This is a genomic window from Marinobacter gelidimuriae, from assembly GCF_000372805.1.
In the GTDB taxonomy this organism is placed as follows: domain Bacteria; phylum Pseudomonadota; class Gammaproteobacteria; order Pseudomonadales; family Oleiphilaceae; genus Marinobacter; species Marinobacter gelidimuriae.
Genome location: NZ_KB889873.1, coordinates 1 through 55,932, shown reverse-complemented (window position 1 = coordinate 55,932; position 55,932 = coordinate 1). Strand labels below are relative to the sequence as shown.

The 55,932-nt window shown below is 55.2% G+C and carries 52 protein-coding genes, 2 tRNA genes and 6 pseudogenes (1 of these 60 only partly in view); 40 read left to right on the top strand and 20 right to left on the bottom strand.

The window, feature by feature from the left end; genetic code table 11:
• The 6 genes and pseudogenes from A3OI_RS0105915 to A3OI_RS21720 all read left to right on the top strand — a co-directional run.
• Positions 1–381, top strand: the end of a protein-coding gene (locus tag A3OI_RS0105915; protein WP_018403387.1) for a DHH family phosphoesterase. Its footprint begins 582 nt before the window's first position; the window shows 381 of its 963 coding nt (coding positions 583–963); its start codon lies beyond the left edge, outside the window; it ends in the stop codon at positions 379–381.
• Positions 382–390: 9 nt separating this feature from the next.
• Complete coding sequence (gene cysD / locus A3OI_RS0105910) at positions 391–1,305, top strand: sulfate adenylyltransferase subunit CysD (RefSeq protein WP_018403386.1); 915 nt, start codon at positions 391–393, stop codon at positions 1,303–1,305.
• Between the two features lie 9 nt (positions 1,306–1,314).
• A pseudogene (cysN, locus tag A3OI_RS0105905) lies at positions 1,315–3,365 on the top strand (sulfate adenylyltransferase subunit CysN).
• 4 nt (positions 3,366–3,369) lie between these two features.
• Entirely contained in the window at positions 3,370–5,136 is a 1,767-nt protein-coding gene (locus tag A3OI_RS0105895; protein ID WP_018403383.1) for an SLC13 family permease, read from the top strand.
• Positions 5,137–5,153: 17 nt separating this feature from the next.
• Positions 5,154–5,384: an ATP-binding protein gene (locus A3OI_RS0105890; RefSeq protein WP_018403382.1), complete on the top strand. Its 231-nt coding sequence runs from the start codon at positions 5,154–5,156 to the stop codon at positions 5,382–5,384.
• A gap of 800 nt (positions 5,385–6,184) precedes the next feature.
• The gene (locus tag A3OI_RS21720) at positions 6,185–6,943 is read left to right on the top strand and encodes a polysaccharide biosynthesis protein (protein WP_018403381.1); all 759 of its coding nucleotides are present in this window, start codon (positions 6,185–6,187) and stop codon (positions 6,941–6,943) included.
• Positions 6,944–6,974: 31 nt separating this feature from the next.
• On the opposite strand, the gene nadS is transcribed toward A3OI_RS21720, so the two are convergent.
• The 4 genes from nadS to iscB all read right to left on the bottom strand — a co-directional run bounded on the left by nadS (position 6,975) and on the right by iscB (position 8,883).
• Complete coding sequence (nadS, locus tag A3OI_RS0105880; protein ID WP_018403380.1) at positions 6,975–7,259, bottom strand: NadS family protein; 285 nt, start codon at positions 7,257–7,259, stop codon at positions 6,975–6,977.
• Entirely contained in the window at positions 7,256–7,468 is a 213-nt protein-coding gene (locus A3OI_RS19485) for a type II toxin-antitoxin system RelE/ParE family toxin (RefSeq protein WP_267283283.1), read from the bottom strand. Before A3OI_RS19485 ends, nadS begins: the two co-directional genes overlap by 4 nt.
• A gap of 111 nt (positions 7,469–7,579) precedes the next feature.
• Entirely contained in the window at positions 7,580–7,918 is a 339-nt protein-coding gene (locus A3OI_RS23730; RefSeq protein WP_228702908.1) for a hypothetical protein, read from the bottom strand.
• A gap of 143 nt (positions 7,919–8,061) precedes the next feature.
• Positions 8,062–8,883, bottom strand: coding sequence for an RNA-guided endonuclease IscB (gene iscB / locus A3OI_RS23725; protein ID WP_267283282.1), 822 nt, complete (start codon positions 8,881–8,883; stop codon positions 8,062–8,064).
• A 517-nt stretch (positions 8,884–9,400) separates the two neighbouring features.
• Here iscB and A3OI_RS0105865 point away from each other — a divergent pair.
• The 3 genes from A3OI_RS0105865 to A3OI_RS0105850 all read left to right on the top strand — a co-directional run bounded on the left by A3OI_RS0105865 (position 9,401) and on the right by A3OI_RS0105850 (position 10,855).
• Positions 9,401–9,766, top strand: a complete 366-nt coding sequence (locus A3OI_RS0105865; RefSeq protein WP_018403378.1) for an RpnC/YadD family protein — start codon at positions 9,401–9,403, stop codon at positions 9,764–9,766.
• A gap of 494 nt (positions 9,767–10,260) precedes the next feature.
• Entirely contained in the window at positions 10,261–10,485 is a 225-nt protein-coding gene (locus tag A3OI_RS19475) for a hypothetical protein (RefSeq protein ID WP_018403376.1), read from the top strand.
• Positions 10,475–10,855, top strand: a complete 381-nt coding sequence (locus A3OI_RS0105850; RefSeq protein WP_018403375.1) for a type II toxin-antitoxin system VapC family toxin — start codon at positions 10,475–10,477, stop codon at positions 10,853–10,855. Before A3OI_RS19475 ends, A3OI_RS0105850 begins: the two co-directional genes overlap by 11 nt.
• A 58-nt stretch (positions 10,856–10,913) precedes the next feature.
• Here A3OI_RS0105850 and A3OI_RS0105845 read toward each other — a convergent pair whose 3' ends face one another.
• The gene (locus tag A3OI_RS0105845; RefSeq protein ID WP_018403374.1) at positions 10,914–12,107 is read right to left on the bottom strand and encodes a trans-sulfuration enzyme family protein; all 1,194 of its coding nucleotides are present in this window, start codon (positions 12,105–12,107) and stop codon (positions 10,914–10,916) included.
• Positions 12,108–12,238: 131 nt separating this feature from the next.
• The gene (locus A3OI_RS0105840) at positions 12,239–13,237 is read right to left on the bottom strand and encodes a zinc ABC transporter substrate-binding protein (RefSeq protein ID WP_018403373.1); all 999 of its coding nucleotides are present in this window, start codon (positions 13,235–13,237) and stop codon (positions 12,239–12,241) included.
• A gap of 204 nt (positions 13,238–13,441) precedes the next feature.
• Between A3OI_RS0105840 and gltX the strand changes: the two genes are divergently transcribed.
• The 3 genes from gltX to A3OI_RS0105825 all read left to right on the top strand — a co-directional run bounded on the left by gltX (position 13,442) and on the right by A3OI_RS0105825 (position 15,235).
• Positions 13,442–14,929, top strand: coding sequence for a glutamate--tRNA ligase (gene gltX / locus A3OI_RS0105835; protein ID WP_018403372.1), 1,488 nt, complete (start codon positions 13,442–13,444; stop codon positions 14,927–14,929).
• Between the two features lie 143 nt (positions 14,930–15,072).
• A tRNA-Ala gene (locus A3OI_RS0105830) sits at positions 15,073–15,148 on the top strand.
• 11 nt (positions 15,149–15,159) lie between these two features.
• A tRNA-Glu gene (locus tag A3OI_RS0105825) sits at positions 15,160–15,235 on the top strand.
• Positions 15,236–15,399: 164 nt separating this feature from the next.
• On the opposite strand, the gene A3OI_RS0105820 is transcribed toward A3OI_RS0105825, so the two are convergent.
• Both A3OI_RS0105820 and A3OI_RS19470 read right to left on the bottom strand, forming a co-directional pair.
• Positions 15,400–16,251 (bottom strand): 6-carboxytetrahydropterin synthase, encoded by an 852-nt coding sequence (locus A3OI_RS0105820; protein WP_018403371.1) that lies wholly within the window; start codon positions 16,249–16,251, stop codon positions 15,400–15,402.
• Positions 16,248–16,850 (bottom strand): hypothetical protein, encoded by a 603-nt coding sequence (locus A3OI_RS19470; protein ID WP_228702906.1) that lies wholly within the window; start codon positions 16,848–16,850, stop codon positions 16,248–16,250. Before A3OI_RS19470 ends, A3OI_RS0105820 begins: the two co-directional genes overlap by 4 nt.
• 226 nt (positions 16,851–17,076) lie before the next feature.
• Between A3OI_RS19470 and A3OI_RS0105810 the strand changes: the two genes are divergently transcribed.
• Entirely contained in the window at positions 17,077–20,001 is a 2,925-nt protein-coding gene (locus tag A3OI_RS0105810; RefSeq protein WP_018403369.1) for an insulinase family protein, read from the top strand.
• 30 nt (positions 20,002–20,031) lie between these two features.
• On the opposite strand, the gene ppsR is transcribed toward A3OI_RS0105810, so the two are convergent.
• Positions 20,032–20,847, bottom strand: coding sequence for a posphoenolpyruvate synthetase regulatory kinase/phosphorylase PpsR (gene ppsR, locus A3OI_RS0105805; RefSeq protein WP_018403368.1), 816 nt, complete (start codon positions 20,845–20,847; stop codon positions 20,032–20,034).
• Between the two features lie 148 nt (positions 20,848–20,995).
• Between ppsR and ppsA the strand changes: the two genes are divergently transcribed.
• Positions 20,996–23,368, top strand: coding sequence for a phosphoenolpyruvate synthase (gene ppsA, locus A3OI_RS0105800; protein ID WP_018403367.1), 2,373 nt, complete (start codon positions 20,996–20,998; stop codon positions 23,366–23,368).
• A 158-nt stretch (positions 23,369–23,526) separates the two neighbouring features.
• Positions 23,527–24,045, top strand: coding sequence for a ribonuclease E activity regulator RraA (gene rraA, locus A3OI_RS0105795; protein ID WP_018403366.1), 519 nt, complete (start codon positions 23,527–23,529; stop codon positions 24,043–24,045).
• Between the two features lie 93 nt (positions 24,046–24,138).
• On the opposite strand, the gene A3OI_RS19465 is transcribed toward rraA, so the two are convergent.
• From A3OI_RS19465 to A3OI_RS0105780, 3 genes are all read right to left on the bottom strand, one after another.
• A complete protein-coding gene (locus A3OI_RS19465; RefSeq protein WP_228702905.1) occupies positions 24,139–24,405 on the bottom strand; it encodes a PilZ domain-containing protein in 267 nt (88 codons plus the stop codon).
• Between the two features lie 5 nt (positions 24,406–24,410).
• A complete protein-coding gene (locus A3OI_RS0105785; RefSeq protein WP_018403365.1) occupies positions 24,411–25,082 on the bottom strand; it encodes a TIGR04211 family SH3 domain-containing protein in 672 nt (223 codons plus the stop codon).
• A gap of 138 nt (positions 25,083–25,220) precedes the next feature.
• Positions 25,221–25,520: a YciI family protein gene (locus tag A3OI_RS0105780; protein WP_018403364.1), complete on the bottom strand. Its 300-nt coding sequence runs from the start codon at positions 25,518–25,520 to the stop codon at positions 25,221–25,223.
• A 130-nt stretch (positions 25,521–25,650) separates the two neighbouring features.
• Between A3OI_RS0105780 and A3OI_RS0105775 the strand changes: the two genes are divergently transcribed.
• The gene (locus A3OI_RS0105775; protein WP_177313686.1) at positions 25,651–26,562 is read left to right on the top strand and encodes a PHP domain-containing protein; all 912 of its coding nucleotides are present in this window, start codon (positions 25,651–25,653) and stop codon (positions 26,560–26,562) included.
• 60 nt (positions 26,563–26,622) lie between these two features.
• Here A3OI_RS0105775 and A3OI_RS0105770 read toward each other — a convergent pair whose 3' ends face one another.
• A complete protein-coding gene (locus A3OI_RS0105770) occupies positions 26,623–27,165 on the bottom strand; it encodes a YecA/YgfB family protein (protein ID WP_018403362.1) in 543 nt (180 codons plus the stop codon).
• Positions 27,166–27,167: 2 nt separating this feature from the next.
• Positions 27,168–30,026 carry a ribonuclease E gene (gene rne / locus A3OI_RS0105765; protein ID WP_018403361.1) on the bottom strand — a complete coding sequence of 953 codons (2,859 nt, stop codon included), beginning with the start codon at positions 30,024–30,026 and terminating at the stop codon, positions 27,168–27,170.
• A gap of 617 nt (positions 30,027–30,643) precedes the next feature.
• Here rne and rluC point away from each other — a divergent pair.
• The 3 genes from rluC to A3OI_RS0105750 are packed head-to-tail and all read left to right on the top strand — an operon-like array spanning position 30,644 to position 33,339.
• Positions 30,644–31,639, top strand: coding sequence for a 23S rRNA pseudouridine(955/2504/2580) synthase RluC (rluC, locus tag A3OI_RS0105760; RefSeq protein WP_018403360.1), 996 nt, complete (start codon positions 30,644–30,646; stop codon positions 31,637–31,639).
• Positions 31,636–32,283, top strand: coding sequence for an HAD family hydrolase (locus A3OI_RS0105755; RefSeq protein ID WP_018403359.1), 648 nt, complete (start codon positions 31,636–31,638; stop codon positions 32,281–32,283). Before rluC ends, A3OI_RS0105755 begins: the two co-directional genes overlap by 4 nt.
• 30 nt (positions 32,284–32,313) lie before the next feature.
• Positions 32,314–33,339: a S49 family peptidase gene (locus tag A3OI_RS0105750; protein WP_018403358.1), complete on the top strand. Its 1,026-nt coding sequence runs from the start codon at positions 32,314–32,316 to the stop codon at positions 33,337–33,339.
• 33 nt (positions 33,340–33,372) lie between these two features.
• On the opposite strand, the gene A3OI_RS0105745 is transcribed toward A3OI_RS0105750, so the two are convergent.
• Positions 33,373–33,813 (bottom strand): Maf family protein, encoded by a 441-nt coding sequence (locus tag A3OI_RS0105745; protein ID WP_018403357.1) that lies wholly within the window; start codon positions 33,811–33,813, stop codon positions 33,373–33,375.
• Positions 33,814–33,904: 91 nt separating this feature from the next.
• On the opposite strand from A3OI_RS0105745, the gene A3OI_RS0105740 reads away from it, so the two are divergent.
• From A3OI_RS0105740 to A3OI_RS0105670, 15 genes and pseudogenes are all read left to right on the top strand, one after another.
• Entirely contained in the window at positions 33,905–34,459 is a 555-nt protein-coding gene (locus A3OI_RS0105740; protein WP_018403356.1) for a YceD family protein, read from the top strand.
• A 135-nt stretch (positions 34,460–34,594) separates the two neighbouring features.
• Positions 34,595–34,774 (top strand): 50S ribosomal protein L32, encoded by a 180-nt coding sequence (gene rpmF / locus A3OI_RS0105735; RefSeq protein WP_007351786.1) that lies wholly within the window; start codon positions 34,595–34,597, stop codon positions 34,772–34,774.
• A gap of 25 nt (positions 34,775–34,799) precedes the next feature.
• Entirely contained in the window at positions 34,800–35,831 is a 1,032-nt protein-coding gene (gene plsX, locus A3OI_RS0105730) for a phosphate acyltransferase PlsX (protein ID WP_018403355.1), read from the top strand.
• A gap of 78 nt (positions 35,832–35,909) precedes the next feature.
• Entirely contained in the window at positions 35,910–36,848 is a 939-nt protein-coding gene (gene fabD, locus A3OI_RS0105725; protein ID WP_018403354.1) for an ACP S-malonyltransferase, read from the top strand.
• 67 nt (positions 36,849–36,915) lie between these two features.
• Positions 36,916–37,659, top strand: coding sequence for a 3-oxoacyl-ACP reductase FabG (fabG, locus tag A3OI_RS0105720; RefSeq protein ID WP_018403353.1), 744 nt, complete (start codon positions 36,916–36,918; stop codon positions 37,657–37,659).
• A gap of 133 nt (positions 37,660–37,792) precedes the next feature.
• Entirely contained in the window at positions 37,793–38,026 is a 234-nt protein-coding gene (gene acpP, locus A3OI_RS0105715) for an acyl carrier protein (protein WP_014871749.1), read from the top strand.
• Between the two features lie 128 nt (positions 38,027–38,154).
• On the top strand, positions 38,155–39,015 hold the full coding sequence (locus A3OI_RS0105710; RefSeq protein WP_026224023.1) for an aminotransferase class IV: 861 nt from the start codon (positions 38,155–38,157) through the stop codon (positions 39,013–39,015).
• A gap of 5 nt (positions 39,016–39,020) precedes the next feature.
• Positions 39,021–40,148: an endolytic transglycosylase MltG gene (mltG, locus tag A3OI_RS0105705; RefSeq protein WP_018403351.1), complete on the top strand. Its 1,128-nt coding sequence runs from the start codon at positions 39,021–39,023 to the stop codon at positions 40,146–40,148.
• The gene (tmk, locus tag A3OI_RS0105700) at positions 40,145–40,774 is read left to right on the top strand and encodes a dTMP kinase (RefSeq protein WP_018403350.1); all 630 of its coding nucleotides are present in this window, start codon (positions 40,145–40,147) and stop codon (positions 40,772–40,774) included. Before mltG ends, tmk begins: the two co-directional genes overlap by 4 nt.
• Before the next feature lie 162 nt (positions 40,775–40,936).
• Positions 40,937–43,006: pseudogene (putA, locus tag A3OI_RS19460) on the top strand (bifunctional proline dehydrogenase/L-glutamate gamma-semialdehyde dehydrogenase PutA).
• A gap of 246 nt (positions 43,007–43,252) precedes the next feature.
• The gene (putP, locus tag A3OI_RS0105690; RefSeq protein WP_018403347.1) at positions 43,253–44,743 is read left to right on the top strand and encodes a sodium/proline symporter PutP; all 1,491 of its coding nucleotides are present in this window, start codon (positions 43,253–43,255) and stop codon (positions 44,741–44,743) included.
• 105 nt (positions 44,744–44,848) lie between these two features.
• Positions 44,849–45,163: pseudogene (locus tag A3OI_RS0105685) on the top strand (MBL fold metallo-hydrolase); the annotation flags it as partial.
• Positions 45,156–45,635, top strand: a pseudogene (gene pqqC, locus A3OI_RS19455) (pyrroloquinoline-quinone synthase PqqC); the annotation flags it as partial. The pseudogenes A3OI_RS0105685 and pqqC, both read left to right, overlap by 8 nt.
• Positions 45,636–45,709: 74 nt before the next feature.
• Complete coding sequence (locus A3OI_RS0105675; protein ID WP_228702909.1) at positions 45,710–46,150, top strand: response regulator; 441 nt, start codon at positions 45,710–45,712, stop codon at positions 46,148–46,150.
• 210 nt (positions 46,151–46,360) lie between these two features.
• Positions 46,361–47,110: a CLCA_X family protein gene (locus tag A3OI_RS0105670; protein ID WP_018403343.1), complete on the top strand. Its 750-nt coding sequence runs from the start codon at positions 46,361–46,363 to the stop codon at positions 47,108–47,110.
• A 38-nt stretch (positions 47,111–47,148) separates the two neighbouring features.
• Here the strand turns inward: A3OI_RS0105670 and A3OI_RS0105665 are convergent, their stop codons facing one another.
• Positions 47,149–47,499, bottom strand: a complete 351-nt coding sequence (locus A3OI_RS0105665) for a hypothetical protein (protein ID WP_018403342.1) — start codon at positions 47,497–47,499, stop codon at positions 47,149–47,151.
• A gap of 196 nt (positions 47,500–47,695) precedes the next feature.
• Between A3OI_RS0105665 and A3OI_RS0105660 the strand changes: the two genes are divergently transcribed.
• Entirely contained in the window at positions 47,696–47,986 is a 291-nt protein-coding gene (locus A3OI_RS0105660; protein ID WP_018403341.1) for a DUF6482 family protein, read from the top strand.
• 397 nt (positions 47,987–48,383) lie between these two features.
• Here A3OI_RS0105660 and A3OI_RS0105650 read toward each other — a convergent pair whose 3' ends face one another.
• Entirely contained in the window at positions 48,384–50,570 is a 2,187-nt protein-coding gene (locus A3OI_RS0105650; protein ID WP_018403339.1) for a DNA topoisomerase III, read from the bottom strand.
• A 181-nt stretch (positions 50,571–50,751) separates the two neighbouring features.
• Between A3OI_RS0105650 and A3OI_RS0105645 the strand changes: the two genes are divergently transcribed.
• A complete protein-coding gene (locus tag A3OI_RS0105645; protein ID WP_007349724.1) occupies positions 50,752–51,102 on the top strand; it encodes a BolA family protein in 351 nt (116 codons plus the stop codon).
• Positions 51,099–51,719, top strand: coding sequence for an L-threonylcarbamoyladenylate synthase (locus tag A3OI_RS0105640; RefSeq protein ID WP_018403338.1), 621 nt, complete (start codon positions 51,099–51,101; stop codon positions 51,717–51,719). Before A3OI_RS0105645 ends, A3OI_RS0105640 begins: the two co-directional genes overlap by 4 nt.
• A gap of 12 nt (positions 51,720–51,731) precedes the next feature.
• Here the strand turns inward: A3OI_RS0105640 and A3OI_RS22620 are convergent, their stop codons facing one another.
• Positions 51,732–51,884, bottom strand: coding sequence for a hypothetical protein (locus tag A3OI_RS22620; RefSeq protein ID WP_018403337.1), 153 nt, complete (start codon positions 51,882–51,884; stop codon positions 51,732–51,734).
• Between A3OI_RS22620 and A3OI_RS23360 the strand changes: the two are divergent.
• Positions 51,868–52,694: pseudogene (locus A3OI_RS23360) on the top strand (methyl-accepting chemotaxis protein); the annotation flags it as partial. The gene A3OI_RS22620 and the pseudogene A3OI_RS23360 sit on opposite strands and share 17 nt — an antisense overlap.
• Before the next feature lie 8 nt (positions 52,695–52,702).
• On the opposite strand, the gene A3OI_RS0105625 reads toward A3OI_RS23360, so the two are convergent.
• Entirely contained in the window at positions 52,703–53,785 is a 1,083-nt protein-coding gene (locus A3OI_RS0105625) for a YeiH family protein (RefSeq protein ID WP_018403335.1), read from the bottom strand.
• Positions 53,786–53,883: 98 nt separating this feature from the next.
• Between A3OI_RS0105625 and A3OI_RS0105620 the strand changes: the two genes are divergently transcribed.
• Positions 53,884–54,783, top strand: coding sequence for a LysR family transcriptional regulator (locus tag A3OI_RS0105620; protein ID WP_228702904.1), 900 nt, complete (start codon positions 53,884–53,886; stop codon positions 54,781–54,783).
• Between the two features lie 41 nt (positions 54,784–54,824).
• Here the strand turns inward: A3OI_RS0105620 and rnk are convergent, their stop codons facing one another.
• Positions 54,825–55,208 carry a nucleoside diphosphate kinase regulator gene (gene rnk, locus A3OI_RS0105615; RefSeq protein WP_018403333.1) on the bottom strand — a complete coding sequence of 128 codons (384 nt, stop codon included), beginning with the start codon at positions 55,206–55,208 and terminating at the stop codon, positions 54,825–54,827.
• 445 nt (positions 55,209–55,653) lie between these two features.
• Between rnk and A3OI_RS19445 the strand changes: the two are divergent.
• Positions 55,654–55,932, top strand: a pseudogene (locus A3OI_RS19445) (RNA-guided endonuclease InsQ/TnpB family protein); the annotation flags it as partial.

Genomic DNA, 55,932 nt, shown 5'->3' with positions numbered 1-55,932 from the left:
CAGCCGCCGGCCTGGGAGAAACTGCGGGACGGCTATGAAGCCGATATGGGCAGTGGCCTGGCGGCCCCGGTGCTGGCTGAGAATGAGTGCTCTCTGGTGGTAAAGCTCCCGGATGAACCCTGGGCCCGCCGGGTGAGTGGCGTGTTGGGCAATGAGTTGGCCAACCAAAATCCGGATAAGGCCTGTGCGATTGTGACCGCCTCTGCTGACGGTAGCTATCTGGTGAGTATTCGCGCCCCCCTGAATAACCGCACCGGCGCCGATGAGCTGGCTCGTCAGTTTCCCACAGGAGGCGGTCGAAAGGCAGCCGCTGGCATCAACGCCTTGCCGGGAAGCCAACTGGATGAATTTTTGACTGCAATTGCTGAGTTCTGGAGCTAACGTATAACCATGACATTAACCCCTCCCAAGAAAACCCACCTCAAACAGCTTGAGGCCGAATCCATCCACATCATCCGCGAAGTGGCGGCCGAGTTTGATAACCCGGTGATGCTGTATTCGGTTGGCAAAGATTCAGCCGTCATGCTGCACCTGGCCATGAAGGCCTTTGCGCCGGGCAAGCCTCCGTTCCCGCTGATGCATGTGGATACCACCTGGAAGTTCCGGGAGATGATTACCTTTCGGGACAAGATGGCTGAAAAGGTGGGCATGAAGCTGATTGTGCACACCAACCAGGAAGGCGTAGCGCAGGGTGTCGGGCCATTTACCCATGGCAGCGCGAAACACACCGATGTGATGAAAACTCAGGGGCTCAAGCAGGCGTTGGAGAAGTACGGCTTTGATGCCGCTTTCGGCGGTGCTCGACGTGATGAAGAGAAGTCCCGCGCCAAGGAGCGCGTCTATTCGTTCCGGGACAAGTTCCACCGGTGGGATCCCAAAAAACAGCGCCCAGAACTTTGGAACCTGTATAACGGCAAGGTCAACAAAGGCGAGAGCATTCGCGTATTCCCTTTGTCTAACTGGACTGAGCTGGATATCTGGCAATACATCTACCTGGAAGATATCGATATCGTGCCTTTGTACCTGGCCGCTGAGCGCCCGGTGGTAGAACGGGATGGCACGCTGATTATGGTAGACGACGAGAGAATGCCGCTTGAGCCCGGAGAGACCCCACAAATGAAGAGGGTCCGCTTCCGTACGCTCGGCTGTTACCCACTGACCGGCGCTGTTGAATCTGATGCGACCACCCTGCCGGAGATTATTCAGGAGATGCTGTTGACCAAAACATCGGAACGCCAGGGTCGTGTTATTGACCACGATTCTTCGGCGTCCATGGAACAGAAAAAACGCGAAGGGTACTTCTAAGGAGTTGTTATGTCACACGCATCTGAATTGATTGAATCCGATATCCTCGCGTACCTGGATCAGCACGAGAACAAAGACCTGCTGCGTTTTCTGACCTGCGGCAGTGTGGATGATGGCAAGTCGACGCTTATCGGTCGTCTGTTGTTCGATTCCAAGCTGATTTTTGAAGATCACCTTGCGTCACTTCATAAAGACAATGAACGCCAGGGCAATGCCGGTGAGGCACTGGATTTGGCGTTGCTGGTCGATGGCCTTGCGTCAGAGCGTGAGCAAGGTATTACCATCGATGTGGCTTATCGCTATTTTTCCACCGACAAGCGCAAGTTCATCATTGCCGATTGCCCGGGCCACGAGCAGTACACCCGTAACATGGCGACCGGCGCCTCCACGTGTGATCTCGCCGTCGTTATGATCGATGCCCGTAAAGGGGTGCTTACTCAATCCCGCCGGCACAGCTTCATTGTCAGTCTGCTGGGCCTGAAGCACATCGTTGTCGCCATCAACAAGATGGATCTGGTGGATTACTCCGAAGAAGTATTCAATAAAATCCGCGCCGAGTACGAGAAGCTCGCGGCACAGCTGGGCCTGAAAGATGTTTACTACGTGCCCATCTCTGCCCTGAACGGCGATAACGTGGTTAACCGGAGCGAAGGCATGCCCTGGTACCACGGCGAGACGCTGATGAACATTTTGGAGCAGGTAGAACTGCGGGAAGACCACAACGTAACGGACTTGCGTTTCCCGGTGCAGTATGTGAACCGCCCTAACCTCAACTTCCGTGGCTACTGCGGCACCGTGGCCAGTGGTGTGGTGCATAAGGGTGACACCTTAGCCGTATTGCCCTCGGGCAAAAGCTCCCGAGTAAAGGGCATTCATACTTATGAAGGCGAGATTGAGATTGCATGGCCGGGCGATGCGATAACCATCACCCTGGAAGATGAAATCGATATTTCCCGGGGTGATTTGCTGGTACATTCCGGGCAGCAACCCGCGATGGGTGAGCGCTTCGCCGCCCACTTGGTCTGGATGAATGAGAAGGCGCTGGTGCCCGGTCGCGAATACGGCATTAAAATGGGCACCAAAGTGACCAGCTGCTTTGTTAATGAGGTGCTGGAAGAAGTTGACATAAACACGCTTGAGCGCCATAAGCACATCGCCGGCGGGTTGGAGTTGAACGCCATCGGCTTATGTGATCTGCAGTTGACGGAACCTGTGGTGATGGAGAACTACCAGAGCCATCCGGGCACCGGCGCTTTTATCCTGATTGACCGGCTTACCAACGTAACCGTGGCAGCGGGTATGGTGGAGCGTGCGTTGGATGGCTCGGGTGACGTGCCGATGCGGGAGTACACTGAGGCCGAGCGTAACCTCAACCGGTTTATCCGCGAAAACTACCCCGAGTGGGCCTGTAAATCTGTTTAGTTCCTGAATTCAGGTTCCAAAGGAGTTCTGTTTTGGCAGACGATATTGTTTGGCACGATCACAAAGTGGTCCGTTCTCAGCGCGCTGAGAACAAGAACCAGAAGCCTTGCCTGCTCTGGTTTACGGGGCTGAGCGGCTCCGGAAAATCCACCATAGCCAATGCGCTGGACGTGGCATTGCATAACCGGGGTTATCATACGTTTTTGCTGGATGGGGATAACGTTCGCCACGGTTTGTGCAAAGATTTGGCCTTTTCAGACCACGACCGGGAAGAAAACATTCGCCGGGTGGGTGAGGTGTGTAAACTGTTTGCAGACGCTGGCCTGATTGTATTGAGTGCGTTTATTTCGCCATTCAACAGTGATCGGCGTCTGGTGCGTAAGCTGTTTCCGGCAGGTGAGTTTATTGAGGTGTTTATGAATACACCTATCGAGACCTGCGAATCCCGGGATCCAAAGGGGCTGTATCAAAAAGCACGTTCTGGTCAAATTAAAGACTTTACCGGTATCGATTCCCCCTACGAACGGCCTCCCCATCCGGAGCTGTGCCTGGACACATCCCGCATGTCAGTCGTTGATTGCGTGGAAGGTCTTATCGCCTACCTGCTTGAGCGGGAAATGATAGCCCGCAAGGATTAGCTCCATGGAGTGGCAAGGCATCGTTACTTTGATAACACTGTTTTCGGTGTTGTTGGCTCTGGCGCTTACCCGTGTTTCTGCTGATCTGGTTCTGATGGCGGCTCTGGCGTTTCTGTTGATTACAGGAATCCTGGGGCCGGCTGAGGCGTTGGCAGGCTTCGGAAATCCCGGAGTGATTACGATTGCCACTTTGTATGTGGTGGCAGCCGGGCTTAAAGAAACGGGCGCTGTGCAGTGGATTGCGCGCTTGTTGCTGGGCCACCCCAAAACGGAAAAAGGGGCACAGCTGCGGATGATCGTGCCGACGGGTATTCTCAGTGGTTTTATGAATAACACCGCCGTGGTGGCGATGTTCATTCCCGCAATTCAGGCTTGGGCGCAGCGCTTAGGTATCCCTGCTTCCAAGCTGCTGCTCCCTTTGAGCTATGCGGCCATTCTTGGCGGTACCTGCACGCTGATTGGTACCAGCACCAACCTGGTTGTGGATGGCATGTTGCAGAGCAGCCTTGGCATTCATCTGGGGTTGTTTGAGTTGGCCTGGGTCGGGGTTCCACTGCTTCTTGTGGGGGGCACGTTTTTAGTTCTGTTTGCTTCCAGGATTCTTCCAGACCGAGGTGGCGTTGCGGAAGAGCTTGACCTTGTACGGGAGTACGGCGTTGAGGTTGAAGTGGTCGGTCCCGGGCCACTGGTGGGCAAGACCATCTCAGAAGCCGGTTTGCGCGCCCTTAGCTATGGCTATCTTACTGAAATTGATCGTGATGGGCGTCTTATAACCGCTGTAGAGCCAGATCGGGTGCTGCAGTCGGGCGATCGCCTTTATTTTGTGGGCGCTCCGGAGTGCGCCAGTGAATTGCGTCGGATTCAAGGCCTGAAACCGGCCAATGGCGATGTTCACAAGCTGGATGTGGCTAATCATCAGCGGTGCCTCGTAGAAGTCGTATTGGGGCCTGAGTTCCCGGGTTTGAGCAAGACCATTCGCGACAGTCAGTTTCGTACCCGTTTCAGTGCTGTGATTCTGTCCCTGTCCCGTGACGGTAAGCGGGTACCGGGCAAACTGGGCGATATCACCTTTCGAATGGGCGATACGCTTTTGCTTGAGGCGAGTCATCAGTTCGTGGAGCATTACCGGTTCCGTAGGGATTTCTTGCTGGTCAGTGCGCTCAACGACTCAACGCCGCCGGATTTTCGTAAAGCACCCAGAGCGCTGGCAATACTCGCGCTGATGGTGTTGATGAGTGCGTCTGGTCTATTGCAGATTATGGAGGCTGCATTTCTGGCTGCTGGTGCGATGATTTTTTCAGGCTGTATCACCGCCAGTCGGGCTCGGCGCAGTGTGGATCTGCCAGTGCTAGTGGTTATTGCGGCGTCGTTTGCGCTGGGCAATGCAATGACAGTCACTGGCGCTGCCGCATGGGTTGCGGGTGGTCTTCTCGGATTCGGTGGGTTAACTCCCTGGGTTGCTCTGGTGCTGATTTATGTTCTGACAGCCGTTTTTACCGAGATGATCACCAACAACGCTGCAGCAGTCTTGATGTTCCCCATAGCGTTGGCGGTTTCACAGCAACTTGGTGTTAACTTTTTGCCTTATGCTGTCGCGGTCATGTTTGCGGCTTCTGCCTCTTTTATTACGCCACTCGGTTATCAAACCAATCTTATGGTGTACGGCCCGGGAAGGTATCGTTTTGGAGACTATATTCGGATTGGCTTTCCGCTTAGCCTGTTGGCTGGAACTGTGGTTCTGTGCCTGGTGCCGTTAGTCTGGAAGTTTTAATTTGAAATGGCCTACTAATGCCCCATAACTATTTGATTGTGGGCAACCCAGGCATGGGCAAAAGCACTACCGCCGGGCAAATTGCCTTGCAGCTGCAGATTCAAACACCTAGCGCCGAACTTATTTGGGTAAATGACCGTAATTTTGAGCAGGCACTTACCCAGCTTGAAGGCGGCAATTCCGCCATCGCCCAACCGGACACCTACGATGCCCGCCATTTTTGTCATGCGTCAGGGGGGCCTTGGTAGAGGTTTCCAATGTTGAGAATGGAAAGACAGTGCGCCTTCCGCTGGAGCAGGTCGTTACGGATTTGGAAGCAATCGGTAACAAACTTGCAAGCCTGGCTCACGGCGCCAGTCAGGGGCGTGGACAGCTGGCAGCGCAACATTGGTTGGCTCGCGGACAACAGCTAGAAACTAGGGCGTTGCCCTTGCTAACTGGGCTGTCCTTATGATCAAGGCTATTGTGCCGCAACCTGGCTACGTCGCAAGCTTTGTCTGAAGGACTCAGAGGTTGTTCAGCCGGCGGAATTGTTAAGGGCATGGGGGGTGCAAATTCAGGATTTTGAAATGCCTGACTGTAAGTTGGATGCCTTGGCGTGTTGGGGGCCGAGACATGGCCCAGCGATACTTGTCAACAAATCGCACGAAAGCACGCCTGCTCACCTGCATGGCGAAAACACAACACTAGCCCACGAAATATGTCATCTTCTTTTAGACCGCAAAGGCTAAGACTGCACTCGCCTCGCTCCTGCTCTGAGCAGACACAGCTTTTTTTGTGATTCAAAGACGTTGGGTGCGCTAATTAGATCCGACAACTTTATTCTTGGGTGATATATGGGCTATGAAGAAGACGACACAAATCAACCCAGGCAAGAGTTGATGGCTTGCTGACAGGAGTTCAAGGCCGACGTATCATCCGTTAAACCGGATGGGTTGTGGGTGACGGTAGACTCTGCGGGCAACTTTGGCCGTGTAATTGCTCGAAAAAAAAGACCAAAACTGCATATTGTTTCGTCCTCTGTCCATGAAGAACCGAGGAAATATGCATGACAATTTCCGCTACGCTCCAAGACGCAATCGACAACCTTAAGCTCCAGGACGTCTGTCTTCGGGACACCTTTTCTCGCTGCCACGATAATTTCGATCCCAAATACCCCGGAGATCTGGAAACGCTGAAAATTCAGCAAATGCACGCAATCCGCCAAACAACGATTGCTGACGTCGAGAACAATGGGAAGCTGGTGCGCGTTTTCGTACGTCTTGGTGTGCGCTGGGCCAATCCAGGTGATGCCCAAGAAGAACCGGAGGTTTTTGCGAATATCGAAGCGGTTAAAATTGCCGATTTGGCTCGCAAGATGATGCATTTGATGGGTCGCCGCGAAAGAACCGCGGAGCAGCCAGATGGCGAGATAGAGTTGGTGTTCAGTGGCCTGCGCCCCGGCGAGAAACTGTTTGAAGAGCTGTTGATTGGTGACGACCCACAGGGCACGGCCCACCCGCGCATCATGATGGCCCGTGAAGTGTGTATGACCTGGCCGGAGGTGGCGGATACGGTGAAACAGCTGCAACACGCTAGCCAGGCGTTTGATTGTGAGGGTGTGTTGTTGATTCTTAAAACGGCGCCTACGGGTTTTGCGCCCAATGGGGGTGTTGAAGACCTGGTGTGGAATTTGAATCCGCGGCCTGTGGTAGCCGGGGCGACCGATAAAGCGGGGACAGACGGTACAGCTGAGGCAGCTGGTAAAGCCGGGACAGATTTGAAATCTGTCCCGAGGGCGGGAAAGGAGAAACGGGGACAGATTTGAAATCTGTCCCCAGGAAAACGAACTTGAACGATCAGTGCGATGACAGTTCGCTGAAATAAGCCGGGTCGTCCTGAATCGTAGCAAGCACCTTTGCTGCAAGGCCAGTGGGGTTGCGGCGTTTGGTTTCCCAGCTTTTTACAGTATCGACACTGGTTCCCATGGCCTTTGCAAATTCGGCTTGTGAAACATGCAGTTTGGCTCGTATGGCTTTCACATCGGCCACCTCGTGGCGGGTTGAACGAGCAGCTTGTGTTTTGCCGTGCTTGATACTGACGGCTTCTTTCAGGGATGTCTGGAGTTCGTCAAAAATGCTCATTTGGAAATCTCCCCTTTTAACTGGTGGGTCAGTGTTTTTAATGTGGCTTTCTCGGCAGGCGTCAAGTTGTCTTTAACGCTTTTAGGATACGCCAGTATCAGGTAGATGATTTCCGCAGTGGCCAGGAAATAAATGACTCGAGCACCGCCGCGTTTCCCTTGATTTCCTAGAGCCACGCGCACCTTACGGAGCCCACCTGTACCTTGGATCAGGTCACCTTTGTCCGGTTGGGCGATGAGCGTGCGCTGGAGATCTTTAAGTTCATCATTTAGCGCGGGATACCCCGTCCTTCAGGTCGGGAAGGGAGTGCGCGTCGTGCGTTAGCGCGACTCGTTTCTCCTGTCTCCCTCCTCCTTTCGTCGGTTGGGTTGGATGTGATAGCCGTAGCCATCCGCTCGCTGGGTTAAAACACAGTGGCGATGAGATATTCCTTGAATAGCACCACTACTTGTCTGGATATTGAAGCTGCCGGTTTTACGAACCGCCACACGACCCAACCAGGTGCCGGCTTTCGTGCCCGTTGGCACCACGGCTCGCACCATGTCGCCGGTCTGAAACCCTTGGACTTTCTTCTGGCGCATCAGATAGCCACGAGGGAAACCGTATCTTGTGAGTCTGGTACGCTGATAGCTGCCACGTCCGGTGGCTTTGATCGCCAAGATTGGAACGTTCCAGCCCTCTACGATCTCAACTTCTCCGACGCAAGCCGCATCCAGCGCGTGTGTCTTAGGAATGTTCAGTCGCCGACGATTGAACTTGGTGCGGCCGCCGGTACCCACTTCAACCTTCAGGTCCGTTTTCCTCAGGGTCTGATACAGCGCCCACCGGGTTGAATTAACCGCGGAGGCGTCCCTAAGGGCTTTTTGCACTGTTTTAGAATGCGATCCAATCTGGCCTGGTGGTTTTTCAGCCGCTTGGACGATGCAAAGAAATCAGCAAGTGGCTGCCTGCCTTTCTCCTGATTGCATGGCCGGCACGCCAATGTCAGGTTGCTGATCCGGTTCGAGCCACCGTTGGCTTTTGGGTCGATATGCTCAATTTGAAGAGGGGTGTCTTTGTCGGCGCAATAGGCGCACTCGCGCCCCCACTTCTCCAGCAGGTATTCACGGATCTCGTAGCCGAGCAAGGTGCCCTGCTGATATTCGACACCGCTGACTTCCGGGTTTTCCATCTTTTGCGTATCAAACCGAACCAGTTCCTGGCTGATAGATTCAACCGGCACCAAAGATCGAAGCCGATTCACCAAGCTCCGGGTGGTATCGACCCGATGCTGGAGACTCGGGGCCAGCCAGCCTTTCGGCTTGGTTCGATTCAGAAATCTGGGTGCCCGGTACCGCAGTTGGTTGCGGCGCCGGCGGCGAAACGCCCGACGTTGGTCCAAAGACTTGCTGATCTGGCGGCCGCGATGGGCTAATTCCATCAAGGCCAGAACGTGTTGCTTCTGGCCGTTTTCTCTCACCACTGCAATCCCGGTGGTTTTGCTGCCGGGATCGATCTTGATACGGACCGGCTGTATGATGCTACCGGTACGGTCTTTCAGCCGGATCGTAAACGGATACGCACGCACCACCACGGCTCGCCCACGGCCGAGCAGAAGCCGCGCGCGCTTTTCCGAGCACGGCATCNGTGGTTGCTTGCGTCTATCCAGTACCAAGACCGACATCGTTTTCCTTTCAATGAATGCCCTTACGGGCCTTGTGACGCGAATCTTGCGATTCGTCTCCCCTCGGGAATGTCTATCACCGGCTCCCGCCTGCGCGGCGACCGGAACCTTCGGCGCTTTGCCTTTCGCCAGCGTGATCCCAGTCTTCCAGAGCGCCGAACTGAGGAAGCATTCGGCGGTGGGTCTTAGCGACCTGTGATAAACGTAGCGGGTTGGTGTCCGCTTTCCCTGGTCAACCTGGCTTGCAGGGTGTTCTCTACAAGCCCCGCCCTTTAGGGCGGGGTAGTTAACCGTCCGTTGCTATCGCTTGTATCTGCCGTGTAAATGTTTGTGTTTCAATAAATTCAATAGCATGACTCACGCTGTGTGTGCCCTTCAATTATTGCACCAAAAGTGTACATAGTACATTAAATTTATGTGATGTCGATGATAGTAAGTCCTTGCTTGGGGGGGGCCGCAGCAGGCTGTGGATCGGGTTGTGGCNATCATACAGTCGGATCCGAACAAAGATCGTACCGACAGAATTATTACCCGCTGGCTCAAACGCCATTTGCAGCGACTTGGAGCTGAAGTACACCTGGATCAGCTCAACAGTTTGGTGGAGGACAGAGATATGTTGGCAGAAAATTTGGAGAATTTGGTTAAGAAAGAACGGCTTGAGGGCATGCTGGCAGGGCGCCAGGAAGGCCGTCAAGAAGGTCGCCAAGAAGGTGAACACATGAAGGCTGAACAAATCGCCCGTAACCTGATCAACCGCACCGAAATGGATGATCAGATGATTGCAGAGATTGCTGGTTTGACGGTTGATGAAGTTAGTCGGTTAAGGTCAGAGATCAAGCACTGACCGACATTCAATGTGAATTACAAACATGACAAGGGCAGCCAAGGGACGCGACGACGCATGGACAGGCACTCGTTCTTGCTGCGTTCTCGGAAGTCATCTTGGTCGGCAATTTTCATGAATTTATGAATTTTCATGGACAGGCACTCCCCCTTCCCGCACTGGATGGATATCCAGTTTTAAGGTGAAACAGCTTCAACACGCAAGCCAGGCGTTTGATTGTGAGGGTGTGTTGTTGATTCTTAAAACGGCGCCTACGGGTTTTGCGCCTAATGGCGGTGTTGGGGACTTGGTGTGGAATTTGAGTCCGCGGTCTGGGGTGGCTGGGGCGACCGATAAAGCGGGGTCAGCCGGGACAGTGGGTAAAGCCGGGACAGATTTGAAATCTGTCCCGAGGGCGGGAAAGGAGAAACGGGGACAGATTTGAAATCTGTCCCGGAGACAAACGGCTATAACGTGTTACGCTGTTCAAATAATGAACAGCCGGAGGCTGCACCATGTACGCAATAGAATTTGAAGCGGATATTCGAAACGGCACAGTAAAACTACCGGAGAAGTATCGCCTGTTGGACAGCGCTCACGTCAGAGTGGTGCTTACGGTAAACGACGAACGCCTTATGGGTGAGCCCGAGGTAGAGCTGGATTTCAGCAACACAGAGATTAAAGCCTTCTCGGGAAGAGATGCGCTAGAACTTCAAAGGACAATGAGAGATGAGTGGTAAGTACCTGCTAGACACCAACGCCCTCATTTATGCAATCGACCGCAAACTCAAGTTATCCAAAGGGCATTACGCGGTATCAGTGATTACTAAGATGGAGTTGCTCTCCTGGCCTCAGATGTCGCAAGAAGACGAGCAAAAGCTCAGAGCAGCTTTGTCAGTATTGCCTGTGATTGAGCTTAGGCAGTCCGTTCAGGAATCAGCCATCAAAATCCGCAGAGCAACCTCATTAAAACTCCCGGACAGCATTATCTCCGCAACAGCCATGGTTGGGGGATACGTATTGGTGACGAATGACGAAAAGCTCCGAAATCGTCATATTGGCGAGGCAATGGGGTTGGATGCGTTGACTGAAAAGGGGACAGATTTCTAAATCTGTCCCCGGTGTTCGAAAAAAAGGACAGATTTGAAATCCGTCCCCGGGAACACGGTCACTCCGCCAAGCTTGCCAGCGCCTGCTCCAGATCTGCAATCAAATCCCCCGCATCTTCAAGCCCCACTGACAATCGCAGTAGGCCATCGCTGATTCCCCTTTGTGCCCGGTCTTCGGGTGTCAAGCGGTAGTGGCTGGTGGCGATTGGCTGGCTGACGAGGCTTTCTACGCCGCCCAGGCTGGTGGCTAGCAGGAAGACTTGCAGGTGGTCTTCGACACATTCTGCGGCTTTGCCGCCGCCTACGACATCAATACTAAGCATGCCGCCGAAGCCGTGCATTTGTTGTTTGGCGAGTGGGTGGCCGGGGAAATCTGGCAGGCCGGGGTAGAGTACGCGGCTGACTTTCGGGTGTTTTTCCATGGCGATGGCGACGGCCATGGCGTTTTCGTTGTGCTGGCGGACTCGTACATGCAGGGTGCGCAGGCTGCGCGACAGAAGCGCGGCCATTTCCGGTGCCAGTATCTGGCCCAGGCTTTTACGCCAGGCGGCGACGGGTTTGGCGAGTTCTGCGCTGGACATGAAGGCGCCGGCGGTTAAGTCGCTGTGGCCGGCCAGGTATTTTGTGGCGCTGTGCATGACCAGGTCAGCGCCCAGTTCCAGCGGGCGCTGGTTGATGGGGCTGGCGAAGGTGTTGTCGACGGCCAATAAGGTGCCCTTGGCGTGGGCACGGCGGGCCAGGTCGGCGATGTCTAGTATGGCCATGGTTGGGTTGGCCGGGGTTTCGCAGTACACCAGCATGCCGGGTTTGGTCAGATGCTGTTCCAGCTCATCCAGCTGTTGGTTCAGAAGGAAGATAAAGGGAATGCCCAGGGGCTCGAAATGATTCACCAGCAGTTCCTGGGTGCCGCCGTACAGATCGCCCACGCACACTATGCCGTTGCGGCCATGGGCAAACAGGGTGGCGGAAATGGCCGCCATGCCGGAGGCAAACGCCAATCCGGCCTGTGCTGATTCCAGCTGCGCCAGGCCCTGTTCCAGCTCTTTAATGGTGGGGTTGGTGCCCCAGCGGGTGTACAGGTTGCCGTCGTTTTCACCTTTTACCACGGCCAGCTGTTCGGCGGTGGTGTCGAAACGGTAGGTGGTGGTGTTGTATACCGGCGAGTAAGGGCTGCCTTGCTGGTCCCGATGGCGCCGGTTGTGAATGATGCGGGTGGCGGGGTGGTGATTGGGTGATGGGCTGTGCTCGGGCATGGCTGAGGCTCCTTTTTGGGGGAGCAGTTTCTCATAAAGCTTAATGCCGGGACAGATTTCAAATCTGTCCCCAAGGTAGAGCTTAATGCGGGGACGGATTTGAAATCCGTCCCCTGGTTCGTCCTCTTATCCTAGCGGCAGTTCAGCACGGCATCGGCGATGCTTTGTTGGAACTGCTCATAGCCTTCGGGCGTTGCGGGTATGTCTGTGGCCAGTGGGTCCCAGGTGCTGAAGGTGATGTCTAGGCCCTCTGTAATGCTTTTCCACCATTGAGTGTTGAACTGGGGTTCGGTGAGCAGGCAGGCGCTGCCGGCTTGTTTTAGCTGGTTTTGTACTTCGGCGATGTGTTTGGCGCCGGGGCTGAGTGCCGGGTTTAGTGTGAGCACGCCTTGCAGTTGCAGGCCGTAGTGTTCGGCGAAGCGGGTGAAGGCGCTGTGGTAGGAGAACAGTTTCCGGTTTTGCAGCGGTTCGAGTTGCTCGCGGATGCTGGCTTCGCGGGCATTCAGGCGTTGTTCAAACGCTTGCAGGTTTTGCTGGATGACCTGGGCGTTGGTGCTGTCCAGTTTTGACAGTGTTTGTGCAATGGCGCGGGCCATTTCAAGGGCGTGTTGTGGGTCTACCCAAATGTGTGGGTCGTCACCCGTGCCGTGGTCGTGATTGTGTTCATCATCTGTCTGGGCATGCTCGTCACTGTGACCATTGTGTTTTTCTTCGCCAGTTTGGTGTTCGTGATGGTCATTATGCTCACGGCTTTGATCATCGTCGGCGTGGGGGGCTTCTTCACTGTGGTTGTCCGTCTGGCCCATCAACTGATGGGTTCTGCCGCTGAATTCGTTATTGGCCAGTAGGCGGGTAAGAAAGCTTTCCACCTCCGGCCCTACCCAGAAGATGGCATCGGCCTGCTCGAGGGCGCGGCGTTGGGACGGGCGCAGGGTGTAGTTGTGCGGGCTGCCGCCCGGGGCGACGAGGCTGGTAACAGTGACGTCATCGGTGGCTACGGCGCGTACCAGCAGTTCCAGCGGTTTGATGGAGGTGACTATGTTTGTTTCGGCGGCTGCGGGCAGGGCAGCGGCGAGTGTTATCAGGCCGGTCATAAAAGCGGCACGGGGCAGGCGCAGTTGGGTGTTCATGGTTTGGTGTTCCATTCAGATTTGTCAGGGTAGGCGGCGGGTGAGCCGTTGATCGCTTTAAGAATGTTATAATATTACATTAACGAGGTGCGGCGCAAATGCCGACTGAAGCGAAAGCGTTGGTGACAATGCGGTTTGCCGGTTTGGCCGTTATAATGCTCTTATTCCCAGGCTATTCTCGGGAATTTATTTCAGGAATTACCCATGACTTTAGTACGTACCCGAATTGCCCCGTCACCCACTGGCGATCCGCACGTTGGCACCGCTTACGTGGCCCTGTTCAACCTGTGTTTTGCGCGCCAGCACGGTGGCCAGTTTATTTTGCGCATTGAAGACACCGATCAGGCCCGCAGTACACCGGAATCCGAACAGGAAATTTTGACTGCGCTGCGCTGGCTTGGCTTGAACTGGGATGAAGGCCCCGATGTGGGCGGCCCCCACGGCCCTTATCGTCAGTCGGAGCGCAAGGATTCTTACGCCCAGTACGCGGAAGACCTGGTTACGGCCGGCCACGCGTTCTATTGCTTCCGCACGCCGGAAGAGCTGGATGTGATTCGTGAAGAGCGCAAGGCCGCGGGCCTGAATCCGGGTATTAAGGGCAATCTGGAGTTGTCACCGGAAGAGGTGCATCGTCGCCGGGAAGCGGGCGACCCCTATGTGATCCGCATGAAGGTGCCCGACGAAGGCGTGTGCGAAATTGCCGATATGCTGCGCGGTACCATCGAGATTGACTGGGCTCAGGTGGACTGTCAGATTCTATTGAAGTCTGACGGCATGCCCACGTATCACCTGGCGAACGTGGTGGACGACCACCTGATGGAAATCACCCACGTGCTGCGCGGTGAGGAATGGATTAACTCGGCGCCCAAGCACAAGCTGCTTTATGAGTATTTCGGCTGGGACATGCCGGTGCTGTGTCACTTGCCGCTGCTGCGTAACCCGGACAAGAGCAAACTGTCCAAGCGCAAGAATCCTACCAGCATCAATTTCTATGAGCGCATGGGATTTTTGCCGGAAGCGGTGACCAATTACCTGGGCCGCATGGGCTGGTCGATGCCGGATGAGCGCGAGAAGTTCACTCTGGACGAGATGATCAGTGATTTTGATATTCAGCGAGTGTCGCTGGGTGGCCCGGTGTTTGATGTTGAGAAACTGCGCTGGCTGAACGGCCTGTGGCTGCGGGAAGAGCTCAGCGACGAGCAGTTTCTGCAGCGTATGAGTCAGTGGTGGTTCAATCAGAACGATTTGGCTGCGCTGGTGCCGTTTGTGAAGGGCCGCGCCGACGTGTTCTCGGATGTGGCGCCGATGGCCCAGTTCATGTTCAGCGGCATGTTGTCGTTGACGCCAGAGAGCTTCGCCCACAACAAATTGGAAGAAGGGCAGGTGAAGCGGGTACTGCAGTTCACACTGTGGCACCTGGAGGCTCAGCGCCACTGGAGTAAAGACAACATATTTGCCGATGTGAAGTTCCTGGCCAAGGCGATGGACCTGAAAATGGGCGATTTCATGTTCGCTGTGTTCGTGGCGATTGCCGGTACGCCGAATTCCTGGTCGGTGATGGACTCTATGGAACAGTTGGGGCCAGACATGACCCGTGCGCGTTTGCGCCATGCGTTGGAAATTTTGGGTGGTTTTTCCAAGAAGGAAACCAAAAAGGTAGAGAAAGAATACGCTGCGTTGATTGCTGAATAATCAATCTGTTCAATCGGTAAGCGCTATTTGTTTAATTATTAAACGCGAGCGGCAGAGATGCCGGCGGTTTTCGACACACCTGAAAAAAGTGACAGAAAAGGGTTGACGGCTCAGGGGTCGATCCTTAATATACGCATCCGTTGGGGGCCATAGCTCAGCTGGGAGAGCGCAACACTGGCAGTGTTGAGGTCGACGGTTCGATCCCGTCTGGCTCCACCAATTTTTTTCTAGTCCCCTTCGTCTAGCGGCCTAGGACTCCGCCCTTTCACGGCGGCAACAGGGGTTCGAACCCCCTAGGGGACGCCAATACGGCTTGCAGGTTTAGTCCACCGGCAAGCCATCAAAAAACCACCTTTGGGTGGTTTTTTTGTGCCTGTAATATAGGTTCAAGCTTGAAGGGGACAGATTTAAAATCTGTCCCCAGGCTTCTATCTAAAAGGGGACGGATTTTAAATCTGTCCCCGTCTGGCTCATCGCGACGCCATGCCCCCTTTTCCAACACCCTCGTACGCCTTCACCCGAATCGAATCTTCAGGAAACTCCTGCTTCAGCTGATCGGCGATGTGCCCGGCGATCAGTTCCACCGTGGTGTCTGTGTCCATCATGTACACGCGGCTGGCGGGTAGGGTCAGGGCGAATTCGCCCTGGTTGGCTTCGTATTCGAAGTGGATGTATTCGGCGCCATTGTCGTCCACAAAGCGGCGGCTGATGTCTTCTTCGGTGCCTACGTAGATGTCTTTCCACAGTTCTGCCCAGAGCGCTTCCAGGGCGGTGTCGCGCTGTTCGTTGCGGTGGATGCAAATGGGTGAGCGATGGCCGTGGGCGATGCGCTGGCAGTTGCCCAGGTGCTTTTTCAGGCCGTGCACATAGTGGTAGTAAGGCCCTTCAAGCACTTCTTCGCGCAGGTGTACGTCTACGGATATCACGTTGTTTGGCAGTACGGCTTTCAGTTCGTGTTCAAGCAGGGTCGCAACAGCCGCTTTGGTGACAGTATCGCCGGCCAGCCAAAGCACGGCTTCATCCGGGCCGGTGTGGGCGATCTGTTCGCCGTTGGTAAGCGGCCACACAAAGTGCTGGGGTGTTTGGTCATTTCGCAACAACCCCGGGTGGCCTTTTGGTACTACCAGGCGGTGGTCTACCTGGGCGTCGATCACCTGCTTGATCACACGTTTGACGTGTGAAAAATCGAACACCATGCCCTGTTCGTCCAGCTCGCCGCCCAGAACAATGTCGGCAATCCAGCTTTCACCCACTAAGCCGCGGGTAGCGCTCAGGTAGGCGAAGTCGATGACGGTGAGGTTGTCTACAAACAGGTGATTCATGGAGCTTCCGCAGTGTTAGATGTAGTGTTAGAAAATGTGATGGGCGATGTAATGGGTGACGCGCTGGTTGACGCCCTAGTTGGAGAGCTCGGCGTGCTGTTTTGGTGCTCCCAGGCGCGCATGTATACGTCGGCTTCGTATTCATAGGGCGAGCGGAAGGGCGACAGTACAAAATCAAAGATCAGAAAAAAGCCTCCGATAGACGCCCAGGCGATCACCAGGGTGCTGAGGGTGTTGGCCTGCAGTTCCGGATTACTGTTGGTGAAGTCCTGCAGCAGCGCAATCATATCATTGGCCAGCACAACCGGATTAAATTGGGCCAGCACCAGCGGAATCCAGAAGGCGAAAAACACCGGAAAAAATCCGAATGACCACAATATCCGCCGCAACAGATAAACCCCCATGGCTCGCCAGTAGTGATGGCGCACAGCCGGCGTTTTGCGGATGCTTTTCAGGTAGCGCCTGCGTTCATCCCAGTAAGCGGCCACTTCACGGGCCGGAACCGGGTCGCCAGGCGCCTGGCTGGTGCTCAATGCCGGGGACGGTTTTGGTGCTTGTGAGTCTGCGGGGTTGCCGGGGGTATTTTCTATTGTGCTCATAGTGATAGCAATAACCTTGTTGCACCGGGTGTGCTGCATGATAACGGATAACCCGTGTTACCCTGTACCTTTGCGCTTCTTACATCGTATCTGTTTATAGCGTATCACCTTGCAACAGTGCCAGCGTGTAACGATTTTACCGCGTAACCCATAATTGGTTCACTCTCGGTTTAACTCTCGATTCATCTCTCGATTCGTTTCTCGAGTCAACAACAGGACAGTTTGAATGGCTGCAACATCTGACAACGCAATGCACCCGGCGTTTGAAAAAATCCGTTCCCACCACATCGGCACCCTGAATCTGGATGTTGAAGAATACCGCCATATAAAGACGGGCGCGCGCCACTTGCACATGGCCGCAGACAACGACGAAAACGTGTTCTTTGTGGCCTTGCGTACGTTTCCGATGGACTCATCCGGCGTGGCTCACATTCTGGAGCATACCGCATTGTGCGGCAGCGAGCGTTATCCGGTACGCGATCCGTTCTTTATGATGATTCGCCGTTCGCTGAATACCTTTATGAACGCGTTCACCAGCAGTGACTGGACCGCCTACCCGTTCGCCAGCATGAACCGCAAAGATTTTGACAACCTGCTGGACGTGTATCTGGATTCGGTGTTTTTCTCCAAGCTGGACAAACTGGATTTTGCCCAGGAAGGCCACCGCCTTGAGTTCGACAAGCCGGAAGATCCGACCAGCGATTTGGTATACCGCGGTGTGGTTTACAACGAGATGAAGGGCGCTATGAGTTCGGCCACGTCTCAGCTATGGCAGAACCTGTCCAGCCATCTGTTTCCCACCACCACCTACCATTACAACAGCGGTGGCGAGCCGGATCACATTACCGATTTGTCTTATGACGACCTGCTGGCGTTCTACAAACACCATTACCACCCCAGTAATGCGATTTTTGCGACCTACGGTAATATTCCGGCCCATGAGCATCAGGAGCGTTTCGAAGAATTGGTGCTCAAGCGTTTCGACAAACTGGATGTAAAACTACCGGTGTACGATGAAAAGCGGATGTTTGCGCCGTTGCGGGTAGAACAGGCTTATGCCGTGAATGAAGGCGAGCCGACGGAAGCCAAAACCCACATTGTGATGGGCTGGTTGCTGGGCCACAGTTTTGATCTGGAAGAAAACCTGGAGGGCCAGTTGTTGTCTTCGGTGCTGCTGGATAACAGCGCGTCACCGCTGATGCGCGCTTTGGAAACCACCGAGCTGGGCCAGGCGCCTTCGCCTTTGTGCGGGCTGGAAGATTCCAACCGTGAAATGACGTTCGTGTGCGGTATAGAAGGCAGCGAGCCGGAGCAGCAACAGGCGCTTGAAGAGCTGATTGAAGACACCTTGAAGAAGGTTGTTGAAGACGGCGTTAGCAGTGAACGATTGGAAGCGATTTTGCACCAGTTGGAATTGCACCAGCGCGAAATTTCCGGTGACGGTTTCCCCTACGGTTTGCAGTTGATTATGTCCGCCATTTCGCCAATGGTGCACGGCGGTGACCCGGTGGATCTGCTGGATCTGGAGCCGGTTCTGGCTCGTCTGCGGGAGAAAATTCAGGACCCGCAGTTTGTGCCGAATCTGATTCGCCGCAAGTTGTTGGATAACCCTCACCGGGTAACCCTAACCCTGCGCCCGGACGACAAGCTGGAAGGCCTGCGTACCGAGTCTATCCGTGCTTCCCTGGCGCAGCGCAAAGCCAAGCTGAGCGACGAAGAAGCCGCACAGATCGTTGAGCGCGCCCAGGCCCTGGAAGATCGTCAAACCCGCAAAGACGACGATTCTATTCTGCCGAAGGTGGATTTGACCGATGTGCCCTTACAGATGCCAGAGCCGGAAGGCCGTTTTGATGGCGACTTGTCGGCCACGGTTTATGCCCGCGGTACCAACGGTTTGGTTTATCAGCAGGTAGTGTTGCCATTGCCTTCGTTGAATGAAGAAGAGTTGGCGCTGATGCCTTACTACACCACACTGATTTCAGAGGTGGGTTGTGGCGAGTTGGATTACTTGCAAATGCAAGATCGCATTTCCGCGGAGACCGGCGGCATTTCGGCCGGTTTTGTCAGCAAGGGCAAGATTGACAACGTGCAGGATATGTCCGGTTATCTGGTGTTCAGCGGCAAGGCCCTAGCACGCAACAGTGACGCCTTGGCCCGTTTGCTGAAAGACGTTTACAGCAACGCCCGTTTTGACGAAACCGGCCGCATTGCGGAAATTATTGCCCAGATTCGCGCCCGCCGTGAACAAGCCGTTACTGGCAGTGGCCATGCGTTGGCCATGAGCGCCGCGGCCCAGGGCATGAGCCCGGGCGCCTGGTTGAGTTTCCGCCTGGGCGGGCTGGAAGCCATTCGCCGCACCAAATCATTGGATAAATCCCTGAAAGAGCCGTCCGAGCTGAAGGCGTTCTGCCAAAAGCTGGCGGATTTGCATCAGAAGGTTGGCAAGCAAGGCCGCCAGTTCCTGTTGATTGGTGAAGACGAGCAACTGCAGCCGATGCTGGACGATGTGAAAGGCCTGTGGCAAAACGCGGAGTCTGCGCCAGACAGCGCGTGGCGCATGACGCCCGTGAATTACACCACCCATGAAGCCTGGCTGACTTCAACCCAGGTTAACTTCTGCGCGAAAGCCTATCCCACGGTGGCGGTTGATCACCCGGATGCGGCCGCGTTGACGGTGCTGGGCGGATTCTTGCGTAACGGTTATTTGCACCGTGCCATCCGCGAGAAAGGCGGTGCTTATGGCGGCGGTGCAGCGCAGGACAGCGTGAACGGCACGTTCAAGTTCTTCTCTTACCGCGACCCGCGCCTGGCAGATACCCTGGCGGATTTTGACAAAGCTCTGGAGTGGTTGGTGGAAGCTGATCACAGCCATCAAGATTTGGAAGAGTCTATTCTGGGCGTGATCGGCCAGCTGGACAAACCCCATTCACCGGCCGGCGCAGCGCGCCATGCGTTTCACAGTGCATTGTTTGGCCGCAGCGCCGAGCAGCGTGGGCGTTTCCGCGAGCGGGTTCTTGCTACCACGATTGACGACCTGAAGCGGGTGGCTGCGGATTGGCTGGCGCCAGAAAAAGCCAGCACTGCGGTGGTCACCAGCGCCGACAATCGCGCGCTGGTGGAGCAGTTGGGCCTGGGTATTCAGGAGCTGTAAGGCGGGCTTTAGCAAAGAAGCAACCCGGGCTCAGCGATTTCGTTTGAGCCCGGTGGCTACCATAATGCGGGTCGATATTTCTTCCACCGAGTAAGCCGTGGTGTTCATGAATGGCACGCGCTCGCGGCGGTATATCAGTTCTATTTCCTCAATTTCATGCATGCATTGGCTGATGGACGCGTAGCGGGAGTTTGGTTTGCGTTCGTTGCGAATGGTGGCCAGCCGTTCCGGCTCGATGGTCAGGCCGAACACTTTCTGTTTGTGGGCCCGCAGTGCTTTTGGTAGCTGCTGGTCTGTCAGGTCTTCTTCGGTGATCGGGTAATTGGCCGCTTTCACGCCGTATTGCAGAGCCAGATACAAACAGGTGGGTGTTTTGCCGCTGCGCGATGCGCCCACCAGAATCAGATCGGCTTCGTCGTAATGGCGAATGCGCGCGCCGTCGTCGTTATCCAGTGCAAAGTTCACTGCGTTTATACGGCGTTCGTAATTGTCGCCGTTCACAATGGAGTGTGATTTGCCCACGGTGTAGGACGATGCGGATTGCAGTTCCTGTTCCAGCGGGTTTAAAAACGTTCCGAATATATCCACCATAAAGCCGTTTGCGGTAGACACAATTCTGCGGATATCGCTGTTTACAATGGTGTCGAATACCAGGGGACGGGCATCGTCGTTTTCAGCGGCCAGGTTGATGCGCTCTACAATTTCGTGGGCTTTGTTCTCGTCATCAATGTAAGGAACGGTGATGCGTTCAAAGTCGATTTTCTCGAACTGAGCCAGCAGCGCGTGTCCTAGCCCTTCGGCAGTCAGGCCTGTTCCGTCTGACAGAAAGAATGCGGTGCGTTTCATGTTGGAGCGGTTCCCTAGGTAATTGTCACAATTTCCAGTATTATACATTCCAAATTCAACGCACCAAATTAAACGCACCACATTGTACGCTCCAAATTCGACACCCCACATTCGACACTCCGCAAAACCGACTCAAGGGAGATGCATTTTGCACGATTACATCATTTGGTTTGAACACCTGGGAATGTCTGATGTGGACCGGGTAGGCGGAAAGAACGCTTCCCTCGGTGAAATGATCAGTAATCTCGCCAATGCGGGCGTGACTGTGCCGGGCGGGTTCGCGACGACCTCTCATGCCTATCGTGAGTTTCTGGCGACCAATGGCCTGAAAGACAAAATTGATGAAACCCTGGACGCGCTGGACGTTAACGACGTTAACGAACTGGCCCGCGTTGGCGCGAAGATCCGCCAATGGGTGATTGATACGCCCTTCCCCGCAGTGCTGGATAACGCTCTGGCAGAAGCCTATGCCCAGCTACAGAACGGCAACCCTAAAATGGCGGTGGCGGTGCGCTCCTCCGCCACCGCGGAAGACCTGCCAGACGCCTCTTTTGCGGGCCAGCAGGAAACCTTCCTGAACGTGGTGGGTCTGGACAAGATTCGCACGTCGGTGAAAGAAGTGTTTGCCTCTTTGTTTAACGACCGCGCGATTTCCTACCGTGTTCACCATGGCTTCGACCACAAACTGGTTGCCCTGTCGGCAGGCATCCAGAAAATGGTGCGCAGTGAGACCGCCTCCAGCGGCGTTATGTTTACTCTGGACACCGAATCCGGTTTCCGCGGTGTGGTGTTTGTCACCGGCTCTTATGGGCTGGGCGAAACCGTGGTGCAGGGCGCAGTGAACCCTGACGAATTTTACGTGCACAAGTCCACGCTGACCGCTGGCCGCCCTGCGGTGCTACGCCGCAACCTGGGCAGCAAAGCCATCAAAATGATTTATCACACAAACCCGACCGAGGGTGAGTTTGTGGAAACCGTGAAGGTGGATGCCGCCGAACGTGGCCGCTTCTGCATTACCGATGCGGAAGTGGAAGAGCTGGCCAAGCAGGCGATGATTATTGAAAAGCACTACCAGCGTCCGATGGACATCGAATGGGCCAAAGACGGCGATGATGGCCGTATTTACGTTGTTCAAGCGCGTCCTGAAACCGTAAAAAGCCGTGCTTCTGCCAACGTGATGGAGCGCTACTTGCTGAAAGAGACCGGCAAGGTGCTGGTGGAAGGCCGCAGCATTGGCCACAAGATTGGTGCCGGCCCGGTGAAAATCATCACCAGCATCAATGAAATGGACAAGGTGCAAGACGGCGATGTGCTGGTTACCGACATGACCGACCCGGACTGGGAACCGGTGATGAAGCGCGCCTCCGCCATCGTTACCGACCGTGGCGGCCGTACCTGCCACGCGGCCATTATTGCCCGTGAACTGGGTATTCCTGCGGTGGTTGGCTGTGGCGATGCCACCGAATTGCTGAACAACGGCCAGGAAGTGACGGTTTCTTGCGCTGAAGGTGATACCGGGTTTATTTATGAGGGCGCGCTGGACTTTGAACTGCGCGAAAACACCATAGAATCCATGCCCAATATTCCGTTCAAGATTATGATGAACGTGGGCAACCCGGACCGCGCCTTTGATTTCCAGGCGCTGCCAAACGAAGGCGTTGGCCTGGCCCGTCTGGAATTTATCATCAACCGGATGATTGGTGTTCACCCCAAAGCGCTGTTGAACTACGACACTCTGCCGCGGGATATTCAGCAGACGGTCGATAAACGTATTTCCGGGTACTCCTCGCCGGTGGACTTTTATGTTGACAAGCTGGTGGAGGGTATTTCGACCCTGGCAGGGGCGTTCGCACCCAAGAAAGTGATTGTGCGTATGTCAGACTTTAAGTCTAACGAGTACGCCAACCTGATTGGCGGCGCGCTTTACGAGCCGGATGAAGAAAACCCGATGTTGGGGTTCCGCGGTGCATCGCGCTACATCTCTGAAACCTTCCGCGACTGTTTCGAGCTGGAATGCCGTGCCATGAAGCGGGTACGTAACGAGATGGGCTTCACCAACGTAGAGGTGATGATTCCGTTTGTACGCACCGTAGGCGAAGCGGCTCAGGTTATGGATTTGCTGGCGGAGAACGGTCTGAAGCGGGGCGAGAATGGCCTGCGTGTGATCATGATGTGCGAGCTGCCCAGTAACGCTCTGCTGGCGGATCAGTTCCTGGAACACTTCGACGGCTTTTCTATCGGCTCTAACGATCTTACCCAGCTTACTTTGGGCCTGGACCGGGATTCCGGCATTATTGCCCACTTGTTTGACGAGCGTAACGACGCGGTAAAAGTGCTCTTGTCGAGCGCCATTCAGGCCTGCCGTAAGGCCGGTAAGTATATTGGTATTTGTGGTCAGGGCCCGTCTGACCATCCGGACCTGGCCAAGTGGCTGATGGAGCAGGGTATTGACAGTGTGTCTTTGAACCCGGATTCGGTGCTGGATACCTGGTTTTTCCTGGCAGATCAGAAGCCAGACTGATGAGTAGACGCCGCCTGCATCGCATTCATTGCACCCGCAATCGATGCAGGCGGCGTGTCTGGTTCTATCACGATACGGTGGAACCTAAACCACCGACCGGGGACGGATTTCAAATCCGTCCCCTATTTCCCGGTGCTGATAAAAGGAGTGATTACACTGTGTCCGAGAAGAACGTGTCTGATGCTGACGGCCTGACGGTAAGAACGGTTATAACCCCCGATCTGTGCGACGAATTTCCTGAAGTACAGGTTGTTGAACCGGGGTTTCGCAATTTTGGCGCCATCGACAACTTTGGCGGCGAGATTGTGACCGTTAAGTGTTTTGAAGATAACTCGGTGGTGAAGCAGCAGGTTGGCTTGCCGGGCCTTGGCCGGGTAATGGTCGTCGACGGCGGTGGGTCAAAGCGCAACGCGCTGCTGGGGGATATGCTGGCGGAAAAAGCGGCCAGTAACGGTTGGGCGGGGCTGATTATTTATGGCTGTGTCCGTGACGCCGACGTGATCGCCAAAACCGCTCTTGGCGTGCAAGCGCTGGGAACCCACCCGCGCAAAACTGAAAAGCGTGATGTTGGCGATCTGAACATTGCCGTAACCTTTGGTGGCGTTACCTTCCACCCGGGGCATTTTGTGTACGCTGATAACAACGGCATTATTGTGTCGGAGAAAGCGCTGCTCTGATTGGCAAACTACGAATCGGGGACAGATTTGAAATCTGTCCCCTATCTTTTGATTCCTTACCTCGCTAGTCAGTCACTTCAGCAATATTCACACCTAACAAAAAACCATCACCTTCGGGCTCGCAGCGCAGCGCAGCACCTCGCACAGGGTTTCCAATGGCGGAAACTTGTCGCTGGTGGAATGCAGGGTGGTGCTCAGCTCAGAGCCTACAGCCATCCTCTGAGCGACCAGAATCTGCATTCCCGAAGCGCTCAGATCACGGCACACGCCGGCAAAGGTATTACCGTTACTGTCTATAATTTCAATATCCGTGTTCACCTGCATTCGATGAAAATCACGCTTTTCTGAATATTCCCTCATAGCAGTCAGGCCCAATTGTCGCTTTTACGGGTGGGTTTTAGCATCGGTATCAGCAGTGCCAACAACACACCGCCTAGCACCAAGCCGGCGCCGAGCAGCATAAAATCTGATTCTTTACCGGCTGCCATGCGCTCGTTTTCAGCTGTCAGTACTTCCAGCTCATTACGGATTTTTTGATTTTCTTCCAGCAACTCGCCATTGCGGCGCTCAAGATTAATCGAGTTGGCGGCGATATTCTTGATACGTTTGAGTTCAGCCATAAGTTCGGACGAACGATCAGCCAGGCTGCTTTCAGAATTTTGCAGACTGTCGCGTTCACCGGTTATGTTTGCCAGTAGGTCCTGCATCTGGCGTACTTCCGCCTGTGCGGTTTCCAGATCCTGACGCGCCTGTTTGAGCTGTGTTGCGGCAATCGGTGTCGAGCTCAGGTACTGGCTGGATACCCAGCCCTCGGTGCCTTTGGTGGTGCGTACTTTGCTGTAGCCATCCTGGTCGGATTCCAACAGCTCCATAGCGGTGCCACTGGGAACGGCGTTCTCAATGATCCGGAACTGGCTGCCTGCGCCAGAGCGCACCGGCAGGTAGATTTTGTCGTCTACCCACACCGTTCTGGCCTGGGCCGCGGCAATGGACGAGAACACAAAAACGAGGACAACAAGCAGACGAAAAGGGGTCACTGGGCGGGGTTCCTGAAAGTTTCTGTTTGAACAAAAAATGGATAAGAACGTAATTTTGGCACACTGACTTTATCGATCAAGCGTGTATTCATTACCAAACGCTCATGGCGACTTTTATCCGATATTTATTGCAGAGCACTAGGGCAATACCCGTTTGAACGGTTTGACCTTTACCTGCTGGTAAACCCCGGCGCTGACGTAAGGGTCTGCGTCTGCCCAGCTTTGCGCTTGTTCAAGTGATTCAAACTCGGCTATTACCAAGCTGCCACTGAAGCCGGCATCGCCTGGGTCATTGGTGTCTATGGCCGGGTGTGGGCCAGCGACCAATAAGCGGCCTTCATTGGCCAGTGCCTGCAAACGCTCCAGGTGAGCCGGGCGGGCGCTTTGGCGAAGTGCCAGGCTGTTATTGATGTCTTCACTGATAATAGAGTAGTACATAAAGGGGCGCTCTTCGTTTAGGTTCGGCGTTTAGGTTCGGCGTTCAGATTCGGTGTTTAAGCTCGGTCGTATCGGTGATGGCTGTTATAGTGGGTCGCTTTTCGTTTTTTACCCTTCCCCGTAATCAGGAATGCTTGTGACCATTATGCAGCAACAGCCAACTCAGCAGCATGACGCGACTATACCGCAACAATCACCGTTGTGCATTGACCTGCATTGCCACAGTACTGCCTCAGACGGCGCTCTAAGCCCCGCTGATTTGCTGGCCCGGGCGCATGAGAAGGGCGTTAGCCATCTGGCATTAACCGATCACGATACCCTTAACGGCTTGAGGTCGGCGCGCCTTGCCGCTCAGGATTACACTATTGAGCTGATTTCCGGCGTTGAACTGTCTTGCGCCTGGAGAAACCATACCATTCATATTGTAGGCCTGGACTTTGCCGAAGATGATCCGCAGTTTCTGGCGCGATTGCAGCAGCAGAATGCCAATCGCCACGCCCGTGCCGGCGTGATTGTAGAGCGTCTGGCCAGGTTGAAGGTTGATGATCTGCTAGAGCACGCGACCAAACACGCCGATGGCGATGTGCCAGGGCGCCCACATTTTGCCCAGGCGTTAGTGGATGCAGGTGTGGTAAAGAACATTGCACAGGCTTTCAAGCGTCACCTGGGCGCAGGCAAGCCGGGAGATGTAAAGGCGTATTGGCCGGAGTTGGCAGAAGTGGTGCGCTGGGTAAACGACGCTGGCGGTATAGCGGTGCTGGCGCACCCGCGTAAGTACGACTTGAGCGCGACCAAACTGCGGGCCCTGGTGGCGGATTTCCGGCGTGCCGGTGGCCAGGGAATGGAAGCTTGCAGTCCGGGCCTGACATCTTCAGACATCCGTTTTTTGGTGCAGCTATGCCAGAACGAGGGTTTGTGGGCATCCCAAGGCAGTGATTTTCATACGCCGAAAGCGCCTTGGGCAGAGTTGGGGCGGATACAAAAAATGCCAGAGGGGCTTTCACCCGTCTGGCATCATTTCAAGCAACCCATCGCGCTTTAATTCTGCTGCCCCGCTTTTTATAAGCGTGGGCGCGCTAACGCAATAGCTTAACGCGCCAAATCAGTCCGGCGCGTGGAACAGCAAGTACAGGTCGGTGAGCGAATCGGGGATCGCTTCTGCCATCTGTGTCGACAGGGTTTCGCTGTCGCGCACGTTCTGGAAGTCTTCATCTTCGAATAAGCCTGACAGCGCCAGCATGGGCAGAATCAAATCGCCCACTTCTTCTTCGCTGGCGGCTTCCATCCAGGCGTCTTCCCGTTCCATAAAGGTTTCGATGAACCCGGCGCACCAGTTTTCCAGTGCGTTCATGGGGTCATCGTCTTCGGGCTCGGGCAGCTCCAGGGCCAGGCCCATATCCAGCGCGTTGGCCATGGCACCGCTCAGTTGCTGCACACAGCGACTGAACACGTCTGGCACCTTGCCGCCAGGAAGGGCGTCAACGCCTGTGGCCAGCAGAAACAACTCGTCTACCGAGAAGTCTACCGGTCCTACAACGCTGGCACACACCAAACCGTGGAAGCCGAAGAAGTCTACTGCGTCTTCACCCCAGGGCTCTGCAAACAGAATTTCTTCCAGGGCTTCAATGCCAGCGTCGTTCAGCATAATTACTCGCTCCCGCCATTTTTGGCAGCGTCCGCTGCGCGCTGGCGTTTACGTACTTCACGTGGGTCGTTATAAGCGCGGCCTGGTGCTACTGGTGCTGCCGGGGTTTCGGATGCTACGTCGGCTACCTGTGCTGCTGCTGTTGGCTGCTCTGCAGCAGTGTCGGCTTTAGCTGCATTGTTGTCGCTGGCGTCAGTGTTTACGGGTTGCGGCTCTTGCTCATTAGCGGGTTCTGTTTTCGTCGCTTTGGCTTTGCGGGCAGGGGTGCGCTTGCGGGTTGGCTTGGTTGGCTTATCCGCGCTTTCGTCCTCTGCATCTGCGGGCTTCTCAGCGGCCTTGGCCTTCGCTTTGGCGCGGTCTTCTGCGTCACGGGTTTCCGGCTGCGTGTCTTGCTGATGAATTTCACTGCGAGCTGCCTTGCGCTCAGCCGGGTTTGATACCGGTTTCTCTGCCGGTGAACCATCACGGCCACGGCTGCGGCGAGGCTTGCTGCGGCGTTTTTCGTCACCACCGGCTTTGCCTGCGACTGCGGGGCTTTGCGCATCGTTCTGGTCGTTATAGCTTGGGCTTGAGCTGCGGAGTTCTGCAGATTTCTGCTCTATAGCCGGCTTCTGATCCGCCTGTTCAGCGTTTGGCTTATTGCCATCGCGGCTTGTGTCACGACTTGAATCGCGATTGGAGCGGCTACGATTCTGGTTGTCGCGGCGACCATCGCGGCGCGTGTCGTTGCCGCTGCTTTGAGCATTGCTGTTCTGGCTGCCCGCGTTGGTTTTGTCTTCGCTGCGACCTTCACTGCGAGCGCGTCCGCGGTTGTTGCGGCTGTCGTCGGTGCGATTGCTTCGGCTATCGTCGTTACGATTACTGGAGCTAGAGCTAGAGCTAGAGCTAGAGCTAGAGCTAGAGCTAGAGCTAGAGCCAGTGCCAGAGCCAGAGCCAGTGCCAGAGCTGCTACGTTCGCCACGGCCACGGCCGCGGCTGTCTTGCTGGTCGTCACGGGCGACGCGGGTTTTGCGACGGTCCTGGCGATCATTACGGCTTGACGCGGGGCGCTGCCTGGAGCTGTCGCTATTGCCTGCCGGTTTGGCATTGCGGCTACTGCTGCTATCAGCAGCGGGCTGGCTTTCTTCTTCACCGTTGAAGAAAAGCGCAATTTTACGGCCCAAACGGCTGAACATGCCTTCGTCGCGGGCTTGCACGGCTGCGGCTGCGGCTTTAGCGGGTGCTGCTGCCGGTGTTGCCGCAGGCACGGGCGCGGTGGGGCGCACGGATTTTACGGCGGCCTGTTCGCGCACGGGTTTTTCTTGCACGGTCACGTCAGCGACTTCCTCTTCGCGCTCACTGTATTCATGAGCCACCTGATGGCTGGATACGTGCTCGGAACCGGTTTCGTCGTCGCGCATGCGGATGATTTCAAAGTGCGGGGTTTCCATTTGCGGAACCGGCACGATAACAATTGACACTTCCTGATTGGCTTCAATCGTCGCCAGCTGCTTGCGCTTTTCGTTCAGCAGGAAGGTAGCCACGGATACCGGCACAACGGCACGTACTTCGCCGGTTTTGTCTTTGGAAGACTCTTCGTAAATCAGGCGCATGATGCTCAGCGCCAGGGATTCGATACCACGAATGGTGCCCTGGCCTTCACAGCGCGGGCAGACTTCGCTGCGGGTTTCACCCAGTGACGGACGCAGACGCTGACGCGACATTTCCAGCAAGCCAAAGCGGGAAATCTTGCCGACCTGAACACGGGCGCGGTCGATTTCCAGGGCTTCGCGCATTTTGTTTTCCACTTCGCGCTGGTTACGGGCCGGGGTCATATCGATGAAGTCGATAACAATCAAGCCGCCCATATCCCGCAGACGTAGCTGGCGGCCGATTTCTTCAGCGGCTTCCAGGTTGGTCTGCAGCGCAGTTTCTTCTATGTCGTGGCCTTTCGTGGCCCGCGAGGAGTTGATGTCGATAGACACCAGCGCTTCGGTCGGGTCAATCACGATAGAGCCGCCAGACGGCAGTTTTACTTCGCGCTGGAAGGCGGTTTCGATTTGGCCTTCGATCTGGTATCGGCTGAACAGCGGGATCTCGTCGCTGTACAGTTTGATTTTGTTTTCAAAGGTAGGCATAACGGCGCGCACAAAATTCAGCACGTCTTCGTGCACGGCGGCGGCGTCAATCAGCACTTCGCCGATGTCTTGGCGCAGGTAATCGCGCACGGCGCGGATAATCACGTTGCTTTCCTGATGAATCAGGAAGGGTGCTTTACGCTCGCCAGCGGCCTGGGTAATGGCTTCCCAGAACTGTACCAGGTAATCCAGGTCCCATTGCAGCTCTTCGCTGTTGCGACCAATGCCTGCGGTGCGAACAATGATACCCATAGACTTGGGTACCTGAACCTGGTTCATGGCTTCTTTAAGCTGGGCCCGTTCTTCGCCTTCAATGCGGCGGGAAATACCACCGGCACGGGCGTTGTTGGGCATCAGCACCAGGTAACGGCCAGCCAGCGAAATATAGGTGGTCAGCGCTGCGCCTTTGTTGCCGCGTTCTTCTTTGTCTACCTGGACAATCACTTCCTGGCCTTCGGCGATCACATCTTTGATGTTGACCTTGCCTTCGATCTGGCCGGGAGATTTTTTGAAGTATTCCTTGGAAATTTCTTTTAACGGCAGAAAACCGTGACGATCAGCACCAAAATCCACAAATGCGGCTTCCAGGCTGGGCTCTACGCGGGTAATTTTACCCTTGTAGATATTGGCCTTTTTTTGCTCGCGCGAGCTGGATTCGATATCGAGGTCAAACAGACGCTGGCCGTCAACCAGGGCGACGCGCAACTCTTCGGGATGAGTTGCATTTATAAGCATTCTTTTCATGGAAAGGATGAATTCCTGTCGTTTGATTTAAACAGAAAACCATCGAGAAAGGCATTAGCGAAGTGGAGGCTGCCAGACGAATCAAGCCCTTACGGGGCGAAACTCTGTTGGTTCAAGACCACCGCCGATGATTCCGGTGCCCGCGGGCAGGAAAGGATCGGTTCAGGTGATTGTCTGTAGGCGCATGTTATCCGTTTTCAGGTTCACACAAGTGCTTGGTCTTACGTCGTATTCGTAAACTGGACGGCCCGGCCTTGCGTGGCAATGAATCTTCGTTATGTCGTCCCCGGCGGTGTTCCGCAAGGTTTGTTTCGGCTCCCGTGCCGGTTGGCAGCCAATGTTGGTTCTGCGCCGGGGTGCGGGGAGTCTTTTGTTGCCAAGGCCGTAACAATTAAGAGCCCGGCATTGCTATTGCATTTCAAACTTAAGAGCTGCTTCTATTTCAAGCTTGCAAGCCACTGCAATTCAAACTCGCAAATAGTGTCGGTATACTGCAACCGCTCCGGCTTCTGACTGGAGTCTGTCAGGCCGTAAACAAACGGCGTAGCACATCGGAATATAGCAGTATTCCCCGGGCTAAGCAACGCTCGCTGCCCGCTTCATTTTAAAGGAATTTCATGTCGCAGAAAAATCCGTCTCCGGAGACTCCACGCCCGGCTGTGTTGTGGGTAACCGTAGATGAAGACAATGACGGCCAGCGTCTGGACAATTTCCTGATGGCGCAACTGCGGGGTGTTCCTAAAAGTATCATCTACCGCATTGTTCGCAAAGGCGAAGTTCGAATTAACAAAGGCCGCGTAAAGCCTGACACCCGGGTAAAAACCGGCGATCAAGTGCGCATCCCTCCGGTGGTGCGCAAAGAAAAGGTGCCCCAGGCCGCGCCCGGCGATAGGGTGAAGGCGGTGATAGAGGCGGCTGTCGTGTTTGAGAACGAACAGCTGCTGGTGGTAAATAAACCGTCCGGTATTGCGGTTCATGGCGGCAGCGGCTTGAGCTTCGGGCTGATTGAGGTGCTGCGGGCCGGGCGACCACAAGCGCGATTTCTGGAATTGGTGCACAGGCTTGACCGGGATACCTCGGGATTGGTGATGGTGGCGAAGAAACGCTCGGCGCTGCGTTACCTGCAAGATGAACTGCGGCACAGGCACATCCGTAAGCATTACCACGCCCTTGTATCTGGCGATTGGCCGGCCGGGATGGGCAAAGTGGCTCAGCCGTTGCTGCGTTATGAGATGGCTAACGGCGAACGCCGGGTAAAAGTGGACAGTTCCGGTAAAGAATCGCTGACGTTGTTTCGCTGCCTGGAGCGCTACGACGGTTACAGCCTGGTGGAGGCGTCACCGGTCACCGGCCGTACTCATCAGATTCGCGTGCACGCCGCCTTTGCCGGCCACCCTATTGCCGGTGACGACAAATATATGGACGATGCCAGTCTGAAGGCGTTTCGCGCATTGGGGGGCTCGCGCCTGATGCTGCACGCACGGGCGTTGGAGCTGAGTTTGCCGCCCGACAGCAACGGCCAAGGCCCTGCGCTGAAGTTGGAAGCACCTTATGACAACGCCTTCGCGGCGGCCTTACAGAAACTTGCAGCCCGCACAGGACGCAATTCATGAACGTAAAAGTGGTTATTTTCGATTGGGACGGGACCTTGGTGGACTCGATAGAGCACATTGCCGAGAGTCTGCACCTGGCCTCGACCGCCTTGGGTTTTCCGGCGCTTGCGCGCGAGGCTTACCGGGATATTATCGGGCTGGGCATTGAAGAGGCACTGCAGAAGTTATACCCCGGCATTAGCGCTGCAAGCATCGCTGGTATGCGTGAGGGCTATCGCGAGCACTTTTTCAAGAAAGCCACCACGCCACAAAATGTGTTTGCCGGTATTGCCGATACGCTGGTGGATTTGCGTGGCGCCGGGCGTCACTGTGCTGTAGCCACCGGTAAAAATCGGAACGGGCTGGATTTCGCCCTAAGCTCCAGCGGTCTGGGGCCGCATTTTGGGATCACTCAGTGCGCCGATGAAACCCGCTCAAAGCCAGACCCGGCGATGTTGGCGAGGATTCTGGAGTTTTATGGCATCAAGCCCCAACAGGCGGTGATGATTGGCGATACCCGCTACGATCTGGACATGGCGCAACGCATTGGCATGCCATCCATCGGCGTGGAGTGGGGGGTGCACAAGCGTGACGTACTGGGCCAGCATGCGCCCCACGCCATTGTTGAAACGGTCACAGATTTGCGTCAGGTTTTGGGTTTGTAAAAATAAGGCAGTAACCATAGAGGATATGTAATGAGCGAATGGGATTCAGGCAAAAGCGACGGCAAGCCAGGCTGGAATGATCAGCCAGCGGCAGTAGCCGACGCAAGCGAAGGAAAGCAGAGCCGTCAGGACCGCAAACTGATTGATAAACTGGTCATGTCGATGCAGGTGGAGCAGCGCCGAAGCCGGCGTTGGGGCATCTTTTTCAAGTTTCTGACGTTTGCGTATCTGTTCGGGATCGTGTTGCTGTTCAAGTTTCCGCTGGGGCAGGGGCTCGAAAGTGCGACCGGTGGCATGCACACCGCGGTGATAGGCGTAGATGGGCCCATTGCCGCCGATGAGTTGGCCAGCGCCGATAATATTGTCAGTTCGTTGCGCACGGCGTTTGAAGAGCCTGACGCCGCTGCGGTGATTTTGCGCATCAACAGCCCGGGTGGCAGCCCGGTGCAATCCGGCTACGTGTACGACGAAATCAAGCGCCTGCGGGCTGAATATCCCGACAAGAAAGTGTACGCGGTAATTTCCGACATCGGCGCCTCGGGTGCTTACTACATTGCGTCTGCGGCCGATGAAATATACGCCAATCGCGCCAGTCTGGTAGGTTCCATTGGTGTGGTTGCTGGCGGGTTTGGTTTTACCGAAGTGATGGGAAAACTGGGGGTAGAGCGCAGGCTGTACACCGCCGGCGAGAGTAAGGGTTTTCTAGACCCGTTCTCTGCCGAGAAGCCAGAAGAGGTGGCGTTCTGGCAAAGCGTTCTGGAAAACACGCACGGGCAGTTTATTGCGGCCGTTCAGCAAGGCCGGGGTGATCGCCTGGCAGACGACCCAAGAGTGTTCAGTGGCCTGATCTGGAGCGGCGAACAGGCGCTGGAGCTTGGGTTGATTGATGGCCTTGGCAGTGCCTCCTATGTGGCACGGCAGATTGTCGGCCATGAGAATCTGGTTGATTACAGTCGCGCGCGCTCGCCGCTTTGGAATCTGATGGATCAGCTTGGCGTTTCGGTGGGCCATGGTGTGGCGCAATACGTCAGCGAGCAGCGCCTGGAGTTGCGTTAGCTGGAGCTGCGTTAATACGTTGGCGCTCAAGCGCTAGCGGGCGTTTTGCAGCAGCGGGTTGCAGTGCCAGTTAATGAGCATTCGGTTGAGGGCAATCAGGGGCTGCTCGCGCCGCAAGTAGGCTTCTATTTCCGCCAAGGTCAGGGTACGGAATTGCACGTTGAAAGGTTCACAGTGCTGCTGGCTGGCACCCGTAGAGCTGTTTAATAAATAGAGGCTGGTATAGAAGTATACCTGTTGCCCACTGCTGCGGGTGAGCTGGCTCACGGCATTGCTGTGTGTTCCGGGTTTGTCGAGAAGTTCGCCATTGGCCGAGCTTTCATCAATATTCGGGCTGGCACAGTCGAAATTCAGGCCCAGGCGCTGAAGCAGCTCCCGCCGCCAAGGTGAAGACGACGCCAGCACCAGGGTGGGCGCAGCGTCATTATCGGTTTGCTTGGCGTGGCCGCTGCGGGGCAAAGATGCGTTTGCCATGGTGTATCCTTGTTGGGCTATCTGTAAAACCCGGCTAAAAGCCGATGAAGTCTTTGACACGGGGCCATGTCGCCCCTAGAATTGCGCGCCTATGTCAAATGCGATAAATCCCAAGCTACCCAAATCCGTCGATCCATACAAGTTGGCGGAACAGCATACGGTTCTGGAAGGCGAAGTGCCTACTGGAGCTTTATCCCGTTTCCGCGATGCCGTTATGGGCCTGGATGACAACGCCGTTTGTAGCGTTCGCCTGTCCTTTCGGATGGATCCTGAACGTCGCCGTGTTGTAAGTGGAGAGCTGGCGGCTCCGGTACAGCTGCAGTGTCAGCGTTGCATGGGGCCAATGCAGGTAACGTTGCGTTCACACTTTGAGTTGGGGCTAGTAACCAGTGACGAGCAGGCGCAACGGCTACCGCAGAGCCTTGAACCGTTTTTGACAAACGACTTCAACGCGAACCTCTGGTTTATGGTTGAAGACGAGCTGTTGTTGGTGCTACCGCCGTTCCCGCTCCATGAACGCGACGAGTGCCCGGCGCGGGAAGATCTTGAAGCCCTGGAGCCTGGCAGCAACACAGAAAAGCCGGCCGGGAAATCCGCCGAGAATCCGTTCAGTGTGCTGGCGGGTCTTAAGAACACGAAGCACTGAAAGCTTTTTTTGAACTGTGTTTTCGAACTATTGTTTCAAAATCGGTTTTCAGAGCATTTCATTTTCATCAATAACCATACGCATGACTTGCAGCGTTTTAGCTCAGGATTGCGTTTACAGGTCAGGAGTTGAATCATGGCTGTACAGAAGAGTCGTAAAACCCGTTCCAGGCGTGGCATGCGTCGTTCACACGACGCGCTGAGCGCCACTGCGCTGTCTACCGACGTCACTACTGGTGAAGTGCATCGCCGCCACCACGTGTCGCCTGACGGCTTCTATCGTGGTAAGCAGGTCATTGAAGCGCGCGACGAGTAATTCCGTTACGGAATGGCTTTGATCTATGTCTGAAACACACACGGTGAAGCCTGTCACAATTGCGATTGACGCCATGAGCGGTGATCGTGGGCCTGCGGTGACTGTTTCGGCGACGGTTCAGGCAGTGCACGAAAATAAAGCCTTGAGCATCATTCTGGTGGGAATCCGGAGCGAGCTCGAGGCTTTGTTGTTAAAGAGCGCGCCACAGGGTCACAGCCGCATCCGTATTGAGGAAGCGGCCGACGTGGTGGGAATGAATGATCGCCCGTCGTTCGCCCTGCGCCACAGGCGAAATTCGTCGATGGCGGTGGCTGTGCGCCTGGTTGCCGAGGGCAAAGCCGGCGGTTGCGTTAGTGCCGGCAACACCGGAGCTCTGATGGGTTTTGGGCGCAGTATCATTCGCATGTATCCGGGTATCGAGCGCCCCGCGATCGCTAAACTCATACCGTCGTTAAGGGGTCGCTGCCACGTGCTGGACCTGGGCGCCAACGTGGATGCCAGCGCTGAAAATCTTTACCAGTACGCGCTTATGGGGTCTTTGTTGGCCACCGCTGTAGCCGGTAAGTCTGAACCCCGTGTGGCACTTTTGAACGTGGGTGAAGAAGAGATCAAAGGCAATGAACAGGTGCGCCTTGCATCCCACTTACTGGCCCAGAGCGATACTATTAACTACATTGGCTACGTGGAGGGCAGCGATCTGTTCCGTGATGTTGCCGATGTAGTGGTGTGCGACGGTTTTGTGGGTAATATCGCTCTGAAAACCGGCGAAGGTGTGGCCGGGCTGTTAATTGAGCTGTTGGAGCAGGCGTTCACGCGCTCGCTGTATGGGCGTTTTGTGGGCTTGCTGGCCAAGCCGCTGCTGCGGAAACTGTTGCGGCTAATTGATCCGGCGCGTCATAACGGAGCGAGCTTGCTTGGTCTGCAGGGGGTGGTGGTTAAAAGCCACGGTAATGCGAATGAGCGTGCTGTGTTGGCAGCGGTCCGCCTGGCAGTGCGTGAGGTTGAGTGCGAGGTACCCCGGCGCATTAACGAACGACTTGATGAAATCCTGTTATGATCGGGGTGCGCAGTACCTGTGCTGGCATGTACTATTGGCTAACTCCCGCAAACCTTTAAAGACGATAAGATTCGCCCTATGAAATCAGCCTTTATTTCCCCCGGCCAGGGTTCTCAGTCTATCGGCATGTTGTCTGCAGCCGCTGAGACCTGGCCCATTATTAACAAGACCTTTGACGATGCGTCTAATGTGTTGGGTTATGACCTGTGGCAGTTGTGCCAGAAAGGCCCGGTTGAAGAGCTGAATCAGACCATGATTACCCAGCCTGCGTTACTAACAGCGAGCGTGGCTCTGTGGCGCCAGTGGTGTGTAGAAGGTGGTGTTCTGCCGGACTTTTTCGCCGGCCACAGCTTAGGTGAATACAGCGCACTGGTCGCCGCCGAGAGCCTGGATTTTGTGGAAGCCGTTAAGCTGGTGCGGCTGCGCGGTGAACTTATGCAAGAAGCGGTGCCCGCCGGTGAAGGTAAAATGGCTGCTATTCTTGGCCTGGAATCCGCCGACGTGATTGCGGCTTGTGCCAGTGCGGCTCAAGGGCATGTGGTATCGGCGGTGAATTTTAACGCTCCGGGCCAGGTGGTGATTGCCGGTAATACCGCCGCTGTCGATCGCGCGATTGAAGCCTGTAAAGAGAAAGGCGCGCGCAAAGCGATGGTGCTTCCGGTCAGTGTGCCATCACATTGCGCGCTGATGAAAGGCGCGGCTGAAGAGCTGGCAGACGCTTTAGACGCGGTAAGGTTCAGCGACGCCCGTGTACCTGTTATACAAAATGTTAACGCCGCGGCTGAGACAGATTCCGCCAAGCTTAAGTCAAACCTTTTGCAACAGCTGTATTCGCCAGTACTCTGGACCGATTCGGTGCGCACTCTGGTTGATAATGGTGTAGAAGTGGCCGTTGAATGCGGCAGCGGAAAAGTACTGGCAGGGCTGATCAAACGTATAGATCGCGATTTGGCGGTCTACCATATTGAAGACGAAGCCAACTTGAAAAAAGCACTGGCAGCGTTTCCTAAAGCCTGAAAACAGGCTGAATCTGTTGATTATTCAACTATAAATTCGCACTGAATACTGAATAAGGAAGCATTGCATGTCTCTGGAAGGCAAAGTTGCACTGGTTACCGGTGCTACCCGGGGAATTGGTAAAGCCGTAGCCCGGGCTTTGGCAGAGCAGGGTGCCGAAGTGATCGGTACCGCCACCACCACCGCAGGTGCTGAATCGATCAGCGCCGAATTGCAGGCCGGTGGCTTCAAAGGCTACGGTTTGGTGATGAACGTTGCCGACCCGAAGAGCATTGAAAACGGTCTGAAAACGATCGCTGAAAAATCTGGCGCTCCGCTGATTCTGGTCAATAACGCCGGCATTACCCGTGATAACCTTCTACTACGTTTAAAAGATGATGACTGGGCCGATGTGCTGGAAACCAACCTGACCAGCGTATACCGCACCAGTAAAGCGGTACTGCGCGGTATGGCAAAAGCGCGCTGGGGCCGGGTGATTAATATCAGCTCGGTGGTTGCCAGCATGGGTAACGCGGGCCAAGGTAACTACTGCGCGGCCAAGGCCGGTGTAGAAGGTTTTACCAGGAGCCTGGCAAAAGAAATGTCTGCCCGTGGAATTACCGCCAACTGTGTGGCTCCAGGGTTTATTGATACTGATATGACCCGTAAACTGGACGACGGTCAGCGTGACGCTATGCTGAACGTTATTCCCGCGGGTCGTTTGGGTGAGCCGGAAGAAGTCGCGGCAGTTGTCGCGTTTCTGGCATCGAATGCAGCTGCCTATGTGACGGGTGAAACCATTCACGTAAACGGCGGTATGTACATGGGTTAAGCCCGCAGGCGGGCATGTGCGGTAAACCCTTGGCGCACAATTGGTTACCAACAGCCGCTGCTTGTTTGCAGTTAGGCTATACACTAAACTAGCAGCAATTGGTTGCTTGGTTGACACACAAAGTGAGGACATTATGAGTACAGTTGAAGAGCGCGTTAAGAAGATTGTTTGTGAGCAGTTGGGCGTTAAAGAGTCCGAAGTTCAGAACTCATCTTCTTTTGTTGAAGATTTGGGCGCTGACTCACTGGACACCGTTGAGCTGGTTATGGCGTTGGAAGAGGAATTTGAAACTGAAATTCCTGACGAAGAAGCCGAAAAACTGGCCAGCGTTCAGAATGCCATCGACTACATCGTATCGCATACCTGATACGCTGACGTTCTGTAGGCAATAAAAAAGCCGCCCTTGGTAACTCAAGGCGCGGCTTTTTTATTGGCAAAAATCGGCTCGAAAGCGGAAGCGGGAAAAGAGAAGGAATCGAAAGTGGGAGCGGGAAGGTGGTGAATGTTGTGTGGGCGGAAGAGGGCGGGCTGGCAGCGAATGACCGCGGGCTGGCCTATGGTGACGGACTGTTTGAAACCATTCGCATGCAGGGTCGGCGTGGCGCACTGCTGGGCCGCCACCAGCGCCGACTGCTGGCCGATGCCGAACGCCTGGGTATCACGGTTGGCCACGATGCCCTGAGCCGCGCCTGCCAATTGGCGGCGGAACGCTATGCTCCGGGTTTTGGCGAAAAATCTGACGCCTATTCCGGGAAAGACGGCTGGCCCGGGAAAGGTGGCTGGGTGCTGAAGCTGATTCTTAGCCGTGGCCCGGGCGGGCGCGGCTATCGCCCAGACAGTAACAGTCGCCCGCAGTTGCTGATCAGTGCCGGGCCTTTGCCGCCACTGCCTCCGGCAACGGGGGTGGTCGCGGATATTGCACGGCAAAGGTTAACGGTTAACCCGCAGCTGGCCGGTATGAAAACCCTGAATCGCCTGGAGCAGGTGATGGCGGCTCGTGAACTGACCGATGGGGTTTTCGAGTTAATCATGTGTGACCACAATGATTGCCTGGTAGAGGGCACCAGAACCAATGTACTGGTAAAAACCACGGCCGGATGGATAACGCCGCCGGCAACGGCTCTGGCGGTAGACGGTGTGATGCGCCAGTGGGTGCTTGATTGCCTGCGCCGCCGCGGTGAACCGGTATTGGAGCGTTCGCTCAGGCTGGCTGACCTTAGGGTGCCGGCCTGCGAAGGTCTGTATTTGCTCAGTAGCGTGCTGGGTGTGGTGCCGGTTTATCAATTGGCTAATGCTCATTTGCCTGTCACCGGCGGACTTGCGACAATCTGTGACCTGCTGACCACTCTGGAATAGATTCCTTGTTTAAAAAACTGTCCTTGTTGAATAAATTAATTCTAATGATGCTGGGAGCGGCGCTGCTGATAGCGGCCGGGACGGCGCTGTGGGTGTCCCAAGGCCTGAAAACTCTGGATGTGCCAGGCCAGCTGGAACAGCCGCAATTGTTCGCCGTACCCCAGGGTACCGCTTTTAGCCAGGTTGCCCGGCAGTTGGAGCAACAGAACCTGGTGCCCGATAGCCTGTGGTTGCGGGTATACGGCAGGCTGCATCCGCAGCAAACCCTGGTTAAGGCCGGTGAGTATGAATTTATAGACGGCCAAAGCCCGGAAAACATGCTGCAAATGATGATTGACGGCGACACCAAGCACTGGGCGCTGCAATTCATCGAAGGCTGGACCTTTGCCGATGTGCGTAAGGCGCTGGCAGCGGCTCCGCGCCTGCAACAAAAAACAGCAGACTGGAGCAACGCTGAAATCATGACGGCGGTAGGTGCCGAAGACGAGCATCCCGAAGGTTGGTTTTTTCCCGATACCTATCTGTTTATCAGCAGCAACTCCGACCTTGATGTGCTGCAGCGCTCGTTCGACCGTATGCAGAGCGTGCTGGCGGAAGAGTGGGCTGCCCGGGCCGCGGATTTGCCCTACAACACGCCTTACGAAGCCCTGGTTATGGCGTCTATTGTCGAGCGTGAAACCGGCGCAGCGCACGAGCGTGAGCAGGTAGCCGGCGTGTTTGTGCGGCGCATGCACAAGGGCATGCGCCTGCAAACCGACCCAACGGTGATTTACGGCATGGGCGAGCAGTACAAAGGCCGTATTACCCGCAAAGATCTGCAGACGCACACGCCTTACAACACGTACCGAATTGACGGCCTGCCGCCCACGCCCATCGCCCTGGCCGGTCGCGAAGCCATTCACGCAGCCCTGCACCCCGCTGACGGTAAAACGCTGTTTTTCGTGGCTCGCGGTGATGGCACGCACACGTTTTCCAATACTCTGGCTCAACACCAGCGGGCGGTTCGGCAGTTCCAGCTGAACCGGCGTAGTGATTACCGGTCGTCGCCAGCGCCCGTTGTGCCCAAGGAGGACACCACCGAGAGCAGTTCCGCACAACCGGCGCCACAGGAAGGACAGGAAAAACAGCCATGAGTCAGCGGGGCCGTTTTATAACCTTTGAAGGCACCGAAGGGATGGGGAAGTCCACCCAGTTGGCCACTGCCGCGGCCAGCTTGCGCGCTGTGGGTATAAACGTTCTGGTCACCCGCGAGCCCGGCGGTACACCTATGGCCGAGGCGATTCGTGAGCTCCTTCTGGCGCCGCGGGATGAACCGGTGCATGAGCTGACCGAGCTGCTACTGATGTTCGCCGCCCGTGCCCAGCACCTGCATACGCGCATACTGCCGGCGCTAACCGCCGGGCAGTGGGTGCTGTGTGACCGTTTTACCGACGCAACCTTCGCCTACCAGGGCGGTGGCCGCGGCACGCCCGCCGCGCGTATAGAGTTGCTGGAAACGCTGGTGCAGGGCGAGCTTCGCCCTGACCATATTGTGCTGCTGGATGCGCCGGTGGAAACCGGCATGGCTCGCGCCCGCAAGCGTGGAGAGCTGGACCGCTTTGAACAGGAAACCGTTGAATTCTTCGCCCGTATTCGCGCGATCTATTTGCAGCGTGCCCGTCGCGACCCTCAGCGTTATCACATTGTTGACGCCGGCCAACCGCTGGTGAGGGTAAGTGCCGATGTGAAACGCTTGTTTCAAAATATAGTCAGTCTTTGAATCTTTGCGCGATGACTGCTTTACTTTGGTGGTACGCGGATTCTCCGTGCACACGAGTGAATCCCGAAAGGCGCTGATCAGAGACAAAATGTTGAGCGCTGACTGGAAAAACACGTTGGGCGCAGTGAATCGACACTGGTTAACGCCTCCACTTGGGGCCTGATGCTGACCGGCCGTGTGGTGAAGATGGACAAGCGCCTCGATGGTTCACCGTCGAACGTCTGGAATCGCTTGGTTAAACGCAGCGGCGAGCCGGTGATTCGCAGCGCCATGAACCAAGCCATGGCCATTATGGGCAAGCAGTTTGTATTGGGCCGTGACATCAACGAAGCCCTGAAACAGGCTCGTGATTACCGCAAGATGGGTTACAGCTATTCCTTCGACATGCTCGGCGAAGCCGCGATGACGCAAGATGATGCTGACCGCTACCTGAAAGATTATTTACAGGCGATTGAGGCGGTAGGCAACGATCCTTATCCGCAAAATAACGCCCCGCGGCCGTCGATTTCCATCAAGCTGTCAGCTCTGCACCCACAGCTTGCGAGTCATAACGCACACACGGTTGCGGCGGTTCTGGCTATGGCCAAGAAGCGCAATCGTAAAATTGAGTTCCAGCGCCTGCACGGTATGGGTGACGCCCTGTACAACAGCATTCTTCAAGAACACGACATTCCGGTTCGTATCTATGCCCCGGTGGGTGCCCATAAAGATCTACTGCCGTATCTGGTTCGCCGGTTGCTGGAAAATGGTGCCAACTCCTCGTTCGTACATCGCTTGGTCGATGCCGGTACGCCGATTGAAGACCTGGTGCAAAACCCGGTGCAGGAACTGCAGAAATACGACTCGCTGGCGAGCAGTCGCATTCCTGGGCCTATGGATATTTTTGGCGAGCGCCGCAGCGACGGCGATAAAACGGAAGTGCGCGCTCTGTGCCTTGAAAAGTTCGCGAACCTGATGGAAAAGCACATGGAAGAGCTGATGGCTCTGTGCTGCCAGGAAGCTGGAAAAACCATGCAGGACGGTATTGACGAAGTGCGTGAAGCCGTCGATTTCTGCCGCTACTACGCCAACGATGGCCGTGCCCGCTTTGCCAAAGCCATCGCACTGCCAGGGCCCACCGGCGAAAGTAACGAGCTGTACATGGAAGGCCGCGGCGTTTTCCTGTGCATCAGCCCCTGGAACTTTCCGCTGGCTATTTACACCGGCCAGATTATGGCTGCCCTGGTAGCGGGTAACACCGTGATTGCAAAACCCGCAGAGCAGACCAGCCTGGTGGCCATGCGGGGTATGGAGCTGATGCTGGAAGCCGGTTTCCCGGCCAATGTGCTGCAGTTCCTGCCGGGCGACGGCGCCAGACTCGGTAAAGTGCTGACGCCGGATTCGCGCATCGCCGGCGTCTGCTTTACCGGTTCGACCCAGGTTGCACGGGTGTTGAACCGCACGCTGGCGGAACGCACTGGTGCTATTGTGCCGTTGATTGCCGAAACCGGCGGCCAGAACGCGATGATTGTTGACAGCAGCGCCTTACCGGAACAGGTTGTGCGCGACGTGGTGCAGTCTGCGTTCGCCAGTGCGGGTCAGTGCTGTTCAGCATTGCGGGTTCTTTACGTTCAACAAGACGTAGCCGATCGCATGGAAACCCTTTTGGCGGGCGCTATGAATGAGCTGGTGGTCGGCAACCCGTAAAGCCACAGCACTGACGTGGGTCCGGTGATTGACCAGGAAGCTAAAGAGAATCTTGAGAAACACTTGGCCAATCTTGAAGCTAACGCTCGGTTTATTGGCCGTAGTGAGTTGCCAAGCGATTGTTCTACAGGTTATTTTGTAGCTCCGTCTGCCTACGGCATTAGCAGTATTAATGATTTGGATGGTGAGCATTTCGGTCCCATTTTGCACCTGGTGCGCTATGAGGCAGAACAGCTCGACAAGGTTATCGACGAAATCAACGCCACCGGTTACGGCCTCACGCTGGGTATTCACAGCCGCAGCGAGTCCACCGCCGCCTACATCGAACGCCGGGTAAAAGTGGGCAATTGCTACGTTAACCGTAATCAAATTGGTGCGGTGGTTGGGGTGCAACCATTTGGTGGGCGCGGGTTGTCTGGCACGGGCCCGAAAGCGGGTGGCCCACACTACGTGTTACGTTTCGCTACCGAACGTACTCGCACGATTAACACCACAGCGGTAGGCGGTAATGCATCATTGCTGTCGCTGGGTATTGAAAAGGTTTGAGGGGTGAGATGCTCTTAAGTCAGTAGGGAATGGAAAGAGCACGAAACGAAATGAAATTAAACGAAATGAAACGGTTGGGAGGCAGTAAGTGTTGTGATGTCGAGGCATACGTTGTAAGTAGTCGAGCTTTATCAGGCGAAAACAAAGAAAATTTAAAAAAACAAACGGTGCGACCATCTGAATTTACCGGGTGAATGCGCCGAACGGTCGGAGTTGATTCCGTCCTATTTGAACTGGAGGAGTTTCATGGCTATTGGCGTTTGGATCAGTCTAATTGGTTATTTTGCGCTCATGATTGCTATCGGCATTTATGCGATGCGCACATCTACGTCCTCATCCGAAGATTACATGTTGGGTGGGCGATCGCTTAGTCCAAAAGTGGCGGCCCTTTCGGCTGGCGCTTCGGACATGAGCGGATGGTTACTTCTGGGTCTTCCGGGTGCGTTGTACGTATCTGGTTTGGCCTCAGCCTGGATCGGTATTGGCCTGTTTGTGGGCGCGTTCGTCAACTGGACGCTAGTTGCGCCCCGACTGCGCGAACAAACGGTCCATTATGGTAATGCCATTACCATTCCGTCCTTTCTGGCAAATCGGTTCCCGACTCAGGCGCTGTCATTGCGCACAGTGTCGGCAATCGTCATCGTTATCTTCTTTGCCGTTTACACCGCGTCTGGCCTGGTTGCTGGCGGTAAGCTGTTCGAAAGTGCGTTTTCCGGAATCTTCAACTTCGGTGGCCTGGGCGACTACGCCGTGGGTATTATCATCACACTGGGCGTGGTACTGGTGTACACGGTTATTGGTGGTTTTCTAGCAGTGAGCATGACGGACTTTGTTCAGGGCGTCATCATGATGTTGGCGCTGGTTCTTATGCCGGCGGTTGTGCTGTTTGGTGAAGGCGGCGGCGGTTATGCGCAGGCGGCTCAGACCTTGAATGAAATCGACCCGACGCTCTTGTCCTGGACAGAGGGGCTGACCTTTATCGGATGGCTTTCTGCGGTTACCTGGGGCCTGGGTTATTTTGGTCAACCTCATATCATCGTGCGCTTTATGGCTATTCGTACCCTTAAAGAAGTTCCGGTTGCCCGTAACATCGGTATGGGCTGGATGGCGATTTCGCTGATTGGTGCCATCTCTCTGGGTATCTTTGGTCGGGCCTATGCGGTGCGCACCGGTATGGCGATTGATGATCCGGAAACCATCTTTATCATCTTGTCTGATCTGTTGTTCCACCCGCTGATTACGGGTTTCCTCTATGCTGCGCTGTTGGCTGCGGTTATGAGTACCATTTCCAGTCAGCTTCTGGTGTCCTCGTCTTCTTTGACGGAAGACTTCTATCGCCTGTTCCTGCGCAAAGACGCAACTGATCGCGAGTGCGTGAACGTTGGTCGTGTTTGTGTGGTTCTGGTTGGCCTGGTTGCCGCGTTTATTGCATCTGATCCCGACTCTCAGGTTTTGGGGCTGGTCAGTAACGCCTGGGCAGGCTTCGGTGCCGCGTTTGGTCCGCTGATTCTGCTGTCGCTGATGTGGTCGCGCACTAACGGTGCCGGTGCCATCGCTGGTCTGGTTGTGGGTGCGGTTACTGTTATGGTCTGGATTTCACTGGGCTGGGGTAGTGAGTTCATGGGGGGTCCGGGTGTTTACGCGATCATTCCTGGCTTTATCGCTTCCTGGATTGCGATCATGGCTGTAAGCAGCATGACGGCTGATACCGGTGAATATCAGCACATCGAACGGTAAACGAAGAAGATAGGGGACAGATTTGAAATCTGTCCCCGATTGGTGATGAAAGGGGCTCCTTCGGCTTGCCCGGCGCTGGCTGTTTTACTTCCGGAGCTTCTGCTTATGTATATTCAGGTTCTTGGTTCAGCGGCAGGCGGCGGTTTCCCCCAGTGGAACTGCAATTGTGCGAATTGCGACGGTTTGCGAAAAGGCATTGTTAACGCCCACGCACGCACCCAGTCATCCATCGCGGTTAGTGAAGACGGCGAACGCTGGATTCTCTTTAACGCCTCCCCCGATATTCGTGCCCAGCTGGCGTCGTTTCCTGCCATGCAGCCGGCGCGTGCGCTGCGCGACACCGGTATTGCAGCCGTACTGTTGATCGACAGCCAGGTGGACCACACAACCGGCCTGCTGACCCTGCGCGAAGGCCTACCGCTATTATTATCAGGTGATGATCCCGCGTAAAGACGCGACCATTATGGCCAATTGCCCCGACGCCAGCGTGCGCAAGCAATGGGTTCAGCGCATTCTTGACCACGATGGTCACGACGGTGATGTGGGCGGCATTGAAGCCTGGCTGTGCCTGGCGGAAGCCGTGGGGCTGACTCGGGAAGAAGTGATCGACCAGCGCCACGTGCTGCCCGGCGTGCGTTTTGCGGTCGACGCCTACCTGAACTTTGCCCGCCGCGCGACCTGGCAAGAAGCGGCCTGTTCTTCGCTGACTGAGCTGTTTGCGCCGGAAATCCACCAGTCCCGCCTGGACAGTTGGCCCCAGCACTACCCGTGGATTGACGAGGTCGGTTATAGCTATTTCCGCAAACGCCTGTCGGAAGCCCGTCGCGATGTGGAACATGGTCTGGCGATTACGCTGGAATATTTTACCAGCGCTGCCTTGCCACAGCGCGCGTTTGTTGCCCATCGATAGACGTGGTTTCGCGGCCGGGCAGAGGTTCGCGGTTTGCGCTGGTGCTGCCGGTGGACATGCAGTCAGCCCGTCGAGCCGCGTTGCCGGCCACTGAAATTGTGCCCAGCTTTGTTCACGGCTTCGCTGGCATTTGGGTAATGGTGATTGATAATGAGCCGGCCATACTTGCGAGTATGAAGCTGTTGCTGGAGCGCTGGGGCTGTTTGGTAATCGCCAGTCCTGACGAACATCAGGCTTTGGAGTACCTGCGGCAGACAAACAACGTTCCCGCGGCGCTGCTCGCCGATTACCACCTGGATGATAAAAAAACAGGCTGGCAGGCCATTTCAGCGATACGGAAGCTATTGGGCACGCCTGTGCCAGCGGCCCTGATTACCGCAGATCGGGGCGATGAACTGCGCACGCTGATGCGGGCGCAGGGGTTACCGATTTTAAACAAGCCGGTAAAACCCAACCGTTTGTGGGCATTGCTGACGAGTCTGTTGTCTGCGAAATAACGCAGTGCCCGTGCTGATTTGCGCCACGGGCTTCATGCGACGAACGAGCCGCTGCTATTCAGGCAGGGTGGTTTTGTACACAAGACCAAATTGGTAATTGAAAGTGACTTTGGTCGAACACGACCTTCACTGGTTTTTCGTTTGCAGATTTGACCCATCCGCAATTTCACTTCAGAATACTGTATAAATAAACAGTAATCGGTGAAAATCATGATGACCGCTACCGCGACATCTTTCGTCACGATCAGACGCCAGTTTGATTTTCGCAGTATTGAAGTCGGTCGTTGGGTTACGCCAGAAGAGCGTGATTTTGCGGCAGTGCGCTTCTACCAGGCGCTGTGCGATTTGATGACAATCCTCAAGAGTCCAGAGCTGCTGATTTCGTTACGGAGCACGCTTAGCCTCCAGTACGGCATTGGTGGGCGCCCTGGTGTGGCTGCACACTATATTCCGGCGACACGGCAACTGGCGCTGGCCAAAAATGCCGGCGCGGGTAGCCTGGCCCATGAGTGGTTTCATGCTTTCGACCACTATATGGGCAACAAGGCCTTCCACGACCCGGTCAAGCATGGCTTTGCGTCTGGTGCATGGCTTGACAGCAAAAAACAGAAACAACATCCATTAAACAAACGTTTGGGACACTGCTTTAGCACCATTTTACTGAACGAGAGCGGCACTGAACCCAGTGATCAGTTTCAGTGCTCGCAACAAGCAGATAAGAAACTGAAGGCGCTGTATTACGCTCGGCCGGAGGAGCTCTGCGCGCGGGCCTTTGAAGCCTTTGTTGAAGACAGCAGGCCCAGCAATAGTTTTCTGGTAAGTGGCACTGTTTATTCGGATGAGGCAAAGGCGGGGCTGTACCCAAGGGGCCAGCACAGAGAGGCTATCAACGAAGCGTTTGAAAACTACTTCCAGGCCTTGGGCAGAGCGTTATATCGGGAGCAGGTCCAAGCTGGATGAGAGCAGCAATCGGTCTAGTTGAGCCTGCCTCAGCTTTCTCAAGAAAGGCGTTTTGAGTTATCGATAGCACGTTTATGAAGGGGTTCAAGGATGCGCAAGCTGGTTGTCCACCAAGGCGTGTGGCCGCCGGATAGCATATCTAACCACGCCATTTGCACCTCTAGCCCTGTGTCCCAGAGCGCAGCGAGTTTTTCGGTGACCATGCGGCGGTTTTCCAAAATCATTTTTGGATTTAAGGGAGCGTGCGTCACCAGCATACCAACGCGTAAATTTATGGTTGACAGTGCGGCAGGTCCGGCGTCTATGAGAATGCCACCCAGCTTTCGAACATCGGACCTAGCGTCGGATGTTATCGGAATTATTGCGGATAGGCGATTATGTTTAGACATTGTGCTTTCCAGAAATGAATGATTGGGAATGCGGCTGTTAATCGCTCGAAAACTAAAGCCAATCATCAAGTTTACGACAATGGTTACTCAACCGATTGCTTAGATTAGCATGCTATCACTATTATCAGGCTGCCGAATGATCTGCACATCACAACTTGGCGTAAGATTTAAAACACCTAATGCGAGAATAAATCCAATGCACATGACACTTAGCGATTTGAAATCCCGCAAGCACGAACCCATCAGCCTGGTAAAGATCGTGTCCATGGAGGGTCGGTATTACATGGTCCGCTTTGACAAGGGGGGCTCGGGCTATGTTCTGGTGAATGATCAGGACAAAGTGATGTTGTTTTCAGGTGCCAGCGCAGCACGTGAAGCAATGCGTGATTTTATTGTGTCGGATTTTGACTTGATTCCGCCGACCGGAACTGACGAAATGATCGGTATGCCGGATTCCAGCTCCGAGCCTATGCGGGCTCAGTTTTAGCGAATTGCCAAATTGTCTTCGTCATTTTTTTGGTTTCTTTGGCTACAGCCAACAATGATGACAATTTGGCCGTATTTTTTAAGGACTGCCTAACATCATATATACACTATTTTTTTTATAATGTAATCGAATGACGGAAAAGTGGTGCATAAGGTGAAAAAGCGGATCAGCAGTGTACTTTGTTGTAATGTTTAGCCAGTCTCGGGTCACCGCGTCCGCAAATAATGCCCTGTACATGCTGGGATTGCTCCGGCTCATCCTCAAGCAGCGCAATGCGCATCTGGCTCTCCTGCAACAAGTAAGTGGCTGTTCAGCGTGCGGTCGTCCGGCTTTATTTGTTCTAACGCTCGTGAGCTCTACATCAGTGTCGCAAAATCCGGCATCGGGTTCCATTTCATTATATAACCGTTTTTGCCGGCAGGTCGGGTTTCCCGTTTAAATCGTTCACTGTTTGACGGCAGGCAGGGAAAGAACTGCAGCCCCAAAACCAACCTTTTTTACTTTTGCGCCTGACCAGGGGCGAAAAACAGAATGGGCAGGGAACCGGTTTTTGGCTGCTACCATCTTCCGGGCTGTGGTCTTCCAACGGGCGGGTGCCTTTGCAACCCGGGTAGCGGCTGCAGGCGTAAAAGGCACCGAATTTGCCCTTGCGCTCAACCATGCCGGCGCGGCACTTGGGGCAATGCGGGGCATCCGGGTTGGTTGCTACCTCGGCCGCGTCAGGAGCTAGGGGTGCCGGGCAACCAACAAATCCCTGAATTTCTTGTTTCAGGGAATCCAGAAACTGTTGCGGCTGCGCTTCGCCGCGCTGAATAGCTTCCAATGTGGCTTCCCAAACGGCGGTGCGGTCGGGTTTGCTGACAGAGTCTGGCAGCGCGTTTATCAAGCTTTTACCCTTATCGCTGGCGCGGATGTGGCGGCCATCGCGAAACAGGTAGTCGCGTTTGAACAGGGTTTCCAGAATAGCGGCGCGGGTAGCTTCGGTGCCCAGTCCATCCGTCTCGCGCAGCGTTTTTCGCAGTTCCGGGTCGTCAACAAAGCGCGCGATGTTGGTCATTGCTGCCAGCAGCGTCGCGTCAGTAAAGTGTTTGGGGGGTTGGGTTTGTTGCTGCAACACCTGGGTGCCGTCGCACAGCACCGGATCGCCGGTGCCCAGCCGAGGCAGTGCGGGTTTTTCGGGTTTGGCTTTGGCGTCGCGCAATTTCAGTTCAAGCGCTTTCCAGCCGGGCTGTAAAACAGCGGTTTCTGAGGTGCGGAACAGGTGGTCGCCTAACTTTACTCCCAATTTGCCCTCGCGATGGATGGCATCTGCTGCAAATTGCATCAAGTAGTAGCGGCTGATCAAATTGTAGATCTGGGCTTCTTTTCCAGACAGCGCACCACCCGCGCTACTCCGGCTAGTGGGAATAATGGCGTGGTGGGCGTCCACTTTTTTGTCATTCCAGGCTGCGGTTTTTCGTTGCAAATCGGCTGTGTTGCAGGCTTCGGCAAGGTTGATATCGACCTTGCCGACAGCGCTTATAACCTGCTGGCGTTGATTGTAATGTTCCAGCGGTAGGTAACGGCTGTCAGACCGTGGGTAGGTAATGAGTTGGTGGCGTTCGTACAGGCTCTGCGCGGTATCCAGCACTTCTTTGGCGGCCATGCGGAACAATCGACCGGCTTCGATTTGCAACGCCGAAAGCGACAGGGGCAGTGGTGGCGGTTCTGAGCGGTCGCGAAAGCGGGATTCGCAGATTTTGCCGGGCCTCCCTTCAACCGCGGCGGCGACCTGTTCCGCCGCGCTGCGGTCCAGCAAGCGGTTTTCGCTGTCCAGCAGGTGCTGGTAATCTTCACCTGGCACCCAGCGTGCGCTAAAAGTGCGGGTGTCAGAGTCTTCTTCCATGCCGTGGAAACGGGCTTCCAGCGGGAAAAAGTCCTGGGGCTGAAACTGTTTAATGTGCTGGTCGCGCTTAACCACCAGGCCCAGTACCGGGGTTTGCACCCGGCCAACGGAGTAAACGCCCTGCTGGCCTTGTTGTTGGCCTTTTGTTTGATAGAGCAGAGTGTAAAAGCGGGTCAGGTTCAAGCCGTAGAGCCAGTCTGCGCGCTGGCGTGCCAGGGCCGAATCCGACAGCCGAAGGAAGTCACGGTTATCGCGGGTCTGTTTGAGTGCTTTTGCTACCGCAGCCGGGGTTAAATCGTTAATCAGCAGGCGCCTTACGGGTGCATCCGTGCCCACATAGCGAATCACCTCGTCTACCAGCAGCTGGCCTTCCCGGTCCGGGTCGCCGGCGTGGGTAATTTCGCTGGCTTTGCGAATCAGCGATTGCAGTACTTTAAGCTGGGCGGCAACGCCGGTTTTCGGAGTGAGCTGCCACTTTTCCGGGAACATCGGCAGCTGGTCGGCGCGCCAGTTTTTCCAGGCCGGGTTATAGCTGGCGGGTTCGGCGGGCTCCAGCAAATGGCCGATACACCAGCTGACCGTAACCGCACTGCTGCCACTGCCGCAGCGAATCCAGCCCTGGCCTTTTTGTTGGGGCTGGGGCAGGGCAGCGGCGATGGCGCGGCCAAGGCTGGGTTTTTCGGCGATATAAAGGTGCATGGTGTTCCCGTTTGGCCTAAAACTGACGTGGAGTGCGAATTTAAGATCGAATTTAAGAGTGGCCCGCTACCCGTGTTCGCTGCGAATGTGGCGGTTCGCCGCAACGCTGTCAAGGTTGTCGGGTTTAGCGATTGATATATAGTAGACTGTTGATAGACACGCAACGAAAAGTGAGTGAGTGATGGACGTGCAGAAAACAATCGAGGCTAAGTTGCGCCAGGCTTTTGATGCCCAGGTGATGATGATCGAGAACGAAAGCCACAAGCACAACGTGCCGCCCAATTCGGAAACCCATTTCAAGGTGACCCTGGTATCACCGGCATTTGTGGGGCAATCAAAGGTGAAGCGCCACCAGGCGATCTATCAAGTGCTGGCTGCAGAGCTGGCCGCTGGTGTGCATGCGTTGGCTATGCACCCTTTCACGCCTGAGGAATGGGCTGCGCAAAATCAATCCACACCCGATTCCCCAAACTGCCTGGGCGGCTCAAAAAACGACCCCGGGGCAAGCTTCAACAAGAGGGCTGATTCATGAGTCAGTTTTTTCAGATTCATCCGGATAATCCGCAAAAGCGCCTTATTAATCAGGCGGTGGATATTCTTCGCAAAGGCGGCGTTATTGCGTACCCGACCGACTCGGGCTATGCGTTAGGCTGCCATTTGGGTGATAAATCTGCTTCTGATCGTATAAAACGCATTCGCAAGCTGGACGACAAGCACAACTTCACCTTGGTTTGCAGGGATTTGTCAGACATTGGCACTTACGCCAAGGTCGACAACACCACCTACCGAATGCTGAAAACCTACACGCCCGGTGCTTACACCTTCATTCTGGACGCCACTAGCGAAGTGCCACGGCGTTTGTTGCACCCCAAGCGCCGCACCATTGGCGTACGTGTTCCTGACAACGCGGTTGTGCAGGCACTTTTGGGAGAATTGGGCGAACCCATTATGAGCAGCACGTTGATACTGCCCGGCGAAACCGAGCCAATGACCGATCCGGAAGACATTCGGGATGTGCTTGAGCACGAGCTGGACTTGATTATTGACGGTGGTTTCTGCGGCATGGAAGCCACCACGGTGGTTAATTTCACCAGTGGCAGTCCGGAAGTGACACGGGTAGGCAAGGGCGACCCGTCGCCGTTTGAGTAAGTTTATTCCACATCAGGCCCTAGCGTTGAAGCTCAACGCGTAATCCCGGGCTGTGTTGGCAGGGACCACTGACACGGCTCCGGCGTTGCGGCGCAGCGAGTCGTAGCGGTGCACCAGGTCTTGCAGACCGTTGAACTGCTGGTTTTCGCTGACCAGCGCGGGCATTCAGGCGGTCCTCTTATTGGGGGTATTTGCGATTACCGCATGGGTGTTGGGACACTTGGTGTTTTCGCGCTTGCGCCGCTTGGGTGACCGCATGGATGAAATATCCCGTAACTCGGATCTGACCCTTGAGCTGGATGTGGTGCGCAACGATGAAATTGGCTTGGTGTCCCACGCGACAACACCGACCAGGTGGCCAGTGCGACCACGGAAATGGCGGCATCAGCGCTGCAGGTGCGGGAAAATGCCATCACCACCACGCGAAAATCGGCGGCTACGGCCGAAGCGGCCGGGCTGGGCGAGGAGCTGGCGCAAAGTGCGGTCGGCGGCATTGAGGCGTTAAATGCCGAGGTTCAAAACGGTGCCCAGCGTATCGAAGCTCTGAATCAGCGCACTGCAAAAATGACAACGATGCTGGAGACCATTTCCAATATTGCCGATCAAACCAATCTGCTGGCGCTAAACGCCGCCATCGAGGCAGCTCGAGCTGGCGAAGCCGGCCGCGGATTCTCCGTGGTTGCCGATGAAGTGCGGGCTCTGGCGTCGCGCACTCAAGTGTCTACGGCTGACATTCGCGACACGATTAACGGCCTGAAAGAAGAGGTAACGGGTTGTTTATCGACCATGCGCGGTGCGTCAGACCGCGCCAGCCAGCAGGTAGAGGCCATTTTGAAGGTACAGGCCGAGCTGAAAATCATCGCCCAGGCTACCCGCGAAATTACCAGCCTGAACCAAGGAATGGAAAGCGCAGCTAACGAACAAAGCAACGTGTCTGATGCTATCAACCAGAACGTGATTGAAATCAGCCGGTCAGAGATGGCTTAGCCGATCAGCAAACGGTTTAGGATATAGCCGCCAACGGTCAGGAAGGCAAACAGGCAGCCCGCCAGTATCAGCGGGCGAAGCCCGGCACGGCGTATCGCAGATACCTGTGTGCTCAAGCCCAGTGCGGTCATCGCCATGGATAGCAGGAACAGGTCGATATGGCGAATGGCGTTAGTGGCCATGGCGGGCATGGCAATCACAGAGTTAACCGCAGCCGCCACCAGGAACAGAACCGCAAACCAGGGAATGACCAGCTTCTGCCGTTGTTTTTTGCCAGCGCCGGCGTTTGTTTTACGATTTGGCAGGCGTACGTTGGCCAGAATAAGCAGGAACGGCGCCAGCATCATTACCCGTACCATTTTTTCTATGATGGCGCTGTTAGCCGCTTCAGTGCTGATTGCCTGGCCTGCAGCAACCACCTGCGCAACCTCATGAATGGTAGAGCCCACGTAAATACCATACTGGTGTTCTGTCATACCCAGTAGCGGATACATCAATGGGTAAAGAAACATGCTGATGGTGCCAAAAATCACCACCGTTGCGACGGCGACGGATACCTGATCGCTTCTGCCTTTTACCACGGGCTCGGTCGCCAAAACCGCCGCCGCACCACAAATAGAAGCGCCTGCGCCGATTAAAATGGTCGTTTCTTTTTCCATCTTCATCCAGCGCCGGCCAATCAACTGCGCCAGCGCAAAGGTAGAGGCAATCATTGTGGCGTCCAATAACACACCGTTAACGCCAACCGCGCTGATTTGCTGAAAAGTGATACCAAAGCCGTAAAGAATAATGCCAAGCCTTAGCAACAAGCCCTTTGCCAAAAATATGCCACCGGCCAGAATAGCGGGTTGATTGCGCAGAACCGTATTGCCCGCCACAATGCCGAGAACAATCGCCAGCGTAAGCGGGCCCATGCTCATACTCTGAAACCAGGATTGTTGGGCCAGAAAAAACGCGGTGCCCGCCAGTGCGGCTACCAGCGCAAGGCCCGGCACAATCTGCTTTTGGGGGGGGTCTGTTGTTGTACCTTTTGTGTCTGTTGTGTCTGCTGTTGCTGCGTGTTGCTCTGCAGTATTCACCTGCGTTCTCCGAATAGCGCTGAGATGGCACTATTTTACGCCCACGTTATGACGTGATCGAATATGCTCTTATTAAACGCTTATAAGCTGAGGTTATAGTGTTGAATCTGCATCTGATGAGGATTTTTTATACGGTGGTGCAGGAAGGCAGTTTTTCCGGCGCGGCGACTGTTTTGCACATCAGCCAGCCTGCGGTATCTCAGGGCGTGCGTCAGCTGGAAAGTCAGCTGGGGCTGACGCTGGTCGATCGTGTTCAGTCGCGCAAAAGCCAGCATGGCCAAAAACTTCAACTGACCGCCGGTGGTAGCGCGGTATTTGATCATGCTCGCGGTATTTTTGCGTTGGAAAAAGCCGCCGTGGATGACATAGAAGCCCGGGTAGGCGCACACATTGGCAACCTGACACTGGGCGCTAGCACCACCGTGGCCGGTTATTGGCTGCCGGCGGCGATTGCCGGATTTGCGCGCCGATATCCGGGTATTAAAGTGAACGTGCGCGTAGCAAACACCCGGGTAATCAGTGAATGGCTGTTGGATTGCCAGTTGGATCTGGCGATCGTTGAAGGCGATGTGGAGGACCCCTGGATTGAAAGCCGCCATTGGCGTAACGAAGGCTTATTGCTGGTGGCAGGAACGGAGTGGACGCAGGGCGAAGGCGTCTTGGAGCGACTGAACAGTGGCTGCTGGGTTCAACGGGAAGTGGGGTCTGGAACGCGCTCGGTGTGCGATCGCCTACTTGTCAGCTTGGGCGTTGTACCGAAAACCACCTTGCAGATAGCGTCAAACGAGGGTATTGCCCGGTGCGTTACCAACGGTATGGGTTTTGCGCTCTTGCCCAGGGTGGTCATCAGCGAATTGCTGGAGCTAGAACGGTTACAGGAAGTGGCGCTACCCGGTGCTGAACAGTTGAGCCGGTCACTGTGTGAATTACGATTCCGTGACCGCCCTTTGTCGCCATCGGCCCAAGCGTTTGCTGACATCTTGCACAACAAAGCCTAGGCGATAAGCGGGGGCGCCGGTTACTAAGGCGCGGGGCAGGCTTATTTCTGGCGCTGGACCGAAATGATTTTCAGGTGCAGGTTTTTGCGACCGCGCACAGGCCATTCGATGGATTCGCCCACGCTCAAACCCAGCAACGCCGAGCCAGCCGGGGCCAGAATGGATATTTTACCTTCGCCGTCGCCCATTTCGTGGGGGTAGACCAAGGTTAACTGATGCTCTTTTTTGCTGTCTTCGTCTTGAAAACGCACAGCCGTGTTCATGGTAACCACTGTGTCGGGCATATCTGCCAGCGGCACCAGGGTTGAACGGCTGAGCTCTTCATCCAGCGCCGCAGCGGTTTCTGAGTCACCCTGTTTTTCAATCATGCTAGACAGGCGGTTAAAATCTTCTTCAGCAACCAGAATCGCTGGCAATTCGGACATCGTAATCTCCAGAAAATAAAAAGTGTAAAGCAATGCAGAGATAAAACGCCGAACCCGGCGTTAAAAAAGCGGATTCAGCGAACAGTAAGAAGCGCAAAACACACCCTACACATCAGCCTGGCGGAAGATGCGAAAGTACGAATAGTTAAACTTTAGAAAGAATTTGCTCCCAATAGGGCCTTTTGTGCGGGAAAACAGTGAAATATTGGCCTAGAAAGGCTTTCAGTCAATCTATAACCTTTTGCCAACTTCCACAAGCCTTGCACGGTTGAATTTGTGACTGGTTTTTGTGGGGAAATCGATATTTTATCAACGTAGTCGCGAAATACCCCATCCAATTGATTCAAGTGGAGCGGGAGCGACTTCCCTAACATTTGGGTGGGGATGGATAGCGTGACCTCGACAGAGGTCTTGTCTTAGCAAAAGCGCTGTGATTATATACAGTATGACTGAGTTCACCAAAACCCTCAAAGTCCGAGTTCGGGACAAACACGCTAATGTGCTGCGCCGTCAGGCCGCGGCTGTTAACAGTGTGTGGAATTTTGTGAATGAACTCAGTCATCGCAGCATTCGGGAGAGAGGACAGTTTCTGTCGGCCTTCGATCTTCATCCTTATACCAAGGGTGCCGGCAAGCTTCTAGGCCTTCACAGCCAAACACTTCAGGTCGTTGCCCAGGAATACGTCACACGCCGCAAGCAGTTCCGAAAATCCAAACTCGCGTGG

What these genes read in the sequence shown, in the direction of transcription:
- cysD (WP_018403386.1), top strand. Translation starts at nt 391, where the DNA reads ATGACATTAACCCCTCCCAAGAAAACCCACCTCAAACAGCTTGAGGCC.
- A3OI_RS0105895 (WP_018403383.1), top strand. Translation starts at nt 3,370, where the DNA reads ATGGAGTGGCAAGGCATCGTTACTTTGATAACACTGTTTTCGGTGTTG.
- A3OI_RS0105890 (WP_018403382.1), top strand. Translation starts at nt 5,154, where the DNA reads ATGCCCCATAACTATTTGATTGTGGGCAACCCAGGCATGGGCAAAAGC.
- A3OI_RS21720 (WP_018403381.1), top strand. Translation starts at nt 6,185, where the DNA reads ATGACAATTTCCGCTACGCTCCAAGACGCAATCGACAACCTTAAGCTC.
- nadS (WP_018403380.1), bottom strand. Translation starts at nt 7,259, where the DNA reads ATGAGCATTTTTGACGAACTCCAGACATCCCTGAAAGAAGCCGTCAGT.
- iscB (WP_267283282.1), bottom strand. Translation starts at nt 8,883, where the DNA reads ATGCCGTGCTCGGAAAAGCGCGCGCGGCTTCTGCTCGGCCGTGGGCGA.
- A3OI_RS19475 (WP_018403376.1), top strand. Translation starts at nt 10,261, where the DNA reads ATGTACGCAATAGAATTTGAAGCGGATATTCGAAACGGCACAGTAAAA.
- A3OI_RS0105850 (WP_018403375.1), top strand. Translation starts at nt 10,475, where the DNA reads ATGAGTGGTAAGTACCTGCTAGACACCAACGCCCTCATTTATGCAATC.
- A3OI_RS0105845 (WP_018403374.1), bottom strand. Translation starts at nt 12,107, where the DNA reads ATGCCCGAGCACAGCCCATCACCCAATCACCACCCCGCCACCCGCATC.
- A3OI_RS0105840 (WP_018403373.1), bottom strand. Translation starts at nt 13,237, where the DNA reads ATGAACACCCAACTGCGCCTGCCCCGTGCCGCTTTTATGACCGGCCTG.
- gltX (WP_018403372.1), top strand. Translation starts at nt 13,442, where the DNA reads ATGACTTTAGTACGTACCCGAATTGCCCCGTCACCCACTGGCGATCCG.
- A3OI_RS0105820 (WP_018403371.1), bottom strand. Translation starts at nt 16,251, where the DNA reads ATGAATCACCTGTTTGTAGACAACCTCACCGTCATCGACTTCGCCTAC.
- A3OI_RS19470 (WP_228702906.1), bottom strand. Translation starts at nt 16,850, where the DNA reads ATGAGCACAATAGAAAATACCCCCGGCAACCCCGCAGACTCACAAGCA.
- A3OI_RS0105810 (WP_018403369.1), top strand. Translation starts at nt 17,077, where the DNA reads ATGGCTGCAACATCTGACAACGCAATGCACCCGGCGTTTGAAAAAATC.
- ppsR (WP_018403368.1), bottom strand. Translation starts at nt 20,847, where the DNA reads ATGAAACGCACCGCATTCTTTCTGTCAGACGGAACAGGCCTGACTGCC.
- A3OI_RS19465 (WP_228702905.1), bottom strand. Translation starts at nt 24,405, where the DNA reads ATGAGGGAATATTCAGAAAAGCGTGATTTTCATCGAATGCAGGTGAAC.
- A3OI_RS0105780 (WP_018403364.1), bottom strand. Translation starts at nt 25,520, where the DNA reads ATGTACTACTCTATTATCAGTGAAGACATCAATAACAGCCTGGCACTT.
- A3OI_RS0105775 (WP_177313686.1), top strand. Translation starts at nt 25,651, where the DNA reads ATGCTTGTGACCATTATGCAGCAACAGCCAACTCAGCAGCATGACGCG.
- A3OI_RS0105770 (WP_018403362.1), bottom strand. Translation starts at nt 27,165, where the DNA reads ATGCTGAACGACGCTGGCATTGAAGCCCTGGAAGAAATTCTGTTTGCA.
- rne (WP_018403361.1), bottom strand. Translation starts at nt 30,026, where the DNA reads ATGAAAAGAATGCTTATAAATGCAACTCATCCCGAAGAGTTGCGCGTC.
- rluC (WP_018403360.1), top strand. Translation starts at nt 30,644, where the DNA reads ATGTCGCAGAAAAATCCGTCTCCGGAGACTCCACGCCCGGCTGTGTTG.
- A3OI_RS0105755 (WP_018403359.1), top strand. Translation starts at nt 31,636, where the DNA reads ATGAACGTAAAAGTGGTTATTTTCGATTGGGACGGGACCTTGGTGGAC.
- A3OI_RS0105750 (WP_018403358.1), top strand. Translation starts at nt 32,314, where the DNA reads ATGAGCGAATGGGATTCAGGCAAAAGCGACGGCAAGCCAGGCTGGAAT.
- A3OI_RS0105745 (WP_018403357.1), bottom strand. Translation starts at nt 33,813, where the DNA reads ATGGCAAACGCATCTTTGCCCCGCAGCGGCCACGCCAAGCAAACCGAT.
- A3OI_RS0105740 (WP_018403356.1), top strand. Translation starts at nt 33,905, where the DNA reads ATGTCAAATGCGATAAATCCCAAGCTACCCAAATCCGTCGATCCATAC.
- rpmF (WP_007351786.1), top strand. Translation starts at nt 34,595, where the DNA reads ATGGCTGTACAGAAGAGTCGTAAAACCCGTTCCAGGCGTGGCATGCGT.
- plsX (WP_018403355.1), top strand. Translation starts at nt 34,800, where the DNA reads ATGTCTGAAACACACACGGTGAAGCCTGTCACAATTGCGATTGACGCC.
- fabD (WP_018403354.1), top strand. Translation starts at nt 35,910, where the DNA reads ATGAAATCAGCCTTTATTTCCCCCGGCCAGGGTTCTCAGTCTATCGGC.
- fabG (WP_018403353.1), top strand. Translation starts at nt 36,916, where the DNA reads ATGTCTCTGGAAGGCAAAGTTGCACTGGTTACCGGTGCTACCCGGGGA.
- acpP (WP_014871749.1), top strand. Translation starts at nt 37,793, where the DNA reads ATGAGTACAGTTGAAGAGCGCGTTAAGAAGATTGTTTGTGAGCAGTTG.
- tmk (WP_018403350.1), top strand. Translation starts at nt 40,145, where the DNA reads ATGAGTCAGCGGGGCCGTTTTATAACCTTTGAAGGCACCGAAGGGATG.
- putP (WP_018403347.1), top strand. Translation starts at nt 43,253, where the DNA reads ATGGCTATTGGCGTTTGGATCAGTCTAATTGGTTATTTTGCGCTCATG.
- A3OI_RS0105675 (WP_228702909.1), top strand. Translation starts at nt 45,710, where the DNA reads ATGCAGTCAGCCCGTCGAGCCGCGTTGCCGGCCACTGAAATTGTGCCC.
- A3OI_RS0105670 (WP_018403343.1), top strand. Translation starts at nt 46,361, where the DNA reads ATGATGACCGCTACCGCGACATCTTTCGTCACGATCAGACGCCAGTTT.
- A3OI_RS0105665 (WP_018403342.1), bottom strand. Translation starts at nt 47,499, where the DNA reads ATGTCTAAACATAATCGCCTATCCGCAATAATTCCGATAACATCCGAC.
- A3OI_RS0105660 (WP_018403341.1), top strand. Translation starts at nt 47,696, where the DNA reads ATGCACATGACACTTAGCGATTTGAAATCCCGCAAGCACGAACCCATC.
- A3OI_RS0105650 (WP_018403339.1), bottom strand. Translation starts at nt 50,570, where the DNA reads ATGCACCTTTATATCGCCGAAAAACCCAGCCTTGGCCGCGCCATCGCC.
- A3OI_RS0105645 (WP_007349724.1), top strand. Translation starts at nt 50,752, where the DNA reads ATGGACGTGCAGAAAACAATCGAGGCTAAGTTGCGCCAGGCTTTTGAT.
- A3OI_RS0105640 (WP_018403338.1), top strand. Translation starts at nt 51,099, where the DNA reads ATGAGTCAGTTTTTTCAGATTCATCCGGATAATCCGCAAAAGCGCCTT.
- A3OI_RS22620 (WP_018403337.1), bottom strand. Translation starts at nt 51,884, where the DNA reads ATGCCCGCGCTGGTCAGCGAAAACCAGCAGTTCAACGGTCTGCAAGAC.
- rnk (WP_018403333.1), bottom strand. Translation starts at nt 55,208, where the DNA reads ATGTCCGAATTGCCAGCGATTCTGGTTGCTGAAGAAGATTTTAACCGC.